Raw genomic sequence first — 53,856 nt, forward strand, 5'->3', positions numbered from 1 at the left:
GCCGCGCATGGTGGGCGTAGCGGGCGAGGGCACGGCCGCAACCGGCCGACGGCGTTCTGGCCGAGGCGGTGGGCGGGGTCGGCGCACATCAGCCGAGGTCTGCGCCGGATCACAGTGATCCGGCGCCGATCCACAGGAGAACCCGCCCCTTCGGCGTAACGATGAGAGCCCTCCCAACGTCCGGTGGCCCCGCGCCGATTTCGGCGCGGGGCCACCGGGTACCCCGTCATCGCGGAGTCTCGGCCCTAGCCGAGGTGTCGGGCGAAGAACTGCAGCGAGCTGTCCGTCTCGAACGCGGGGATGTCCCCGTGCCGGCCGGGGTTGATGTGCAGCGTCTTCTCGGCAGACGCCAGGGCGTCGAACAGAGCCAGGCCCTGGGCCCGCGGGACCAGGTCGTCGTCCCACTGGAGCAGGAACTGCACCGGGGCGGTGACCCGCTCCGCGATGTCGGCCAGGCCGTGCACGCCGAGCAGGCCCAGGACGGCCGCGCGGATCCTGGATTCCGCAGCGAGCAGCGGCAGACCGAGACCGCAGCCCATCGACATGCCCCAGTAGCCGACCGGGCCGGTGCCCACGTGATCGAGTTCCTGGACCGCGGTGATGACTGACTGCCAATCGGCGACGGCCTGGCCGGCCAGGAGATCGTGCAGGCCGGCGACCAGCACGGTCGGGTCCTCACCGGCGACCATCCTGGCCCGCATCTCGGTCGTGGCCCGGACGAACTCCTCGCCCTTCGGCCGGTCGCCGTGGTTGGGCAGGTCGATCGCGGCTACCGCGTAGCCGCCTTCGGCGACGAAGCGGGCCGCGCGGGCCTGGATGCCGGGGGCCTTCTTGTGCTGCCCGCCGCCGTGCCCCATCAGGATCAGGGGGCGGGGGCCTTCGGCCTGTTCCGGCCTCCACAGCACACCGGGAATGTCACCGATGGTGAAGAGCTGCTCGGTGACGCCGCCTGACGACGCCTCGGAGCCGGAGGCGGAGGTGAGGCTGGAGATGGTGGTGAAGCGCATAGCGTTGCGAAGCCTTTCGGGATGCCTTTGCGGGCGCTCCCTAGACCATGCAAGGGAGGGAGCCCCGACCTGTGACAGCGTTGATCGGTCTCACCTCCTCGTGTTTGCAGTGGTGCACGGCGACGCCGAAATTATCACAGAGACAGCGCGGGGCGAACATCGATTGACGTGGCGCCGGCTCGCCGCCGACCGCTCAGTTGTCGAACCAGACGACCAGCCGGACGTTCTGGTCACCGTGCTGCGAGGCGAGGGCCTCCATGACCGTCCAGACCGGCTTCCACTCGCCGTCCTCCGGCACCGCGTCCCGGCGGCGCATCGTCTCCGCGCGGTAGAGGGTGTCATCGACGAGCCATGAATTCTGCAAGCGCCGTCAACCGGATTGGCAGCCGATGACGCTGTGGACGCCGGGAGCCCGGGCCGGCGTCGTCCCGACCCGAACCCGGCCGGTCCCCGCTCGCGCAGGGCCGGCCGCGACGGCCTCGATGGCGCGGGAGGCTCCGAGGATCAGCGGTGGACCAGCTCCCGGGCGCGGGTTGCGGGGACGCCCGGCGCCGGCTCGGCGCGGAACTCCCGCGCGGTGGCCCGCAGTACGGCGAGCAGCGCGAGCAGCATCAGCACGCCGTGGGCCGGCATCGACAGGTACGGTGACACGTCGGGGGCGATGAACTTGAGGTAGCTGCCGAGGGACGACAGCTGCACCAGGACCGGCACGTACCAGAGTTGCCGGGGGCGCTGGAAGGCGACGATCACACTGAGCACGTCGGCGACGTAGAAGTAGCGCTCATGCATGGACGGCAGCAGGAACGGCACCGCGATCGCGGAGGCGGTGGCCAGCAGCAGGACCTGCGTGTCCGTGAGCACCGGCTTCCCGCCCCGTCCCGCCACGCCACCGGCCCGCCGGACGGCCCATACGGCCAGCCCGATCAGCACCAGGACCACCGCTCCCGCGACCAGCACGCCGGCGCCGCGCACGGCGTCCTCCTCACCCTGCGGCACGGAGACGAACTGGTAGACGGACGGCGCGTTGAGCGTGAGCTGCTTGTACGTGTCCGGCTGGCGGGTGTACACCGTCAGCAACTGCCACGGGTCGGCGCCGAGCAGGAAGGCGGGGAGGTCGAGCGCCACGTACGCCGCCGGGACGGCCAGCAGGCTCGGCCAGGGGATCCGCTTCACCAGCACCAGCACCAGCAGGAGCGGGAAGAGGAAGACCGCCTGGAGCTTGAACCCCAGCGCGATCCCGAAGAACGCGCACGCCCACCAGGGCCGGCCGCGGAGCACGTGGTAGACGCCGCCGACCAGGAAGGTGGTGAAGATCGCGTCGGCCTGGCCCCACCAGCCGCTGTTGGTCACGACCGTGGGCAGGAAGAGGACGACCACCGCCGCGCCGACGGCGTGCCAGGGCTGCTGCGGCCGCCGCAGGGAGACGATGCGGAAGGCGTAGGAGGCCAGCGCCAGGTCGAAGAGGATCGAGATCCACTTGATGCCCGCCAGCGCCGGCACCGGCAGGTAGGTGAGCGCGGCCATGAGGTAGAGGTAGGGAACGTTGTAGTCCGAGAAGTCCGCGTTCCTGAGGGCGCCGAACCCGCCGTGCTCCGAGATGTACTGGTACCAGGGGCCGAGGAAGTAGTAGTAGTCCGACGACTCACTGTCCAGCAGGAGGACTCTGACCAGGAGCGCGGCCATCACTGCGGATATCGCGGCCAGAGCCAAGACCGTCGGGTCGGCCGCACCCCGGCGCGGATCCTCGGCGGTTATCTCGGACATCGGACTCCATTCGGTCGGGGGGGCGACGCCCCCTGTGACGTGCGCGGGAAGAGGGGAGGGCCCGCCGCGGATCCGGCCACCGCCACGTACAGGCCGCGGACGCTCGCACGGCCTTCGCGGGCCGAGGTCCCCGTCCCTAGGACTGCCGCCCCCGGCCCGCCGGTTCCCGCCCTGATCGCGGCGTCCGGTGGGTGCCTGCGCGGCGGTGTCTCCGGACCAGGCCCAAAGACTCATGTCTACCGGCACCGCCGCGGTACTGCAAGATCCACAAGGCAGCGGGAAGTGCAGTATTTCGTGCCCGATCGGGCATTTTCCTTCCGGCAGCCGACCCACCCCGTCCGGCCGCCGACCCACCCCGTCCGGCCGCACCCCGCCTCGGCAGGGCGCCTCCGATGGTGCGCAGGACGCGGTGGTGGGGCGGGCGCAGTAGGCGGAGGTACTGCCGGGGCGTCACATCCGGCACCCTGCAGACGAGGTACTCCTCCGGATTTCAGGCCTTCCGGAGGGCCCGCCGGGCGTACACCTCGATCTCGATCTTCATCCGGGGATCGGCGAGGCCGCACACGAGCATCGTCGCGGCCGGCCTGATGTCTCCGAAGCAGCGCCGCAGGACGGGCCAGCAGGGCTCGAAGTCCTCCCGGTCGGGCAGCAGGTAGCGCACCCGCACGACGTCCGCGAATCCGCACCCCGCTTCGGTGAGTGCCGCTCCGATGTTGCGCAGGCACTGCTCGGCCTGCTCCACCACGTCCTCGGAGATCGTCATGGTGGCGTAGTCGAATCCGGTGGTGCCGGACACGTGCACCCAGTCGCCGTCGACCACGGCGCGGGCATAGCCGATCTGTTCCTCGAAGGTCGAACCGCTGAGGATCGCGCGTCGCTCTGTCATGCAGGGAACGCTAGGAGACCTGCGATGATACGTCTAATACACCCACGGCCATCGTCTGATATCTCTGGGCGTATGGAGCGCCCCGAACTTCCCCTGCCGCAGCTGCACGCCTTCACCGTCCTCGCCGAGGAGCTCCATTTCGGCCGCACGGCCGCCCGCCTGGGTATCGCGCAGCCGCCGCTGAGCCAGCAGATCCGCCGCCTCGAGGAGAAGGTCGGCCACCCGCTGTTCAGCCGGGAGCCGGGGCGCGTAGCCCTCACCGCGGCGGGCCGTCAGCTCCTGCCCGCCGCCCAGCGGGCCCTCACGGACCTCGCCGACGGGCTGGCGGCGGCGCGGGCCGCCGGCAGCGGGAAGGCCGGCCGGCTCCGCATAGGGTTCTCCGCCTCCCTCGCCCTCACCGTCCTGCCCGGCTTGCTGCGCACCTACCGGGAGCAGTTCCCCGGCGTGCACCTGGACATCCACGAGATGACCACCGCGCCGCAGATCCGGGCCCTGCACGAGGGGAGCATCGACATCGGACTGCTGCGCGAACCACCCGCCGAAGAGCCGGACTTGGGGTTCGAGACCGTCCTGACCGAAAGCTTCGTGGCCGTCCTGCCCGCCGCGCACCCGCTGGCGTCCCGGCGAACCGTCCACCTCTCCCGGCTGGCGGACTCGCCGTTCGTTCTCCTGCCCCGCGAGGCCGGGCCGCGGCTGCACGACCAGATCACCGGTCTGTGCGTCGCCGCCGGCTTCTCCCCCCGGGTGGCCCAGCACGCGACGGAGTGGCAGACCGTCTGCGCACTGGTGGAAACCGGGCTCGGTGTCTCCCTGGCCCCGGCGAGCATCCGGCGGATCAGGCTCAAGGGAGTGGCCTTCCGCCGGATCGAACCCGACACGGCCCGCACCCGCGTCGCCGTCGCCTGGCGCAGGAACGACCGGAGCCCCCTCGTCACCAACCTTCTGGCGGCCGTTCTCCAGGATCCACCGCACGGGCCCCGGCGCGGCACGCCCTGACGCCCGGTCCGCTCGCCCCACGATGTGGGCCGTCCTCACCCGTGCGGGTGGAATCCGGCCGCCAGTGGGCGCAGCGCGGCCCGGCCGTGGGAGTCCGCGACAGGGGTGGCCAGAAGCATGCCGGCCAACGCTCCGGGGCAGGGCGATCGTCAGCCGAAGGTCCGGCCCGGGGGCAGAGGCCGCTCGGCCTCGCGCGGGAGGCGTGGAACGCTCAGCCCACCGGCGCCGAGCGCCGTTCGAAGACCTCGGGGCGGGCGGTCTCCAGCGCCGTTGCGACGGCACCCAGCAGGACCGCCTCCTCGCCCAGCTCGCTCGGGGCGAGCTTCGGCCGCAGGGGGGTGAGGCGCTGCAGTGCGCGCTCCAGGGGTTCCAGCAGCAGGTCGGCGCTGTTGCCGAGGCCGCCGCCGAGGACGACCAGATCCGGGTCGAGCACGGCCGACAGGACGGCGACGGCATAGGCGAGCTGCTCGGCCTCGCGGTGCACCGCCTCCACGGCGAGGGGGTCGCCGGACCGGGCCGCCTCGAAGACCTGCTTGGCCGTGAGCGGGCCGCGCATGCCCAGCTCCAGTGCCGTCCGGACCACCGCGTCCGCCGCGGCCGCCTGCTCGATCGTCCCGCCCGGTTCGCCGTCGGGCCGGGCGGGCAGCGGCACCAGGCCGACCTCACCGGCCGCGCCGTGGGCACCCGAGAGGAGCTCGCCGTCCTTCAGGACACCCACACCGAGGCCGGTGCCGATCAGCAGGTAGGCGAACATCCGGCTGCCGCGGCCGGCGCCGAGGGTGTACTCGCCGAGGGCGGCGAGGTTGGCGTCGTTGGCGACGGTGATCCTGGTCTCCAGGCCCTCCCCGATCCGGTCGAACAGCCCGCGTCTGCCCCAGCCGGGTAGGTTGGTGGCGTACCGGACGCCGCGCCGCTGCTCGTCCCAGACGCCGGGCGTGCCGATCACCGCGTGGACGATCTCGGCGGCGGCCAGGCCCGCCTCGGCGGTGGTCTCGCGGGCGGCGGCCACCACGGCGTCGGCCACCGCGTTGGCGGTGCGGCCCTTGTTGGGGACGTCCCGGCGGGCGACGATCCGCCCGGCGAGGTCGGCCACCGCGACGCGCAGCCGGGCCCGGCCGATGTCCACGCCGAGGACGTGGCCGGCGGTCGGGTCGGGCTCGTACAGCACGGCGGTCCGGCCGCGTTCGGGGACGAAGCGGCCGGCCTCCCGGGCCAGTCCGGCCTGTTCCAGCGCGGCGAGGGCGGTGGAGACGGTCGGCTTGGAGAGACCGGTGTCGCGGGCGAGCTGGGCGCGCGAGGAGGGGCCGCCGGTGCGCAGCAGTTCGAGCAGCAGCCATTCGTTGTTGCTGCGCAGCCGCTGCCGGTTCCACGGCTGCGCCGGCGCCCCGCCCGGCGGAACTGTGGTCGGCAGGTGGCGGCTCATCGGGTCCTCCGGGCTCGGCGTGCTCCGCGGGCCCGGTGGTGGCGGCTCGCGGCGGCGCTCGGGCTCGGGCACCGCCGCCCAAGTATGACCGGTGACCGGCCGGGCCACCGGGCTGCGGGGCAGGTGGCCCACAGGGTGGGACACCTGCCGCTCGCATCAGCCACCGGGTTGGGGGGAACCGTTGACGGTGAGCCGGTACGGCGCGGCCGACGGGATGCTCCCGGCCGGTTCGTCGTGGCCGACGATCGCGGCGACGGTGTCGGCCTCGCGCCCCGGCCGGTGATCGCCTGTCATGCCGGGGCCACTACCGCCCGGAGCAACGCCGGCCCGAGCAGGCCGGAGGCTCCGGACGTGACCGGCCGTCAGCCGGCGGCGGTCAGCCCGCGGTGGTCAGCCGACTGCGGTCAGCCCGCGGCGGGCAGCCGTCTGCGGGCAGCCGGCGGCGGTCAGCGGACCCAGGTGCCGGTGAGCTGCTGGACGGCCGCGCCGTCCAGGTCGGCGAGCTTGGCACCGACGAAGGCGCGCGCCCGGTCGGAGGTCTGCACCCGGAACGGCGGCTGCTCCGCGGTCAGGGCGTCGAGTACCGTCTCGGCGGCCTCGGCGGAGGTCTGGGCCTGGTCGAAGGCGGCCCGGGTGCGCTCGACGTAAGCGCTCAGCGCGGGGGCGTAGGGGCCGGCGGCGGTCAGCAGGGCGGGGAGGTCGATGCCCTGGCTGGCGACGAACTCGCTGGCGACGGCGCCCGGTTCGACCACGGTGACGTGGACGCCGACGGTCGCGGCGACCGGGGCGAGCGACTCCATGAAGCCCTCGACGGCGAACTTGGCCGCGCAGTAGGCCTCGTTGAAGGGCTGGCCGACGACGCCGCCCACGCTGGTGACGGTGACGACCCGGCCGCCGGTGGCCCGCAGGTGCGGCAGCGCGGCCCGGGTGACGTCGACGACGCCGAAGAAGTTGACCTCCATCGCGGCGCGGACGGGGTCGAGGCCGTCCTGTTCGACGGTGCCGACGTAGCCGGCACCCGCGTTGTTCACCACGGCGTCGAGCCGGCCGTGCCGGCCGAGGACTCCGGCCAGGCAGTCGGCGACGGAGGCGGGGTCGGTGACGTCCAGCCGGGCGACCTCGACCCGGTCGGCCACGCCGGCCTCGGCGGCGGCCGCGCGCAGGGCGTCGGAACGGCCGGGGTCACGCATGGTCGCGACGACGTGGTAGCCGGCGCGGGCGGCGGCCACGGCGGCGGCGAGGCCGATGCCGGAGGAGGTGCCGGTGATCAGGACGGTGCGGGTGGTGGTCATGCGGAGCGCTCCCAGGGGCAGGTATGTGCGTGCACACACACCATAGGCACTATGTGCGCGCACACGCAAACAGGTAGAGTGCCGGGCATGGCGCGCACCGACCTCACCCTGGGAGACCTCACCGCCCGCGACCACGCCTTCTACGGCCTGGTCTGGGCCGGTGCCACCCTCAGCGCGCGCGTCGACCAGGCCCTGGCCAAGGCCCACGACCTGCCGCTCTCCTGGTTCGAGGTGATGCTCTGGCTGCACGGCCAGGACGAGCCGGTCGCCGCCTCCGACCTCGGCGCGAAGACCCTGCTCAGCCGCAGCCAGGTCTCCCGGGTCGCCGACTCGCTCCAGGCCCGCGGTCTGGTCGAACGCGCCCCCTCCCCCACCGACGCCCGCTCCGTCCGCATCGCACTCACCACGGAGGGGCACCGGCTCTTCGCCGAGGCCGACGCCACCCGGCGCGCGACGCTCGCCGAGGCCTTCGACGACCGGCTGGACGACGCGGACATCGCCGCGCTGGAAACCGTCTGGGCCAAACTGAAGCGGCCGCCCACGGGGCGCGGAGCCTGAGCCCGCTCTCCGACCGGCGGCCGGGCGAGGCCCGAACCGGCGACACCGCGGCTCCGGAAACGGACCTGGCACCGGGCCCGGGCCCGGGCCGGTTACAACATCGCCACCGGTGAGTCAAAGTTTCACCGGTCCGTGGGCGTACCGCGGCCCGGCGCGTGATCATGGGCGTATGCGGTTCCGGTACGGCAACGGAGGAGAGGGCGCCGCGCCCACGGGTCCGGACAGCCGGTCACGCGCGGCGGCAGCGGCGGCCCTGGCCGCGAGCGGCGAGTCCGTCACGGTGGGTGACAGTCCGGATCTGCTCCGCGAGGTGCTCGCCGTCGCCCCCGTCGGAGTCGCGCTGCTGGACGAGCGGCTTCGCTGGCAGTACCTCAACGCCGCGTTCACCACCGCCACCGGGCTGCGCCGCGCCGACCTGCTCGGCCGGCCGGTCGAGAGCACGGCCTTCGCGGCCGCGGCCGGCACACTGCACCACGTCCTGGCCGACGGCCGGGGCCGCGAGCGGACCACCGGCGGGCCGGACGGCGCGGGCGCCCCGGTGCCGGCCGGCCTGCGGGTCCGCTACCGGCCACTGGAGGCCGGCGGGCGCATCACCGGCGTGGTGGTCGTCGTGCTGGACGACCCCGGTCCGGGGGAGGAGCTGCGGCGCGAACTCGCGCAGGCCCGGGCCCGGCTGGCGCTGCTGGACGCGGCCGCCGAGCGGATCGGCACCACACTCGACGTCGGCACCACCTGCGCCGAACTGGCCTCCTTCGCCGTGCCCCGGCTCGCCGAGCTGGTGACCGTCGACGTCCTGCCGCCCGACTCCGCCGCCCACACCGGCCGGGCCGGCGGTCTGCGGCTCCACCGTGCCGCCGTCCAGTGCACCGGGCGCCTCAGCGAGGCGGCGGCGGCACCCGCGGGGCCCGGCGAGACCGTGCGGTACCGGGAGGGATCGGCCGCCGCACGCGCCCTGACCGCCGGCGTCGCGGTGCTCGTGAACGGGCTCGCGGACGAGGGACTCGCCCATGCCGCGCCCGATCCGGCCGCCCTGGCCGCCTACCGGGCCACCGGGCTGACCTCGCTGCTCGCGGTGCCGTTGTCCGCCCGCGGCCGGCTGGTCGGCCTGCTGACCCTGGCCCGCACCGCCGCCTCGCCCGGTTTCACCCCGGACGAGGCCGCCCTCATCGGCGACCTCGCCGCCCGCGCCGCCACCGGCATCGACAACGCCCGCCGCTACACCCGCTCCCAGGGCATCGCCCTCGAACTCCAGCGGGCCCTGCTCAGCGAACCCGGCAGCCCGCACCAGAACCTCGAACTCGCCTCCCGCTACCTGCCCTCCGGCTCCAGTTCGGTGGTCGGCGGCGACTGGTACGAGACGGTCCGGCTGCCGTTCGGGCGGACCCTGCTGGTGATGGGCGACGTCATGGGCCACGGCGTCGAGGCGGCCGTCGACATGAGCACCTACCGCTCCACCCTGCGCGACGTGGCGGGCATGGACCTGCCGCCGCACCGGATCCTGCGCCAGCTCGACACCGTCATCGCCGCCAACGAGTCCGCCCGCCCGGCGACCTGCCTGCTCGCCCTCGCCGACCCGGGCCGGGGCCGCTGGACCCTCTCCAGCGCCGGCCATCTCCCGCCCGTCCTGATCTCCCCCGGCCGCCCGACCGAACTGCTGCAGATCCCCACCGGCCCTCCCCTCGGCACCGGCTTCGGCGGCTACGAGCAGACCACCCGCGAACTGCTGCCCGGCGAAACGCTGTTGCTCTACACCGACGGCCTGGTCGAACGACGGGACGAGGACATCGACGCCTCCCTCGCCCGCCTCGCCGCCCTCCGCCTGCCCGCCGGCGGTGAGCTGGACGACCTGCTGGACGCCCTCCTGCACGCCCTCGCCCCCACCGGGCCGACCGCCCCGGCCGCCGAGGACGACATCGCCGTCCTGGCGGCCCGGCCGCGCCCGCGGGCGGACGGGCCGGGGTCCGCGGCGGCCGCACTGCGCTGACCGCCCGGGGGGCGCCGACGGTGGCCGGCCTCGTACGGGGCGGTCAGTCCTGCCCGCCCTCGTCGTAGGTGATGTGGTGCCGGGCCGCGATCGGGTTGATCTTCGCCGGATCCAGCTCGCCGTCGGTCAGGACGGTGGGCCCGGCCTCGATCAGGTCCTCGACGTACTGCTCCCAGCCGCCGGGCGAGGAGATCTGCAGGACGCGCGGGGGCGGGTCGGAGGCGCGGCGGAGCGCGTGCGGGACGCCGCGCGGCAGCAGGGCGAACGTGCCCTTCGGCGCCGAGTGCGTCACATCGTCGAACTCGATCGCGAGGACGCCGTCCAGCACGTAGATGCACTCGTCCGCCCGGTGGTGGGTGTGCCGCGGGATGTCCTTCGCGAGAGTCACCTCCAGGAGGGAGAGCCGGCCCTCGGTGTCGGCGGTCGACGCCTTGACGGCGAACGCGGGCGGCAGCGGGACCCGCCCCGGGCGGGCGCCCCCCGGCCCGAGCAGGATGAAACGGCCTTCGGACATGAGCTCAGCCTCTCTTCGCATGGCATAATCGGAACCGGAATCCGCTTCCGTTTCCATTCAGACAGGAGAGTGGTCGCGTTGTCAACGCCGCCAACGCCGTCAACACCCGGTGCCCGCAAGCCGCGTGCCGACGCCGAGCGCAACCGCGCCCGCGTCCTGGCAGCGGCGCGCGCCCTGTTCGAGGAACGCGGCGACGAGGTCCAGATGCCGGAGGTGGCACGCGCCGCCGGGGTCGGCATGGGCACCGTGTACCGGCACTTCCCGACCCGCCAGGCCCTGGTCGAGGCCGCGGCGGAGCACCGGTTCGCCGAGATCCTGGAGTTCGCCCGCACCGAAGGCCTGTCCGACCCCGAGTCCGGACAGGGGCTGGTCCGGTACCTCCACCATGTCGGCCGGCTGCTCGCCGAGGACCGGGGGCTGTCCGTGGCCCTCGCGGCGGCAGTGGGCTCGTCGGCGCCCAGGGGCGAGATGCTCACCCGACTCGAGAGCGCGGTCGGGGCACTGATCGACCAGGGGCGCGCGAGCGGCACCCTCCGGCACGATCTCACCGTGGCGGATGTCTACACCCTGGTGGGCTGCATGTCCGGAGTCATCCGCACCGGCCACGGCGACTGGCGCCGCTTCGTCGAACTCGCCCTCGACGGCATCCGCCCGCGCGGGGACGCCTGAGGCGGATGCGCCACCCGGGATGGCGACGCCTGACCACGAGTCCCCCGAGCGGGAGCGGACGCCGCGGGGCCCGACGGCGCCCGCCGCCCCCGCTCGGGTGTCTCCGGGCCGGCTCACCCGGCCGGTCGGCGCTGACGATGATCGGCGCCTCGGCGATCGGCGCCTCGCCCGTGCGGCGCGGCGACGTGCAACGCGGCGACGTGCAACGCGGCGACGATCGGGTCGGCGTGCTGACGCCTGCTCAGAGCTTGGCGAGTGCCTGGTCGAGGTCGGTCCAGAGGTCCTCGGGGTGCTCGATGCCCACCGCGAGGCGGACGGTGCCGGGGCCGATGCCGGCGGCGGCCAGTCCGGCGTCGCCCAGCTGACGGTGCGAGGTGCTGGCCGGGTGGATGATCAGGGTGTGCACGCCACCGAGCGAGGGGGCGAGGGAGGCGAGCCGGACCGACTCGGTGAGGGCGCGGGCCGCCTCGCGGCCGCCGGCCAGGTCGAAGGCGAGGACGCCGCCGTGGCCCTCGGGCAGCAGACGGCGGGCCAGCTCGTGGTCGGGGTGGGCGGGCAGGCCCGGGCAGTGGACGGCGGTGACGGCCGGGTGCGCGGCGAGCCGGCCGGCCAGGTCGAGCGCGGTGTCGCAGTGGCGACGCATCCGGGCCCCGGCTCGGCCACGGTTCCAGCCGGAACGCCCGGCTCAGAACGCCGGGATCGGAACGCCTGAATCAGAGACCGCCTCCCGGCAGCAGCACCACCCGGGCCGGGTCGAACGGCTCCCAGCACGCCGGGGAGCCGCTGCGGGCCACCCGCAGCCGGCACCAGCGCATCCCGGCCGCGTCCTGCCACCATCCGCTGACCCGGCCGAGCGCCCAACTGCCGTCGCCGAAGTGCACCTCGACCGGCTGGTAGACCCACTCGACGTCCGCCTCCGCGACCGCCGGACCGCCGTGCCCGCCGTCCCGCACCGGACTGCGCCGACTCTCCACCACGGTTCCGCCTCCCGTTCCGGACCGGGCCGCCGGCCCCCGCAACGGGACGGCCGGGCGACCGGACGTACAGCTCACCCGCCAGACTCTACAGCGGTGTAGATCTCAGCGGGACGGAACGCGACACAAGCTGCCACACCCTCACGCCCGGCCCCGTCCCACCGCGCCCCAGCCCGTCCGCCCCGCCCGGGCCAGGACCAGGACCAGATGGCGGCGTGCGCCGTGCGGACCGGCCGGTGGGGGCGGGGCGGAACCGTTCATCCCACCCCTCGGAGGAGCTCAGGACGACGCGCCGTCCGCCTCCTGGGCACCCGTCCGCCGGGCGGCCCGGCGGCGCTGCCAGAGGGCCGCCGGGACGACGGCGGCGAGCGCGGCGGCCTCCGGGGCCGGCAACTCCTCCAGCGGGTCGGCGCCGCCGACGCCGGTCGCCGCAGCCGCACCGGCCTGTGCCTGCTGGTTGTCGAGGGCCTTCTGGTCGAAGGTGCCGGGGACGGACAAGGTGTCCCAGTGACCGACCGGCCAGGCGACGACGAAGGCGCGCCCGATCACGTTGTCCACCGGCACGAAGCCGCCACCGGGCTCGTTGACGTGGTAGCGGGAGTCGCGGGAGGCATTGCGGTGGTCGCCCATGACCCAGATCCGGTCCTTGGGGACCTTGACCGTCCCGACCGGCGCCTCGCCGCAGGGTGTCGCCCCCGGGTAGATGTACGGCTCGTCCAGTGCCACGCCGTTCACCTTCACCGGGCTGCCGGCATTGCACTCGACGGTGTCGCCGCCGACCGCGATCACTCGCTTGATCAGGTCCTTCTCGTCCTGCGAGGGCATCAGGCCGACCACGCTCAGCGCCTTCCTGATGCCCCGGACGACGGAGTTTCCGGACTCCTCCGGCTCCGTCTCCAGCCAGCCGCCCGGGTCGCGGAAGACCACCACCTCGCCGCGCTCGGGCGTGGCGCCGAACCACGGGGTCAGCTTGTCGACCAGGACCCGGTCACCCTCCTCCAGGGTGTGCTGCATCGAGCCGGAGGGGATCGAGAACGCCTGTACGAAGAAGGTCTTGATGCCCAGTGAGAGCAGCAGGGCGACCACCACCAGGATCGGCAGCTCCTGCCAGAACGGGCGCTTCCTGCGCTCCGCCCGGCCGCGCTTCGGCTCCCCGCCGGCGTCGGACCCGTCCGCGCTCCCGGACTCCGCAGCGCCGCCCGCCAGGTCGTCGGTGACGATCACCTCGCTCCGGCCGGCCGCATCACCCGCATCCGATGCCCCAGCCGTCCCGCCGGTCTCCGCAGTGTTCTCGCCACTCATCCCTGGGCCCCTCCCAACGGCCTGCGGGGCCCGGACGGAAACCCCGCTTGTCAGCTAACGATCGGAGGTTCCCGGTCGCGCCCGGACGTGCATGCGCTCGCCCTGCGCGCCGAACAGGCTCAGGAACTCGACCGCGTTCGGCCCGGCGTTGCCGAAGGCGTGCGGGATCCGGGTGTCGAACTCGGCCGCCTCGCCGGCCGTGAGCACCAGGTCCTGCGAGCCGAGCAGCAGGCGCAGCCGGCCCGCCAGGACGTACACCCACTCGTGGCCCTCGTGCACCTTGGGCTCCACCTCGGGGCCGGCCCGGAAGCCCGGGGGCATGATCTGCTTGTAGGCGTGCAGCCCGCCGAGGTGGCGGGTGAGCGGGACGAAGGTCTGGCCGCCCCGGGTGAACGGGCGGGCGTGGACCCGCGGGTCCCCGGTGGCCGGGGCGCCGACCAGCTCGTCCAGCGGGACGCGGTACTCCCGGGCCAACGGCAGCAGCAGTTCCAGGGTGGGCTTGCGCCCTCCGGACTCCAGGCGGGAGAGAGTGCTCAGGGAGATCCCGGTGGCCTCGCTCAACCGGGCCAGCGTGGTCCCCCGTTCACGCCGCAGCGCCCGCAGCCGCGGACCCACCGCGTCCAGGACGGTGGAGAGCTCCTCGGTGGCACCGGGTCCGTCCGCGGCATCGTCGGTGTGGTGGGAATGGGCCATGCCTTCTATCTGCCGCTCCGGCAACCGGGTTTGTCAAACGGGCAGCACCCGGGCGAGGCGCGGCGCATCCGCAGAGCGGGCCCGTGGGCGGGGTCCGTGGGCGGGTGTCCGGGTGGGATCCGCCGGCGGGCCCGGAAAGGCCGGGTACCCGGCCGAGCCTGCCGGCTCCTCCCGTATCCGAGGGGTGAGCAGGACCGTTCGGCCCGGGGGAGCCCTTCCCGAAAATCCGGGCAGGCCGGCGCGATTCCGGTTAGGGTCACCGGGTAGTCAGTGTAATGATCTTGGGGGTCTTGATGCCGCACACCGGGCAGGTACTCGTCTTCGACGCGGACGACACATTGTGGGAGAACAACGTGCTGTTCGAGCGCGTGATCCACGACTACCTGAACTGGCTCCGGCACCCCACGCTCGACCAGGCCCAGCTGCGGGCCGCCCTCGACGACGTCCAGAGGGCCAACGCCGTCACCCACGGGTACGGCAGCCGGATGCTGCTGCGCAGTCTCGGTGACTGCGTCGAGAAGCTGCGCGGCAGGCCCGCCACGGCCCAGGAGCTCTCCGAGATCGAGGAGTTGGCCGCCGTCCTGGCCGGCTACCGGGTGGAGCTCATCGCCGACGTCGCCGAGACCCTCTCCGTCCTCAGCGGCCGGCACACCCTGCTGATGCTCACCAAGGGCAACCGGGAGGAGCAGCAGCGCAAGATCGACGGCTCCCGACTGGCGCACCACTTCAAGGCGATCGACATCGTCGACGAGAAGGACGCCGCGACCTACCGCAGCTTCGTGGCGGAGCACGGCCTCACCCCCGCCACCAGCTGGATGATCGGCAACTCGCCGAAGTCGGACATCCTGCCGGCGCGGGCAGCAGGCATGAACGCCGTCTTCATCCCCAACGACCACACCTGGGTGCTGGAGCACAGCGAGCTGGACCCGGCCGACGACGCCGTCCTGCGGCTTCGCACCTTCCGTGAGCTCCTCGACCACTTCTGACCGTCCTCGCCACCGGAGTCACCACCGCATGAACCCCACCTCGACCGGACGTCCCGTCGAAAGGGCACTCACCGCCCCCACGGTGTCCTGCGTCTTCGTCTGCCACGACGGCAACGGCCGCATCCTGCTCGCCCGGCGCAGCGCCGGCGCCCGGGACGAGCCGGGCACCTGGGACACCGGAGCGGGGGCGCTGGAGCACGGCGAGTCCTTCGAGTCGGCCGTGCGGCGCGAGGTCCGCGAGGAGTACGGCGCCGAGGCCCTGGCCGTCGAGACCCTGGGCGTACGCAACATCCTGCGCGGCACCCCGGTCTCGCACTGGGTCGCGGTCCTGTTCGCCGTCGAGGTGGACCCTGCTCAGGTCGTCATCGGCGAGCCCCACAAGTTCGACGCCCTCGACTGGTTCGGCCTCGAGGACCTGCCCCAGCCCCGGCACTCCCAACTCGCGGAGACGCTCGCCCACTTCGCTGCCGCCCGCTGACCGCGGCACGATCAGCGGCATCGCCGCCGCGTGGCCGGTGAGAGGCCGGCGAGCACCGAGAGCGCGACCCGGGTGCTCGCCGGCCTGTCCGCTCCGGTGACTCCACCAGGAACGCAGGCGACTCGACGTCGATTGCCCCGGTCTCATCCGGAACGACCGGTTAGGCTGCCGGGTGTGCGAGTCCAACTGACCCGGGACAGTGTCGCGATGGGCGACGACGTCGCCGCGCCACACGCCGGGACGCGGGACGTGCCGGACGACACCTCCGTCCGGTCGCTCCTCGACGGGATCCTGTCCGCCGGCTACCTCGCCACCGTCGCCGGCGGGCGGGCCACCTGGATCGCCACGGCCGGCGACGCCACGCCGCTCGCCGTCCTGGCCCAGCAGTGGGCGGCGCCGCGCCTGCTCCCGGCCGGCCGGAACCCGCTCACCACCCACGCCGGTCCGGACGGCACCCTACGGCTGCACTTCGGCTACCGGGCCCAGCTCGATCCGGAGGCCGAGTACGCGCGCCTGGGTGGATGCCGGTGACGAGCCAGGGGCGCGGAAGGTCGCGGCGGAACGCGCCCTCGTCCTCCGGCTCGAGGTGTCCGACTCCCCTCCGACCACCCGTCGGCTCCCTACCGACCACCCGTCGGCCGCCCTCCGACCACCCGTCGGCCCCTACCGGTACTCCCGGAGCCGCGGCCGGACGCCCAACGCCGTGAGGGCGAGCGACGCCGCCAGCGTCAGCGCACCGAGGGCGGCCGTGGTGGTGTCGAGGTCCGAGTCGGTCTCCGCGACCGCCTCGTCCATCGCCCGCGCGTTGACGTCGAGGGTGTCCCCGATCGCGCGGGCCAGCCGCTCGAAATCGTAGTTGGACTGCCCGGGCGCCAGGCCGGTGTTGAGCGTGACCGCCTCCTTCAGCCGCCCGGCGTCGCGCAGTTCGCGGATCCGCCGGTCGTCCAGCTGGTACGCCTGGAACGCCGCGAGCACGCGCTCTGCGGCCTCCCGCTCGCCGGGGAAGGTGATGTTGCGCAGCTCGGTGCCGAGGAAGCCGCCGAACGGGACGGCCGCATGGTCGGCGCGGTGGCGGCCCGCGACGGTGGCCAGCCGGGCGTTGTAGTCCGCGAGCGTGGCACCGTCGACCCGCGCGACGGCCTGGGTCTTGTCCAGGAAGCTCTGCTGGTACGCGGCGGCGCGGGCCGGGTCGGTGAGGTAGCGGCTCTCGTCGGCGTTCAGGTCGTACGCGACCGCGCGGGCCCGGCTGAGCGCGATCACGGAGTCGTAGGCATTGCTCTTGGCGACCACCAGATGCTCGTCGGCCCGGGTCACCAGGTGGAGCCCGACCGTCAGGGCGACGACGGTCAACAGGGTGACGGCGGCGAGCGGCGGGTTGACCAGGCGGCGGTAGCGCACCATCAGCAGCCGCTGGAGCCCGGCGAGGGCGGCCAGCGCGAGCAGGCCGGTGCCGAGGATCCACCACCGGCCGGTGGCGAGGCCGTCGCGGCCCCCGCCGTAGACACGGTCCACGGTGGCGCCGCTCGCCGTGCCCACCTCGTCGGCGGCGGGCAGCAGCCGCTGCCGCAGCAGGTCGGTGGCCTGGCGGTAGGCGTCCAGCGCGGCCGGGGAAGGCTGCCCGGCCGGGGCGCCGGCCTGCTCCTCCAGCAGTTCGGCGCGGGCCACCTGCGCTTCGTATCCGCCGAGTTGGCCGAGTACGGTCTGCACCGCGCGCTGTCCGGCCGGGTCGCCGGCGGCGGCCTCGGCGGCCTGCTGGAGGTCCGCGTCGGCCTGGGTGCGGCGCTGCTCGTAGGTGTCGAGCGTCTGACGGCGCAGCGGCGCGAAGTCCGGGTCGGCGCCGAGCAGCAGGAGGTTGGCGGCCTGGGCGTCCATGTCGCTGAGCGCGAAGTAGAGGTCGGCGGCGCGAGCCGCCTGCGGGGCGTCGCGGTGGCCGATGGCGTCGGTGTCGGCGCGGGCACCGGTCAGCACGGCGGCGGCCGCGGCGCCCGCGCCGAGCAGGGCGGCCAGGCAGAGCGCGGTGAGGGCGCGGACCAGGCGCGGGGTCGTCCAGGGCAGCGGCCGGCCGGCGCGCCGCCGCAGGGCGCGCGCGATGGTCGCGGCCCGCGACCCCGGGGCCGCCGGTCCGGGCCCCGCCTCCCCCGGTGAGCCCGTCCTGCCCGGGCCGGCGGGCACCGTGCCCGCACCCGCTGCGACCGAACCCGCTGCACCTGAACCCGATGTACCCGAACCCGCCGTGGCCATGGCCGCGCGTCCCCTCCCCCGTAGAGCGGACCCGCCCGTACTCCCCACGAAGCAGACGCGGAACCGTTTCCTCACTGCCGACGCTATGCCGCGGTGATCGGGGGACGGGCCGCCCCTGACGCCTCCTTGACGCCGTCGGCCAGCCCTCTTGACGCCTTCTTGACGCGGGCCGGACCCTGGACGCGCTCCGGTCGGTGACGACGTGCCGCAGCCCGAGGGGCGCCCGGTCCGCCGGGCGCCCCGCCGCCTACAGCCAGTCCCGCTTCTTGAAGATCACGTACAGGCTCGTGCAGACCGCCGCCATCAGCAGAATGGCGAACGGGTACCCGGCCGCCCAGTGCAGCTCCGGCATGTTGTCGAAGTTCATGCCGTAGATCGTCCCCACCAGCGTGGGTGCGAACAGGATGGCGGCCCACGAGGAGATCTTCTTGATCTCGTCGTTCTGCACGTGCCCGGCCTCGGCGAGCTGCTTCATCTCCTCGTTCTGCCGCTGCGAGACCAGGGTCGCGTTGACGGTGAGGATGTTCTGCAGCATCTGCCGGAAGCCGTCCACCCGCTCGGCGGCGTACGTGGCGTGGTCGGCCACGTCGCGCAGGTAGCGCTGGAGCTCGTCGTCGGTGCCGTACTTGCCGAAGCCGGCTTCCAGGCTCTTCATGATCTCCAGCAGCGGCCGGGTGGCCCGCTGGAGCTCGATGACCTCGCGGGAGAGCTCGTAGATGCGCCGGGAGACCTGCGGGTCGCCGCCGAACACCTCGGTCTCGATCTCGTCGATGTCGTGCTGGAGCCCGGCGATCACCGGCGCGTAGCCGTCGACCACCGCGTCCAGCACCGCGTAGAGCACGGCCTCGGGGCCGAGCGCGAGCAGCTCCGGGTCGGCCTCCAGCCGGCTGCGGACGGCGGACAGGTCGGGCGCCTGCGAGTGGCGCACGGTGAGGACGAAGTCGGGGCCGACGAAGAGGTGGATCTCGCCGAAGTCGACCTCCTCCACGTCGTCCAGGTACCGGGCGGCGCGCAGCACGACGAAGAGGGTGTCGCCGTAGCGCTCCAGCTTGGGCCGCTGGTGGGCGACGATCGCGTCCTCGACGGCCAGTTCGTGCAGGCCGAACCGCTCGGCGGCCTCCAGCAGCTGGGCCTCGGCGGGCCGGTACAGCCCGATCCAGGCCATCGTGCCGGGCTTGCCGGGCAGCTGGCGGTAGACGTCGGCCAGGCCGGCCGGCTCGCCGGCCCGGCGGCCCTCGCGGTAGACCGCGGCGTCCACGACGGAACGCTCCAGCGTCACCGGCTCGGCGGGCTGCTCGTGCCGCGGGTCCATCGACTGCTCGGGCGCCGGCTGGCCGTCACCGCTGCCGGCGGTGGCGGTGACGGGACGGGAGAACGGACGCTTGCTCGCGCGCACGGCGCGCACACGCCAGTCGGACATGGCGGGTACCTCCACGGTTCGGTGTCCGCCGCCGGGGACCGCGGTCGCCGGGCGGGGCAGGAAGGGGAGACGCCCGGCCGTCCTCCTCCGCGCACGGCGCCCGGCCGCGCGGCGGTGCCCGTCGGTGTCAGCGGGCGGCGCGGCGGCAGGGGGTGGGAGCGGTACGGGAGGAGGGTTGCCGGGTGCCAGGAGATGAGGGGGACATCCTGGGACGGGGCCGACTTCGGCCCGGACTACTGGACTCCACAGCTCTCACCTCCTCGCCGTCGGGCGCCCGCACACCGGGTCGCCGTTACCGGGCCATCAGGAGGATCCACCCCACGCGGGCGGGCACGCGGGCCCGCAGGACGGGTGGGCACCCCTGATCTCGTCAGAGCTTTGGCACGCCACGGCGTAGCACCCGGAGGTGCAGCCACTTGGGGTCACCCCTTAGGCCGGGGAGACCTGTCCTGAACCTGGGCGTCTCTCGACGTCGTGGGGTCAGTGGCCTGTGTCCATGGCGACGCCTCACCGAACGAGGTGCCTTCACAACCTCACCGAGTCTAGTACCCTCCCGGGCCTCCCTCCGACCATCCCCCTCCGGCCGGCGGCCGGGCGGGCCCGGCACTCCGCCTCGCGGCCGGGGGCGGGCCGGCCCGCCACGACGCCTCGCGGCCGGCCTGCTACCGCGGCGCGAGGTGGGCGGCGGCGTACGGGACGGCGACGGTCTCCAGGCCGCCGACGGTGCCGAAGACCGGGTGGACGTTGACCTCGAAGACCACCCCGCCGTTCTCCGCCGCGAGGTCCACCCCGGCCAGCGGAAGGCCCAGCGACTTGGTCGCGGACACCGCCAACTCGGCTAGTCCGGCGGGGAGTTCGGACTCCTTCAGCAGAGTGGAGACGGCGCCCTGACACTCGTTGCAGGGCGCGTCCGGGTCCGGCTGCACATGCTCCACCGCGCGGACGACCCGCCCGCCGAGCACCACCACCCGGTACTGGTGGCGCCGGCCGTCCGCGGTGAAGTTCCCGGCGTCACGGGCGAGCAGCCAGTCGGCGCCCGCCGCGGCGTAGTGACGCGCGGCGGCGGCGAGTTGGGCGCGGGTGGTGACGTGGAAGACGTCGTTGCCGCCCATGCCGACGGTCGGGCGGGCCCAGACGTCGCCGCCGAGCCGCCCGAACGCCTCGGCGGCGGCCTCGGGGCTCGGCCGGGAGAGCGCGATGGTGGGCATCTGCGGGATGCCGTCGCGGGCGAACCGCTCGACCGTGCGGTTCTTCTCGGTGGCCGCCCGCCAGGCGTCGGTGTCCGTGCCGAGCGATCGGGCGCCGCACTGAAGCAACTGACGCTGGCACGACTCGAATTCGCGGCGCCGGTGCGGCGGGATCTCGTAGACGAGCACCGCCTCCGCCGTCACCGCGATGCCCTCCGCGGGCACCTCCAGACGGACCGCGCCGGCGTGCCCGGCAGCGTCCGGTCCGGCAGCGCCCGGTCCGGCAGCGCCCGGCCCGCCGTCCGTGCCGTCCGCCCCGGTGCCGCCCCGCCCCGCCCGGGTGATGCGGCCGGTACCGCCGGTCATGAAGTGCCGCGCGTCGAGCTCGACGGGCGCTCGGCCGGTGAGCAGCCGTACCGCGGCGGACAGGGTCTCCCGGCTACCCTCGGTCGAGCTGTGATCGGTCATCAGAACGAGCTCGCGTGGACCCATGCCGTCATGGAAGCGCCGCCCCGCCCACCCCGGCAAGACCGCCTATCCCGCCGGTTCACCTCCCGCTGGCCGAAACCACCCTGTCCGGCGCCCGGCCGCACGCGAGTGCCGCGGGCGGCGGGTGCGCCGGATGTCACGGAGCGGTCCCGCCGGGTGCCGCCGGCCCTGCGTGCTGCGGGGCTCGGGCCGACGGCTCTGCCCGCCCCGTGTCAGCCGCCGAGTATGCGGGCCTTCTGGGCGGCGAACTCGTCCTCGGTGAGGACGCCCTGCTCCTTGAGGGCGGCGAGTTCCTTGAGCTGGCCGATCTTGTCGTCCATGGACGGGGGCGCCGCAGCCTCCGGGGGCGCCGCAGCCTCCGGGGGCGGCGGCTCGCTGTAGGCCTGCTGCTGGGCCGCGGCCGGTTCCTGCTGGGCCCAGCGGCCGGCCTGGCGGCGGGAGACGCGGTTGGAGACCGCGGTGGCCGTTCCGGCGACGACCGCCGTTCGGGCGACTCCCCGAAGTAGTCCGGGCATGGCTTCCTGCCAGTGGTGAGAAGGGGGACGGTACGAGCATCGGACCTGTCGTTTCGGCCCTGTCAGGTCGTGGAGTCGAGCACCTCCAGCGCCTCGATGACGTCCTGGACCGGAACACGGCCACCCGCGATCATGCGGGCGCCGGCGCGGCGCAGGGCCGCCGCCAGGGGCGCGGCCCACAGGTTCTCGTAGAGGAGGACGGCGGCGGAGTCACCGGGCGCGAGGAGGGACCCGGCCTCGGTGAGGTCGCCCTCGTCGAACAGTCCCGAGGAGGCACCTTCGAAAACGGTGAGATCGAGCTTCCCGTCACCGGTCACGTCGGCCAGTTCGAGCCCGGTCACCGTGCCGTCGTCCTGCTTGGTGACGAACGTCAGGTCGAGGATACGAATGATGCCGCGATCGACCAGGTCGACCAGGAGCGGCATCCCTTCACCGGTCAACCGGCTGCCGGGGAATTCGATGACCACGTAGTCGATGGGGCCGGGTTCGTCCAGCTCGCCCGATCCGTTGGGTTCGTTGCTCACAACAGCTCCTGGAATCCTGAGCGGTGAGGCCGGGTGACCTGGTCCGGGGGCGCGAGCGGCCCCGCCGAAGGGCGGCACGCCGTGGCGGGCGGCCGGCGCATCCGCGGGCCCTCGGTCACCCGCCCTTGATCCGCACGCCACTGCCCGGGCCGGCGGCCTCGACCGGTTCGGGCCGGGGGCCGGGAACCACACGGACCCACCCGTCAGGCCGGCCCCTCCCACCAGGCTAGCCCGCCGACCCGAACCCGGCCCGCCCGGGCGCCGGGCACCGGGGGTGCCGGCTCAGACCGGCTTACGGGCCTCGATCAGGAAGCGGGCGGAGTACGCGACGAACGGCCCCTCCGCCCGGATCAGCGCGTCGAGTTCGCGCAGCCGGTCACGGTAGGCGTCGACGGTGAAGCCGGGAACCATCCAGATCACCTTCCGCAGGAAGTAGACCACCGCCCCGATGTCGTGGAACTCGATGCGCAGCCGCTCCGACCGCAGGTCGACCACCTCCAGCCCGGCCGCCCGCGCGTCGGCGCTCTCGCCGTCGGGGTGCCGGCCCAGGCGCGCCTCGGGCTGCGGCCCGAGGAAGTACTCGACCAGCTCGAACACCGACGCCGGCCCGACGTGCTGTGCGAAGTAGGTGCCGCCGGGCTGCAGCACACGGGCGATCTCCGCCCACCAGACCGTCGCGGGGTGCCGGCTGGTCACCAGGTCGAACGCCGCGTCGGCGAAGGGCAGCGGCGGCTCGTCCGGGTCCGCGACCACGATCGCGCCCCGCGGGTGCAGCAGCTTCGTCGCCCTGGCGATGTTCGGCGGCCACGACTCGGTGGCGACCATGGCCGGCGGGAAGCTCCCGGCCCCGGCCAGCACCTCGCCGCCGCCGGTCTGGATGTCCAGCGCCGCCGTGGCCGCTCCCAGCCGCTCCCCCAGCAGCCGCTGGTACCCCCAGGACGGCCGCTGCTCGGTGGCCCTCCCGTCCAGCCAGGAGAAGTCCCAGCCGTCCACGGACACGGCCTCGGCCTCGGCAATCAGCTCTTCGAACGTACGCGACATACCCGCATCATCCCGGCACCCGGAGGCCCCGGCCAACCGGTTTTTCGCCCCGGCCGGGGCCGGCCGGGCGGCGGCCCCGGCAGCGGTGTACGGGGCGCGGCCGCGGTGTCCGCAGTGTCCGCGCTACGGCGATGCTGCAGTGCGGCCCCGCGGCGATGCGGCAGCGGTGGCCGCCCGAGTGCCCGCACCACCTCCCGCCCGCCCCCTCAGCGGGCCGCGGCCTCCGCCGCCACCCGCCAGGCCGCCGTCACCGCGTCGTGTGCCGCCCTCGTCGCGGCGACCGGGTCGCCACCGAGCCTCAGCGGCGCGCCGAGGTGGACGTGCAGGGACGGCCGGCGGGCGGGGGCGGTGGCGAGGCCGGCCAGCTGCTTCAGCGGGCCGCCGGACGCGACCCGGCGGGCACCGGCCTGGCCGAGGGGGACGACGGGCGCGCCGGTGGCCGCCGCGAGGCGGGCGACGCCGCTGCGGAAGGGGCCGGGCGGGCGCTCGCCGGAGTCACGGCGCCGGGGCAGCCCGCCCTCGCCGTAGATCAGCACCACGCGCCCGGCGGCGAGCGCTTCGGCGGCCGCGTCGAGCGCCTCGGCCGCGCGCCCGGTGCCGCGGTGGACGGGAATGTGGCCGTCCCGCCGCAGCAGCCGGCCGAGCACCGGCACCCGCCAGAGACCGGCCGCCGCGAGCACCACCGGCCGCGCGTCGAGACGGCGCAGGGCGGCGAGCACGATCGCCGGGTCGGTCAGCGCGGTGTGGTTCGCCGCGACGATGCTCCCCGGCCGGAGGTCGGCCCCCGGGTCGACGGTGACCCGCAGGGTGCCGACGGCGGGGACGAGGAGGGATGCGGTGCGGCTGAGCATGGCGGTGACGTGATCCTCCGATGGGCGGGCGAGCTGCCGACCAGTCTCCGCCACACCACCGCCCCGCACCTGAGTACCCGTACTCAACCGGGTACTCGTCCCGGGCCCCGGAGGGCGCCGCACCTGCCGACGCGCGCCGGTCGGCCCTAGGCTCGCCATATGAGGCGACTCGATGCGGTGGACCGGGCCCTGTTCGACCGGGTGGCGCTCGCGCGGCTGCGCGGTACCCAGCCGTGGCTGCGCGGGCTGAGCCATGCCGCCGACCACGGGGTGCTCTGGCTGGGCGCGGCGGCGGTGCTCGGTGCGGTCGGCGGGCGGGAGGGACGGCGGGCGGCCCTGCGCGGGATCGGCTCGCTGACGCTGGCCTCCACGGCGGCCAACATCGCCGCCAAGCAGCTGACCCGGCGGCCCCGCCCGGTGCTCGACCAGGTGCCTGCCGTCCGGCGGCTGCTGCGGCAGCCGGTGACGACCTCCTTCCCGTCCGGGCACTCGGCCTCGGCGGCGGCCTTCGTGACCGGCGTCGCGATCGAGGCGCCGCTGCTGGGCGCCGCGCTGGCACCGGTGGCGGCCGCCGTCGGGGCGTCCCGGGTCTACACCGGGGCGCACTACCCGGGTGACGTGCTGGCCGGGCTCGGGCTCGGCGCGGCCCTGGCGGCGGTGACCCTGCGCTGGTGGCCCCGGTCGAACGACCGTCCGCCGCCCGCCGGCCCGCCACGCCGCTCGGCCCCGGCCCTGCCCGAGGGAGCGGGCCTGTCGGTGGTGGTGAACAGCGGCTCCGGCGGCGGAGCGCTGCTGCCGGCCGACCCGGACGAGACGGCGGCCGAGCTGCGCGCCCTGCTCCCGCGGGCCGACGTACGGCTCTGCGGCCCGGACGACGACCTGCCCGCACTGCTCGCCGAGGCCGCCGACCGGGCAGCCGCGGCCGACGGCGCGCTCGGGGTCTGCGGCGGCGACGGCAGCGTCAACCTCGCCGCGTCGCTGGCCGCGGAACGCAACCTGCCGCTGGCCGTCTTCCCCGGCGGCACGCTCAACCACTTCGCGCTGGACCTCGGAATCGACACGCCCGAGGCGACGGCGGAGGCGGTGGCGACCGGTTCGGCGTGCGGGGTCGATCTCGGGCTGGCCGTGGACGACACCGGGCGGCGGGTCTTCCTGAACACCTTCAGCCTCGGCGTCTACCCCGAACTCGTCCGGCTGCGCGAGTCGTTGGAGGGCCGCCTCGGCAAGTGGCCGGCCCTGGCGGTGGCCGTCGCCCGAGCCCTGGCCGTCGCCGAACCGGTCACCGTCGAGGCCGGCGGCCGCACCCGCCGCGTCTGGCTGCTGTTCGCGGGCAACGGCGCGTACGACCCACCCGGGTTCGCCCCCACCCGCCGGACCGGCCTGGCCGACGGCCTGCTCGACATCCGGGTGGTCGACGGCGGCAGCCCGTTCGCCCGCACCAGGCTCACCGCCGCCTTCCTCTCCGGCACCCTCTCCCGTTCCCGCGTCTACCACGCCGCCCGGCTGACCGCGCTCGACCTCGACTCGCTCGGCACCGCGGACCGGATCGCCGTCGACGGCGAAAGCGTCCCGGCGGCCGGCGCACTCCGGCTCGCCAAAACACCCAACGGCCTGACGGTGTACCGGCCTTCGGGCCTGTAGAGCATGCTTCCGGGCGCCGCCCGGGCCGCCCCGCGGCGATGGGCATGCCGCCGGGCGGCCGGGGCTGCCGGGGCAGCGGGGGCCGACGACGCCGCTGCGCCGGAGCGCCGCCGGGTGGTGGATCACCGGCCGCGTCGCGACCGCCTCGCCGACCCGCCCGGGAGCGCGCCCGGTTTGTGCCCCGGCCGCCGGATTGTCGGACCCGACTGGTAGACAGTTGACCGGTCCCGACCCCCCGGAGGAGCAGCGCATGACCGTCGGCAAGCACATCGAACAGTTCCACGGCCTCCCCGTCCTCGACTTCGTCCCGGCCGTCGGGCAGGGTGCCGCGCTGCCCGATGCGGCGGCGGTCGCCTGGAAGATCGGCATCGAGTACGACTCGCCGAAGGGCTTCGTCGAGCAGTGGCAGCACTTCCTCGGCACCGTCGACACCGAGCGGATCACCGCCGTCGTCGTCGGCGAGTGGTCGCAGGAGGGGCCGGAGAGCTTCGCCGAGCCGCTGACGGCCATCCTCGCCGCGGCCGGCCGCCTGCCGGCGTTGCGAGCCCTCTTCCTCGGGGACCTCACGTACGAGGAGTGCGAGATCTCCTGGATCGACATGGTCGACGTCACCCCGGTGCTGACGACGTTCCCGCTGCTGGAGGAGCTGGTGGTGCGCGGCGCCGCGGGGGACATGGTGGAGGGTGACGGCCTCTCCCTGAAGCCGGTGCGGCACCAGAGCCTGCGGGCGCTGCGGTTCGAGTCGGGCGGCCTGCCGGCCGCGGTGCTGCGGGCGGTCGCGGACAGCGAGCTCCCGGCGCTGGAGCGGCTGGAGTTCTGGCTGGGCGTGGAGAACTACGGCGGCGACTCCACCCTGGAGGACTTGGCGCCGTTCCTCGACGGCTCCCGGTTCCCCGCGCTGCGCCACCTCGGCCTGCAGGACAGCGAGAGGCAGGACGACATCGCCGCCGCCGTCGCCCACGCCCCGGTGGTGGCCCGGCTGGAGTCGCTCAGCCTCTCCATGGGCGTGCTCACCGACCAGGGCGCCACCGCCCTCCTGGAGGGGCAGCCGCTCACCCATCTGAAAGCCCTCGACCTGCACCACCACTACCTCACGGAGGCCGTGCAGCAGCGGCTGCGCCAGGCACTGCCCGGGGTCGCGACCGACCTCTCCGAGGCCGGCAAGCCGGACGACCAGTGGCGGTACGTCGCCGTCGCCGAGTAACCGGGCGGAGTCCTGATGTCCGTACCGCACATGACCACACGGCCGACACGTCCGCTCCTGACGGTGCTCGGCAACCCCGGGCACCGGCGGGTCACGCTGTTCGCCGCCGCGGCCCGGGCGGCGGGGCTGCCCCAGCCCGCCGTCCTGCCCTGGATCGACGTGCTGCGCGGCGCGTACCACCTGCCCGAGGGGAGCGTGGTGCGGATCGAGTCGCCCGGCGAGGACGCAGCCGTGGACGAGCTGCTGCGCGGCCCTGCGCTCGGCCCCTCCTACGCGCCGACCCGAGTGGAGGGCGGGGCGGCCTGGTACGCCGGGGTGATGGCCGCCCTGCGCGGACTGGCCCGGCTGCCGGGGGTGCGGCTGCTCGGCGATCCGGAGGAGATCGCCGTGATGTTCGACAAACGCCGGGCACACGCCCTGCTGGCGGCCGCCGGGGTACCGGTGCCCCGGGCGCTCGGCGGCGCGGCCGTCGACGGCTGGGACGACCTCCGGGAGCGGCTGCGCGCCGCCGGGCTGCGCCGGGTGTTCGTCAAACCCGCGCACGGCTCCTCGGCCTCCGGCGTGGTGGCGCTGGAGTTCGGCCCGCGCGGGCAGGTCCTGGCCACCACGTCGGCCGAGCCGGCGGGCGGGCAGCTGCACAACTCGCTGCGGGTCCGGCGCCACCGGAGCGAGCGGCAGGTGGCCGAGCTGATCGACCGGCTCGCACCGGACGGCCTGCACGTCGAGCAGTGGATTCCGAAGGCCTCGCAGTCCGGCCGCTCGGCGGACCTCCGTGTGGTGGTGGTCGCCGGGCGGGCCACCCACGCGGTGGTGCGCACCGGCTCCCAGCCGATGACCAACCTCCACCTCGGCGGCGCCCGCGGCAGCCTCGCATCGGCCCGGGAGGCCGCCGGGGCCGCCTGGCCGGCGCTGCTGGAGACGGCGGAGCGGGCAGCGGCCTGCTTCCCGAACTCCCCGATGGTCGGCGTGGACGTGCTGCCCACCGCCGGCTGGCGCCGCGCGCTGGTCGGCGAGGTGAACGCCTTCGGCGACCTCCTGCCCAACCTGACCGGCCTGCCCGGCGGCCCCGCCGAGGGCCTCGACACCTACGGCGCCCAGCTCGCCGCCCTCCTCCTCCGCCGCCACCACCTCGACGGCCCTCCGGCGCCGGCGAACAACGCACCCAGGGAGCCGACCCGATGAGCCACCAGAACCCCGGGCCCACGACTCCGGCACCGTCACCCGACATGAACGCCGTCGTGGGCAGCCACGACCTGCTCCTCGTCACGCTCGACACGCTGCGGTTCGACGTCGCCGAGGAGCTGGCCGCGGCCGGGCGGATCCCGAACCTCGCCGCCTTCCTCCCCGGCGGCCGGTGGGAGCGCCGGCACTCCCCCGGCAGCTTCACCTACGCCGCGCACCAGGCGATCCTGGCCGGGTTCCTGCCGACCCCGGCCTCCCCGGACGGGCCGCACCCGCGCCTGTTCGCCGCCCGGTTCGCCGGTTCGGAGACCACCGCGCCGCGGACCTGGGTCTTCGACGCGCCCGACCTGCCCGGCGCGCTCGCCACGGCCGGGTACCGGACGGCCTGCATCGGCGGCGTCGGCTTCTTCAACAAGCAGGGGCCGCTCGGTTCGGTGCTGCCCGGGCTCTTCCAGGAGAGCCACTGGGCGCCCGAGATGGGGGTCCCCTCCCCCGTCTCCTTCGAGGCTCAGGTGGCCCGGGCCGAGCAGGTCGCCGCCGCGCAGCCGGACGGGCAACCGCTCTTCCTCTTCGTCAACGTCTCGGCGCTGCACCAGCCCAACTGGTTCCACCTGCCCGGCGCCACGCGCGAGCACGGGGACTCCCGGGAGAGCCACGCGGCCGCCCTGGTGTACGTGGACGCGCACATCGGCCGGCTCTTCGCGGCGATGAGCGCCCGCCGGCCGTGCTTCGCGATCGTCTGCTCCGACCACGGCACGGCGTACGGCGAGGACGGCTACACGGGCCACCGGATCGGCCACGAGGTGGTCTGGACGGTCCCGTACGCGCACTTCACCATCCCCGCCGGCACCGGCCCTGCCGGCGGTGCCGCCTCGGCCCCCGTACGCGCCGTTCCCGTCGGCACCGGCCCCTCCGACACCGCCGGCGGTGCCGAGCCGCCCCGCCCGACGGCCACCGCCGAGGAGACCTCATGACCACGGTGCCCGCCCGACCGGCCGAGTCCCCCTACCGCTCGTACGTCTACGCCTACCCGCACAAGACCGCGTACCGGCCGCTGCCGGAGCGCCCGGCGCTGCGCGAGCTGTGGGCCGGCGAGCCGCAGCACGCGCTCTCGCTCTACCTCCACATCCCGTTCTGCGAGGTCCGCTGCGGATTCTGCAACCTGTTCACCCGGATCGGCAGCCCTGACGGCCTGACCACCGCCTACCTGGACGCGCTCGACCGCCAGGCCGCCGCTGTCCGCCGATCGCTGGACGGCGGCGCCCGGTTCGCGCTGGCCGCGTTCGGCGGCGGCACGCCCACGTACCTGACCGCCGCCGAGCTGGAGCGGCTCTGCGACATCACCGAGCGGCGGATGGGCGCCGACCTTCAGGCGGTCCCGCTCTCCGTGGAGGCCTCGCCGGCCACCGCCACCACCGACCGGCTGGAGGTGCTGGCCGCCCGGGGCACCACCCGGCTGAGCCTGGGCGTGCAGTCCTTCGACGACCGGGAGGCCCGCTCGGCCGTCCGCCCCCAGAAGCGCGCCGAGGTCGAGGCCGCCCTCGGCCGGATCCGCGCCGCCGGCTTCCCCGTGCTCAACATCGACCTGATCTACGGCATCGACGGCCAGACCGAGGCCGGCTGGCTGCGGTCACTGGACGCCGCCCTGGCCTGGCGGCCCGAGGAGCTGTACCTCTACCCGCTGTACATCCGGCCGCTGACCGGGCTGGCCAGGCGCGGCGAGCAGGAGAGCCCGGCCGACTGGGACGCCCGGCGGCTCGCCCTCTACCGGGCGGGCCGCGACCACCTGCTCGCGAACGGCTACCAGCAGGTGTCGATGCGGATGTTCCGGCGCGCCGCCTCCCCACAGGCCGGCAGCGGCGAGTACGCGTGCCAGACCGACGGCATGGTCGGCCTCGGCTGCGGCGCCCGCTCGTACACCTCGCGGCTGCACTACTCCTTCGACTACGCAGTCAACGCCACCGAGGTGCGCGGCATCATCGACGACTACGTGGCCACCGAGGACTTCCACCGCGCCGAGGTGGGCCGGTACACGACGCCCGAGGAGGCGCGGCGGCGCCACCTCGTCCAGTCGCTGCTCCAGGCCGAGGGAATGCCGCTGGCGGAGTACCGGGACCGGTTCGGCTCCACACCCGCCGAGGACTTCCCCGCCGAGCTGGCCGAGTTCGAGGCGCGGGGCTGGCTGGCCGCCGACCCGCTGCGGCTGGTGCTCTCCTCCGAGGGCCTGGCGCACTCGGACCTCGCCGGTCCGATGCTGTTCTCACCCGAGGTACACCGCCTGATGGCCGAATACGAGGTGAAATGACCTTCCTCGGCATGCCCGCGACCGGCCCGGACGGGGACGACGCCGCCACCGCGGCCCCAGGCGCGCGTACGGCCCCGGCCATACGCCCGGCCCCGCCCGTACGCCCGGCTCCGGTCAACGGCCCGGCCCCGGCCGTTCCCCCGGTCCCGGACGGCGGGCTCGGCCTGACCCTGCTCTACCGGGGCCCGCTCGCCTCCTGCGACTACGACTGCCCCTACTGCCCGTTCGCCAAGCGGCGCGACACACCCGGGCAGCTGCGGGCCGACCGCGCCGCGCTGGACCGGTTCACCGGCTGGGCCGCCGGCCGGGCCGGCACCGGCGACACGCTGTCACTGCTGTTCACGCCCTGGGGCGAGGGGCTGGTGCGGTCCTGGTACCGGCGGGCGCTGGTCGAACTGAGCCGGATGCCGCACGTACGGCGGGTCGCGATCCAGACCAACCTCAGCTGCCGCACCGACTGGCTCGCCGAGGCCGACCTCGCCACCCTGGCGCTCTGGGTGACCTACCACCCCGGGCAGGTCGGCCACGACCGCTTCCTCGCCAAGTGCCGCGAGCTCGACCGGCTCGGCGTGCGCTACAGCGTCGGCGTGGTCGGCCGGCCCGAGCACCTCGCCGAGGCCCGCCGGCTGCGCGCCGCGCTCTCCCCCGCCGTCTACCTCTGGATCAACGCCGAGGAGGGGCGCACCTACACCGACGCCGAGGCCGCCGACTGGCACGCGCTCGACCCGCACTTCGGCTACAGCCGGCACGCACACCCGAGCGCCGGCCGGCCCTGCCGCACCGGCGAGTCGGTGCTCTCGGTCGACGGCGAGGGCACCGTCCGCCGCTGCCACTTCGTCCGCGACGTGCTCGGCAACCTCTACGACGGCTCGTACCGCGCCCGACTCCTGCCCCGGGAGTGCCCGTTGCCGGTCTGCGACTGCCACATCGGCTATGTGCACCTGGAGACGCTGCCGCTCTACGAGGTCTTCGCCGGGGGTGTGCTGGAACGGGTGCCGCGGGGCTGGGCCCTCCGCGGGCGGCCCGCACCGCCGGGGTGACCTCCCCCCGGCACCTCGCCCCGGCACCTCTCCCCGGCCGGACTCCATGGCCTGACACCCGAGCCTGACACCCGGGCCCCACGGACCGCCCCGCCACGGCTGCCGCACCGGCACCGCGCGCCACCGCGCCGAGGTCCCTAGCCTGGAAGGAGGAGGAGGCGATGGCAATGCTTGGAGACGCACCGCTGGTGGCCATCATCCCGGCCGCCGATATTGCCCGGGCGAGGAGGTTCTACACGGACACTCTCGGCCTGAAGGTCAGCGAGGAGAGCCCGCAGGACCTCACATTCGAGTGCGGCGGGACGGAGTTCGGCCTCTACGAGACGCCGAGCGCCGGGCAGGCCGCCCACACGCTGGCGAGCTTCAAGGTCTCGGACCTCGACGCCGAGATGGCGACGCTGCGCGGCCGCGGCATCACGTTTGAGGAGTACGACATGCCGGGGCTGAAGACCGTCAACGGCGTCGCGGAGGCCGAGGGCATGCGCGCGGCCTGGTTCAAGGACAGCGAAGGGAACATCCTCTGCGTGAACGAGCGGACCGCCACGTAACCCCCGCCCGCCCCACGCGGCACCCGGCCGCCGGGCCGTCCCGCCCACCGCGGGACCGCCCCGGCGGCCTCCTGTTCTCCGGACGCGGCAGCCCTGCCACGGCGGGGGAACCGCGTCGGCGGGCCCGCCACCGGCCGCATGCCGGCAGCGGCAGCGGCAGCCACTCCGCAGCCCCGTCCGCCACCCCGGCCACCCCGTCGCGCGGACGCGGCCGGCCCGGCACCGGCCGCGTCCGCTCGCGCAGCGGGCGCCCTCTTGCCCATAGTGGGGGCGTGAGCGACCTCCCCCGCACCCCCCGGCGGCGGACGGTGCTGGCCGGCGGGCTGGCGGTGCTGCTCGGCGCGGCCGGCTGCGGCAGCGGCGGCCACTCCGCAGCCCCGTCGGCCACCCCGGCCGCCCCGTCGGCCCCGTCCGGCACCGCGGCCCCCGATGCCTCCGCGTCCCCCGCTGCCCCCGCCGCTGCTTCCACGTCCCCCTCCGCCGCGGCGGCACTGCCCGCCACCACGCCCTGGGAACCCGGCCCGGGCGAGGTCAGTCCGGAGGTCAAACGCCGTGCCGTCGAGGTCGTCCAGGCGCTCGGCGCGTGGGGCCCCGGCGGCCAGGGCGCCGCGGCGGCGCAGCAGCGGGTGGCGGCACTCGGGCTGCCGGCGGCCCTCGCGGACCAGGCCGGGGCCCTGCTGCCCGCCGCGCCCCAGGCCGCACTCCAGGTGGTCGACGCCCAGTACGGCGGCATCCTCACCGATTCGGCGAGCGTGCTGGTGGTCTGCCGGCAGTGGACCCTGGCCGCCGACGGCACGCTCACCCCGGGCGGCACCACGGTGGACGTACGGCTCAGCCGGGCCGAGCCGCTCTGGACGGTCACCGCCCTGCACCCGGCCGAGCCCGGGCAGGCCGCGGCCGTCCTGCCGACGGCCGCCGGGCAGGTGCTCGCCGAGCAGCGCATCCAGCTGCCGCCGGCGGCCGTCGCGGACCTGCGCAGCGGCACCGTCCACGACAGCGTGCTGCAGGCGATGCTGGCCCTCGCCCGTGACTACACCTTCCAGGTCAGCGTGGTGCGCTCCGGCCACCCGCTGGACGTCTTCGGCACCACCCGCCCCAGCGACCACCCGCAGGGCCGGGCCTTCGACACCTGGCAGATCGACGGCCATCCGGTCGTCGATCCGGCCACCCCGGCCGAACTCGTCGACGGCTTCATGCGTGCGGCGGCCGCCGCGGGTTCCTACAACGTGGGCGGGCCCCGGCAGTTGAGCGGCGGCCGTACCGCCAACCAGTTCTTCTCCGACCCCACCCACCGCGACCACGTCCACGCCGGCTTCCTCACCTGAGGCGCGCCCCGGCCGACCGTCCGGAGCGGGACCGCTCACGCACACGGGCCGATGATCGGACGGTAGGAGACACGCCGTCACGCCGGCCTCTCGTCGTGCTCACGGCAGCCCCCCGATACTGACGATCAGCACCCCGGCGTTCGAGGGCCCGTGGTCGGCGGCCGAGGCCGGTCACCCGACCCCCGGCCCCGACGCCCCGGACCTCACCCCAGGGACAGTGATGGATCTCAGCGCGGCCGGAACAACCATGCCGGGCGGACCGACGCGACGGGCCGTCTTGCGGGCGGTGGCGGCGGGAGGGCTGGCGGCGGGGCTCGGCGGCCGGGCGACGACCTCGGCGCGGGCGGCGGCGGCCGCCGGTGGTTGGGCGGAGTTCGCAGGACAGGTCCGGGAGGAGTTCACGGCCATGGGCATGGTCGGTGCGGCCGTGGCCGTGGTCAGCAGGGACGAGGTACTGCTCAGCCTGCCGCTCGGTCTCCGGGATCCAGGGACGGGCGAGCCGGTCACGTCCTCGGCACGGTTCCTGGTGGCCTCGACCACGAAGTCGATGTCGTCCCTGTCGGTGGCCACCTACGTCGACCAGGGGCAGCTGGCGTGGGACCAGCGGGTCGTCGACGCCTGGCCGGGCTTCCGGGCCCCCACGGACGACCTGACACACACCCTGAAGGTTCGTGACCTCCTGGGCATGGCCTCGGGAATCGACGAGCCCCCGGCCCTGTCCGGTCTCCACGAGGGCGACCCCACGGCCACGCAACTCCTCCAGTCCCTCGTCAACCTGCCGGTGCAGGCCCCGCCGAACACCACCTGGATCTACAACAACACCGTGTACTGCGCCGGCGGGTACCTCCCGCTGCTGCGCTCCGGCGTCACCGGCGACCGGCTGACCGGCGCGTTCGCCGACGACCTGCGGCACCGGGTGTACGGGCCGGCCGGCATGACCGGGGCCCTCGTCGCGGACGACCCCCGCGGCCTGGTCGCCGAGTTCGTCCGCGGCAACGGGCCCGACCTCACGGGTGCGAGCACCCCGCTGGCCTACGGGCCGGTCGGCAGCTACGCCCCGGCCGGCGGGACGCTGGCATCGTTGGACGACATGGCGGCCTACGTCCGCCTGCAACTGCGTCGCGGCGTCTCGGTGGACGGGCGGCGGGTGGTGTCGGCCGAGAACCTCGCCGAATGCTGGAAGCCGCACATCCCGGTGCCGGTGTCGCCGGAGCTCGATCCCGACGTCGCGGACTCCGGTTACGGCATGGGCTGGATCCATAACCGGTTCTGCGACGGGACCTCGCTCATCTGGCACAACGGCGGCATCGACGGCTTCACCTCGTACATCGGGTTCCTGCCCGAACGCGACATCGGGCTGGTCGTGCTCAACGCCATGAACCCGTCCCCGACCGGCCAGTACTTCTACCTGTACGTTCTCAACCTCCTGCTCAGCGAGCGGTTCGGGCTGAACAAGGGCGTCCCGGCCGAGGTCCGCGCCGACCACCGGGCCGCCGTCCAGGCCCTGCGCGCACTCGGCGAGCGGACCAGCCCGGCCGACCCGGCGGTCACGGCCCCGTACCTGGGCCACTACGAAGGCGGATACACGCTCACCCAGGACGGCCCCGCGCTGAACCTGCGTCTCGGCCCGCGGACCTTCCCGCTGGGCGCGCTGCAGGACGGCGGCTACGTCATGACCGGTGGCCTGCTGGTGCAGAACCCCGCCCGGCTGGGGCGGGACGCCGACGGCACGCCGCACATCGAGCTGGTCGGGCTGGAGACGGTACGCCGGACGGTCGGGCCGGCGTAGGCAACCGACTCCCGATCACTCGTCAACTAGGACATGATCTGACCCACATGACCCCTACCGTAGTTCTTGGCCACGGAACAGGACCAACGAAGGCGGAGACCATGACCGACACCACGACCACCCCCGAGTCGACCACCCCCGAGCAGAGCGCCCCCGAGCAGAGCGGCGTCGCGGTCGGCGGGGAGCGCGCCGACCTGCTGGCCGTGCTGGGCCAGCACCGCCGATTCCTGCGCTTCACCACCCGCGACCTCACCGACGAGCAGGCCGGACTCCGCACCACCCCCAGCGAGCTCTGCCTGGGCGGCCTCATCAAGCACGTCACCTCGGTCGAGCGCGGATGGGTGGACTTCATCCTCGAAGGCCCCACGGCCATGGGCGACTTCAGCGCCATGACCGAGGCCGACTTCGCCCGGCGCGCCGACGAGTTCCGGATGCTCCCGGGCGACACCCTCGCCGGCGTACTGGCCGACTACGCCGACACCGCCCGCCGCACCGACGAACTCATCGCCGTCCTCCCCGACCTCGACGCCTCCCACCCGCTGCCCAAGGCCCCCTGGTTCGAACCCGGCGCCCGCTGGTCCGCCCGCCGTGTCCTGCTGCACATCAGCGCCGAAACCGCCCAGCACGCCGGCCACGCCGACATCATCCGCGAGGCCCTGGACGGCGCCAAGACCATGGGCTGACCCCGTCGGCGACCGGCCGCGAGACGTCCCGGTCATGCGCCGTCCCCTGCGCGCTCCGACGCTGGGGACGGGGCATGACCGACGCCGGGGGCCGGCTACCGGGAGCAGGCTAGGCGCGGGCGCCGACCAGCCAGCAGGCCGCGGTGAAGCGGACCTCCGGGCCGTGCACGAAGGGGTCGAAGGCCGCGCGGACCGTTTCGACGACCTGGGCGCGGGTCCGCTCGTCGACCCCGGGCAGTACCGGACCGAGCGCGCCGAACCGGGTGAAGTACGGGACCAGCTCCCGCTCGGGCAGGGTGCAGACCACGTCGACCGGCCGGAGGTCGATCCCGGCCCAGCCGCTCTCCGCCAGCACCCGGCGGATCCGGTCCGGATCCGCGAGGCCGAACTGCCCCGGCGCGTCCGGCCGGCGCGGGGGGAGGTCCGGCAGGAGCGGCGCCGCGGCGCGCTCGGCCGTCGTCATGAACGGGTTCTCCTCGAGGCCACGCCAGCAGAGGAACCGCAGCTCGGCACCGTCCCGCGCGGCGCGCCGCAGGTTGGCGAAGGCCCGGACGGGGTCGTCGAAGAACATCACGCCGAAACGGGAGACGACCGCGTCGAAGGCGGCGGGCTCGAACGCGTACTCCTGCGCGTCGGCGCAGACGAAGCGGGCCTGCGAGCCCTCCCGCTCGGCGCGCGCCCGGGCGGCGGCGACCATGGGCTCGGAGATGTCGACGCCGACACAGCGGCCCTGCGCGCCGGCCGGCCCGGCGATTGCCACCGTCGTGCCGCCGGTGCCGCAGCCGACGTCGAGCACCCGGTCTCCGGCTCCGACGGAGACCGCTTCCAGGAGCAGGTCCCCGAACGGTTTGAGCATGGCGTCCAGCACGGACTGGGCCTCGACCCAGGCGCGGCCGCCGGGGCCGTTCCACCGTGCCGCCTGGTCCTCTGCGGTGTTCTGCGTGTTCTGCGTGTTCTCCATGGCCGTCTCCTGTCGGTTGCCTTCGCGGGCCGGGGATGACACCGTTCCACCTCAAGCCGACTTGAGGTCAACAGATGACAGACCTGGACATCGCCGAGGTGGTGCGGCGCACCGGAGTGCCCGTCTCCACCCTGCGCTTCTACGAGGAGAAAGGGCTGATCGCCTCCACCGGCCGGCGCGGCCTGCGCCGCCAGTTCGATCCCGGCGTCATCGAACAGCTGGGACTGATCGCCCTGGCCCGCGCCGCCGGGTTCTCCCTCGACGAGATCGCCGGCATGCTCGCGCCCGACGGACAGCCGCGTCTCGACCGGCTGATGCTCGCCGCCAAGGCGCAGGAGCTGGACGCGACGATCCGCAGACTCAGCGCCCTGCGCGACTCCTTGCAGCACGCCGCCGACTGCCCCGCGCCCAGCCACCGGGAGTGCCCGAAATTCCGCCGCATCCTGCGGGCCGCCTCGGCCGGTTGGCTCCGGGCGGAGGGCAGGAGGGCCCCGCTGCCGCCGTGAGCCGGCCCGTTGCCGTGGGAGAACGGGCAGCCCGGCCGGCTCAGCCAGCTCCGGGCGGGGAGGGGCCGGGCGCCCAGCGGACCTCGCCGCTGCCCAGGGCGACGGTCGCGCGGGGCAGCATCGGATCGTCGCCGCCGCGGCGGGAGAGCAGCACCACCTCCCGCACCTCCGCGGACGCCGTCCCGAGCCGGGCCGCGCACTCGGCGGCGAGGCCCTGCGGATCCCGGGTCCGGCCCAGGGACAGATGCGGGGTGAACCCCGGGCGCCGGCCGCCGCAGCGCGGGAACCGCTCCAGCAGCAGCCGGTACAGCGCGGTCCACGGTGCCGCACCGGCCGCGGCCGGGTCGAGCCAGACCGTCGCATACGCCCGGTGCCGGAAGCTGCGCACCCCGTGCAGGCGGGCCGTGAAGGGCTGCGTCCGCGCCACCGCGGCGGCGACGGCCGGGACCGCCCGCCGGAACTCGGACTCCGGTACGAACCCGAACAGCAGGTTGACGTGCGGCGGCCACCGGCGGACCTGTGGGTCGTGCTCCCAGCGGATGTCCTGGATCGGCGGCCACAGCTGCTCGGGCGGAAGCCACGCGAGCGCCGTACGGGCCGTCGGCGCGACATCGAGCGCCCCGGCCGGCCCGGCTCCGCCGTACTCGGGCTCCCGGTCCATACCCGAAGAGTCCCACCTCTGCGGCCCGCCCCGGTAGCCCGCGCGCCGGTGGTCCGCGCGACGGTGCTACCCACGCTGGCCCGGGAGACCGGGCGTCAGGCGCTGCCCTGTTCGAACTGCTTGACGGTGTCCGCCCGTTCACGGTCGGTGGTGGTGCGCGCCCGGTCCTGGAGCGCGGGCAGGCCGGTCTTCTCCTCGTCCCGGTGGGTGGCGTCGGCCCAGACGGCGAGGAGGCCCGCGGCCTGGTCGTGGAGGCGGGCGAAGCGGTCGGGAGCGGCGGCCACCTGCTGGAGCCAGCTCTGGGTGAGGTGGCCGGCGGGGTCGGCGGCGAAGACCGGGACCGCCGCGGCCGGGGCCAGGCCGGTCAGGGCGGCGTCCTGCCAGGCGGTACGGGCCTTGGCGTCGCGGTCCCGCACGGCGGCGTCGGCGATGCCGTCGAAGACTCCGGCGGGTGCGGCGGCGCGGGCCAGCGGGTCCTCGATCGCGGGCACGGACGGCTCGGGACCGATGGCGGCGATCCCGAGGGCCCCCTGCCGCAGGTCGGCGGCCCGCAGGACCGCGTAGGCCGCCGGGTCCTGCGACAAGCCCCGCAGCACGTGGACCAGTTGGCTCTTCTCCACCGCGACGTGGACGCCGTTCCCGTCCTGCCAGGCGTCCGCGCCGGGCCCGTCGTGGGCCGTGTAGACGTCGTTGATCCCGGTGAGCACGGCGTGCGTGTCGGGGGCGTAGTCGGCGAGCGCCTCGGCGAGCGGCCTGCGGACGTCGGGGTGGACGCGGTGGTCCGCCCGGCCCGCGACCGCCAGCAGGACGGTCCGCAGGGCGCGGGCCTGTTCCAGGGTGTGGCTGCCGGGGTCGCCGCCGACGGTGGCCCGGCGCAGGCCTTCGGCGAGTTCGCCGCACGGCAGGCCGGACCGCCAGGAGGCGCCGAGCACGGTGCGGACGCGGTCGTCACCGCGGAGTCCGGCGCAGTCGCGGTCGGGGTCGTCACGCCCGGCGGACCACCACAGACCCGCGCCGACCGCGGCCGCCACCACCAGGGCGGTGGCGGCGGCCGCGGTGCGGCGGGAGACGGGGGCGGACACCATCAGGCGTTGCCCCGGCCGAGGTAGCGGCTCGCGACGTCGTTGCTGCGGTTGCGGCTGTTGAGCATGTCGTCCTGGAGCGAGTTGATCTCGGGGCTGTCCGGGTTCTGGCCGCGGTCCCGCGCCCAGATGCCGACCAGGTCGGACATCTCGCGGTTGGCGCCCAGGTAGGTGTCCGAGATCTTCGCGTTGGCCTCGGTGTTGTTCTGGTCCTTCTCCTCCAGGCTGACGGCGTACGTCCAGGTGTCCACCATGCGCTGGGCGGCGTCGCCGAGCGGGGCGATCGGGGTGATCGGCGCGCCGATGGTGTGGTAAAGGACCTTGGCCTTCCAGTCGGCCTGGGCGTTCTTGTCGTCGCGCATGTCCATCGCGGCGTCGGCCCGGATGGCGTCGAAGACACCGAGCGCGGCAGCGCCCTTGCCCATCGGGTCCTTCATCTGGGACTCGGTGGGGTTGGGCCCGATGGCCGCCAGCTCCTGGGCGATCTTCCCGGTCTCCGCCTGGTGCAGGGTGCCGTACGCGGCCGGATCCTCGGAGAGTCCGCGCATGAACCGGACCAGGCTGTCCTGGCCGACGGCCATCCGGGTGGTGTCTCCGTCCTTCCAGACCGAGTCGTGCCCGGTGTGGCCGTTGTAGACGTCGTTGCGGCCGTTCAGCAGCTCGTGGGTGTCACCGACGTAGTCGGCGAGGGCGTTGGCGAGCGGCTGGCGCAGGGTGTCCTTGATCTTGTCGCCGCCGTGCCCCTCGTCCATGGTGACGATGGTGTCGTGCATGACGCGGGCCTGCGCCTCGGTGTGCTTGCCGTCGTGGGCGGTACCGGCCCGCTCACCGGTGGAGGCGGCCTCGATCGCGGCGGCCAGGCCGCTCTGGGAGAGCGGGTCCTCCATCTTGATCATGCCGGTGTAGCCGGTGAGGTAGCCCTCGGGCCAGTCCCGTTCCTTCAACAGGTAGTGCAGCCGCTTGTTGGAGGCGTCCGCGCCCGGGTCCAGGTAGGAGGTCGCCGCCTCGGGCTGGCGGCCCATCACCCCGAGGACCTCGTCCAGCGGGTCGGCGCCCAGTGAGGTGCCGTCGTGCGATGCGCGGTAGCTCCACAGGCCGGGGTGCTTCTTCTCGCTGTCGACGATGTCGTCGGCGAGGTCGGTGAGGAAGGGCGTGGAGTACTTCGCGTCGCCCTTGGTCATCAGGGTGCTGAGGATCTGGTACCCGTAGACCGGCTCGGTGTTGGAGCCGAAGTTCTTGGTGCCGTTCTCCTTCAGCCCCTCGCGCCACTTCTTGTAGAACTCGGTGTTCGGGTCCTGGGTGGCGGAGGCGATGGCCCGGGTGAGATCGGTCTGCAGGCCCGGGTAGGTGCCCTTCTTCCCGTCGTCCTTGCCCGGGTTGTTGAGCTTCTCCGCGAGCTTGAGGGTGTTCTCGGGGCCGAGCTTGTCCAGCAGCGTCCGGGAGAACTCGGGACTGTCCGCGTTGGCCTTCATCAGGTTCGCCAGCTGCCCGCGCTCGTCGTCGTTCAGGCTGTCGATCCGGGTGGCGAGGTCGGCGGCCCGCTGCGCGTCGGCCTTGTCGCCGCCGCCCACCGCCTGGGCGTTGAAGGTGTTGTCGGAGCTGCCCGCCTTCGAGGCGCTGCGCAGGGCACGCGCGGCGCGCTGGTCGGCGTCGGTGGCCTTCTGGATGCCGGCCTCGATGGCCTTGGTCCACTTGCCCGCGGCCTCCTGGTACGCCCGCTGGGTGTCGGCGTCGTGGTGGAGGTCGTTGCGCGTGCCCGGGTCGAGCGTGCTGGGGTCGAGCACGGCGACCCCGGTGCCGGTGACCTTGAACCCGGCCTTGACCGCGCCCTCCGCGGCCGCGCGAACCTCCTTCTGCGCGGCCTCGAAGTCCCCGTGCGCGTCGTCCAGCAGCGAGGCCATGGCGTTCGCCTCGACCTGGGCGGCGGCGATCTGGCCCTTGGTCATCATCAGCTGGAAGTCGGCCAGGCCGGCCGTGCCACCGGTCCAGAGCCCGTTGCGGGTCACCGACAGCACGTCGCGGTCGAAGTCGGTCTCCATGGTGTGGAACTTCTGGGCCATCTCCCGCCACTTCACGGCGGCGGTGGAGAGGGTGGCGGGGTTGGCGTTGAGGACGTCCTCGTATCCGAGCATGGGTCACTTCACCTTGAACGCGTCGGCGATGGACTGGTTGGTGGTGTGATAGTTGAACGTGGTCTGCTGCATCGCCGCGCTGTTCTGGTGCAGACGGGCGGTCAGCTGGTCCACCTGCTCGTGCCACTCGGTCAGCGCCGCCCGCAGCGCCCCCGCCGTCTCCCAGCCCTTGTGCGCCGCGGCGGCCGCGTTGGTCGACTCGTCCGCCAGCGCGCCGATCGTCTTGCTGTCCAGTGCCATGCCGTTCAGCGCCGACTGCGCGCCGTTCATGGCCTGGCTGTTGAAGCTGAACTGTTCGTTACCTGCCGGTGTGGTCATATCCGCTCGCTCCCCCGTTCGAACCGTGCGTAGTGCCGGCCACCCGCTGGGAAGCCCGGCCGCAAACGCACGGCCGGAGTCCTGCCCGGGGTGCCACCGCATGCGGCGGCCGCTCCCCTCGTCCACGGAGCGGGTGCCCGACTCAGTCGTGCCGGAGATCGTACTCGGCCCTGCTCGCGATGCACCCGCGGGGTGCGGGCCGGCAGCAACCGGCGGGCACCGACGGCTCGGTGACGGTTCGGTGACGGTTCGTCGGCCCGGCTCACCGCAGAGGGCCCGGGATTCCCGGCCGGGTTCGCGGCGGCATCGGGGTGCGCGCATCGCACGGCAGCGGTCGGCCGGCCGGTCGGCCTGACGGACGGTCGGCGGGCCGACCGCCGAAGGGTTCGGCGGCCGGCCGGCCGTGGAGCAGGAGGGGTCAGCAGCCGCCGGCCGGACGGTCGCGGACCACCAGGTCGGTGCGGCCGGGGGTGGCGTCCAGCCAGATCACCCGGGTGCCCTGGTCGGCCGCGGCCTGGTACTGGCCGCCCCGGTTGCAGGAGAGCCGCTGGGGCGTGCCGCCGGTGACCGGGATCTGCCAGAGCTTGGGCAGCGCGGCGTTGGACCAGCCGGTGCTCGGCTTGCTGCTCGGGGACTCGTAGGTGACGGCCCGGTCCGAGGCGGTGATGGTGGCGCTCGGCGCGGCATAGGGCGCGTTGCCGGGCAGCACATCGGTCACCCCGGATCCGTCCAGAGCACCGGACCGGATGGAGGTGTGCTTGGTCGGGTCACCGGGCGTCTCCACCCAGAGCAGCCGTCCTCCCGCGAGCACGGTGGAGGCGATGCGCGCCTTCCCGTCCTGCGGCAGGTACTGGGCGGTGACCTTGCCGGCGGCGATCGAGTAGACGGTCGGCGCGTTGACGCGGTCCTCCCCGGCCGTCCAGTACTCGGTCCAGCCGAGGGTGCCGTCCTTGAGGGTGAGGCCCATCGGCGCGTGACCGTCGGGCAGCGGGAGTTCCACCGCCGGGGCGCCGTTGTGGGAGAGGTGGACCCGGGACCGTCCGTTGGAGTCGGACACCATGAAGGCGATGTCGTTGCCGGAGATCCGGACCTCGCTGGGCTGCTGGGTCGCGGAGCGGAACAGGCTGCGGATCTCGCCGCCGGACAGCGAGCGGGTCAGCACCTCCGCCCCCCACCGGTGCTCGGAGTCGAGTCCTTGGACCTGCCACGCGGCGGACGTGCCGTCGGTGGCGGCCGCGATGTGGTAGCGGCCGTCGTCCGGGCTGAGCCGGGTGGGGGCACCGCCGCCGGTGACGGACCCGGTGTACAGGGCGGGCACGGTCTTGCCCAGCGGATCGCTGTTGGACATCACCCAGCGGCCGTTGGCGGCGGCCGGCGCGGCGAGCATGCTGTTCACCTCGGGCAGCACGGTACGGCTGTCCAGGCCGATCCGGGACTGCCAGCCGGCCCGGATCCCGTGCCCGTCGAACGCCTTCGCCACCGAACGGAGCTGGGACGGGCTGAGGTCGAGCGCACGCCCGGCGGCGAGCACGGCGTTGCGCCCGTCCATGAAGTCGTCGAGCGGGGTGAGGTAGTCGGCGAGCGCACGGTAGACGAGCCGGTCGGCGGTGAGCGGGTCGAGGGTGCGCCGGATGTCCCACAACGCGCCGGAGAAGATCGTCGAGTTGAGGTGCACCCCGCCGTCGTCGAGCCCGCGCCCCGCACCGACGTAGTCGTCCACGGTGGTGCGGCGGTCGTCCAGCCGGCGGTCCGCGCAGGCCTCCGGGGTACCGGTGCGGCACTTGTTCTCGCCGAGCAGCGCGGCCTTCGGGTCGTTCATCTGCAGGCCGCGGGCGGTCACCTCGATGGCGTTCCCGAAGTAGTCGGCCAGCGCCTCGTCCATCGCGCCGGACTGGCCCGCGTAGATCAGGTTGGCGGTGTTCTGGACGACGCCGTGGGTCATCTCGTGCCCGGCGATGTCGAGCGCGACGGAGAACGGCTGGTACTTGGCGTCGGCGGCGCCGTACACCATCTTCTTCCCGTCCCAGTAGGCGTTCGGGAACGGATCGCCGCCGGCCGTCACGTTGACCACCGAGGTGATCGGGCCGCCCTTCCCGTCCAGACCGTCCCGGCCGAGGCGGTCGTGGTAGAAGTCGTACACCGTGGCGGCGTTGAGGTGGGCGTCGGTGGCGCCGCTGGTGCCGCTGGCCGCCGGGAAGTCCGGGGTCGGGGAGTGGGCCGGGAGGGCGTCGGCGGGGATGGTGCCCCGGAAGTCCTCGGCGTCCCGCCCGGCCGCGTCATAGGTGGTGATGGTGGCGGGCCGGGTGAGGTCGGTCAGCTGGTAACTCCCGTCCGGGAGGCGGCCGATGTTCACCTTGACGGATCGCCCGAATGCGTCCGGGGCGGTGCCGGTGGCGGGTTCGACGGCGGCCGCCGCGGCGCGCGTCGTCGTGTTGCCCCCGACCTCGTACGGGGCGTGGGCGTCGAAGGCCAGGGCGATCGCTCCGGCGGTGGCGTCCACGAAGACCTCGCGGACCAGCCGCCCGCCGGTGGCCGGGTCGGTGCCGCGCAGGGTGAAGTGCTGGGCCAGCCGGCCGGCGCCGCCGGGCAGGATCACCAGTCCGGCGTCCTCGGCGGTGGCCGCGGCACGGACGCGCGGGTCCGTGAGCGAGCCGAGCGCGAGGTCGCGCAGCGTCGCGGCCGGGACGGCCGGGGTGGTCGGCGCGGTGAGGCCGGTGAAGTACTTGCCGCCGGCCGACTCGACCTTCTGCCCGGCACCGTCGCCGGTGAGGTGGACCAGGTACTGCGCGCCGAGCACCGGCACACCGCCGTGGTGCTGCTGGAACCTGACGGTACGTCGGCCGTCGGCGCTGCGCTCGGTACCGGCTTCGGCCAGCCCACCGGGATCGATCCGGTAGCGGTCCGGGTGGGCCGCGAGATGGGCCCGGGCGGCGTCGGCCGGGCTGCCGGAGGCCGGCTCGGCCAGGCCGGTGACCAGCTGCGGGGCGGCGGTGCCCTGGCCGGCCACCAGGCCGGGGACGGGATCGGGGTCCGTGGCCGGTCCGGCCAGCGCGGGTGGCGCGGCCAGGGCCAGGCTCAGGGCGGCGGTTATGCCGACGCCGAACACCCTCGGCGTGCGGGAACGGTGGTGCACTGCGCTCCTCTCGTGGAACACGGATCTGTGCCGGCGACACGCAGGCATCTGATGAACGGTCACTTCGCTTTCGGTCGTGGCCGGTCCGCCCGACCTGCCGGACCAGCACGCCGGGGCGGCGGTCACGGAGGTCGGCGAGCAGGGGCGTCGGCGGGCACGGGGCCGCTGGACGCCCGTAGCTGACGGGCCGCCACATGAGGACCATAAGTCATCAGACAAGATATGTCGACTACCTGCATATGCAGACCCGCGGCACCCACGGAAGGTGACGCCGATCGTCCTCACGCGCTCCACCGGCGACGGCCCCGGACATGCCAGAAGGCCCCGCTTCGCTGCGGGGCCTTCTGGGGGTGCCGGCTCTTCGCGCGGGTGCCGGCGTTCGGGGGGTGGCCGGCATTCCCGCAGGTGGCGGGTCAGGGGAGCAGGCGCTCCACCGCTGCGGCTCCGTACTTGGCGAGGTCCTGCCGGGCCTTCTCGATCAGCGCGGGAGTGGGCTCGCGCCCCGAGGCGCGCACCATGTCCTCGGGGTCGACGGGGTGCTCGGCCCCCGTGTGGAGCAGGTGGTCCGGCGTGGGCATGGAGTCGCTGTCACTGATCCTGGACATGAAGTACCTCCGGGAGAGGAGTGCGGGCCTGCCGCCGGACGGGCGACAAGCTCTTCCCTAGAGTGTGGACCCATATCGCCCGTACCGGACACTTCGAACCGCCTCCCGTGCCAACGCGCCGGACTTCGGAGTGCCGGACACGGTGCGCCCCGCCGCCCCGGAGGGACCGCCCCGGCCGCTCGGCGCGGCGCGCTCCCGCCCCGACCGCGATGCTCGGGGCACTGCGTCCGAACGGGTCCGCCGGCCGGCCCCTCCCGCCGCTACGATGCAAGTACGGCCCGGTGCACCCGGCGCCGGACCGTCGTCGGGCCGGAGTGCAGGAGTGCCCGGGACCGCCGGAGTGCCCGCGAGCGCCGCAGCAGCCGAGCCCGCGCCCGTGCCCGACCAGGGAGGCATGCGACATGAGCGATGACGACATCCCGGGCATCGACCCCACCGCACGGCCGAGCGGGGACGGATGCGTGGAGTGCCTGACGGACGACGGACCGGGGTGGTGGCTGCACCTGCGGCGCTGCACCGCGTGCGGCCACATCGGCTGCTGCGACTCCTCGCCCTCCCAGCACGCCACGAAGCACGCCCGGGCGGCGGGGCACCCCTTCCTGGCGAGCTTCGAACCCGGCGAGGCGTGGTTCTGGAACGTCGAGACCGAGCAGTACTACGAGGGCCCGCAGCTGGCCCCGCCCGCCGCACACCCGCTCTCCCAGCCGACGCCGGGACCGCGCGGCAAGGTGCCCGCCGACTGGCAGCTCCACCTGCACTGACCGCCTCAGAGCAACGGACCCCGCAGGTGCGGGTCCGTGATGCCACCGGGGCAGGCGAGGCCGTCGGCGTCCCAGCCGGCACGCGCGGCCCCGGCCTGGTAGGCGCTCTCGTAGAAGGCCAGGACGGCCGACACCGGGTCGGCCTCGGCACGCGCCGCGTCGTAGGGCAGGACGGCCAGATGGCCGCCGTTGCGGGCGAACCACCGCGCGGAGGCCGGCGTGAGCGGGTCCTCGGCGAGCCCGGCCGGCTCGGGGGCCGTGTACGAGTAGAAGGCCGGCTCGCCCAGGTCCGCGTCACCGAACCAGAACCCGAAGCTGATCAGCTCACGCGAGTACGCCTCCCGGGTGACCGGGTCCACCTGCGGGGGCTGCTGGACGATCCGCCCGGAGAAGCGCGTGTGGGCGATGTCCAGGCTGTGCCAGAAATGGTGCACCGGGCTGGCCTTGCCGGAGAACCGGGCCGCGAACTCCTCCAGCACCAGTGCCACCTGGCCGAGGACCCGCCAGTACCGGTTGGCCCAGTCGGGATCGTACGACGCGTGCTCGACGTCCTCGGCGAACGGCCGTGCGGCGTCGGGCAGGGCGTACGGGCGGGGGATCCGGATCTCGACCTGGACGCCCAGGGCCGCCAGGGCGTCCAGGGTCGCGCGGTGGAACGACGCCACGGACTGGCCGGCCAGCGGGAAGGAGACCGTCCGGCCGTCCACCGTGGCGACGACCAGCCGGTGCTCGACGAAGTCGAAGTCGATCGTGAAGATCGGACCGGAGACCGCGCCGGCGGCCGGAATGCCGTCGATCCGGCCCATCGGGCGGGTGGTCATCCCGCGCCCGGTGAGGTGGAACGGCACGTTCCACCAGTGATTGCGCCGCACACTCGCCGCGAGCCGGATCTTGCCGACGATCTGCGCGAAGCGGTGCAGCGTCTCCTTCGTGTCCTGCCACCCGGCGAGCGGCATCGGCGGGAACAGCTCCATCGCAGGCCCTTCTGATCCATCCGGCGAGGTCCGCTCAGGGCGCGGGCCCCGAGCATGCCGCCAAGCCGATCACAACTCACCGCCACTCCCCCGCCAACACGCCCTGAGCCGTCGCCACAGGTCCGCCGGCGTCAGCCGGGGTCCGCCACCGTTTCCGCAGGTCCGCCGATGTCGCCGACGTCAGGCGCCGTCGCCGCCCGCGAGGACGGCCGAGTCGAGCGCGCCCGTGACCCGGTCCAGCAGGGAGCGCAGGGCGGCGAGGTCCTCGACCGGGAGGCTGGTCGCGGCGAGGAGCCGGCGCGGCACCTGGCCCGCCCGCTCGCGCAGGACCAGCCCGGCGTCGGTGAGGCTGACGTTCACCGACCGCTCGTCCTCGGGGCTGCGCTCGCGGCGGACCAGGCCCGCCGCCTCCAGCCGCTTGAGCAGCGGGGAGAGGGTGCCGGAGTCCAGTCGCAGGCGCTCGCCGATCCGCTTCACGGGCAGGTCGCCGTGCTCCCAGAGCACGAGCATGACCAGGTACTGGGGGTAGGTGAGGCCGAGGTCCTTGAGCAGCACCCGGTAGACGCCGCCGAAGGCGCGCGAGGCGGCGTTCAGCGAGAAGCAGATCTGCTGGTCGAGGCGGAGCAGCTCCTCGTCGCGGAGCAGGTCCGCGTCGGTCGGGTCGGAGCGATCGGTCTCGGGGAGCTTGGCCATGAACCCCATCGTACCGGCCGCATGCGCGATTCAGTTGTGCGCAATTGAATTGCGTGCTCTACTGGAACCCGGAAGGCGGCCCACCCGGCCGCCGAGGACAGAAGCACGACCGACGCAGGACGGAAGGGAACGGACCCATGGACGCGCTCTACACCGCAGTGGCCACCGCGAACGGCCGGGAGGGCCGCACCGTCAGCTCCGACGGACAGCTGGACCTCGCCCTGGCGATGCCGCCCGCTCTCGGCGGCAGCGGACAGGGCACCAACCCGGAGCAGCTGTTCGCCGCCGGCTACGCGGCCTGCTTCGCGAGCGCCCTGAGCCTGGTCGGCCGGCAGGCGCGGGTCGACACCGGCGAGATCTCGGTCACCGCCGAGGTCTCCATCGGCAAGGACGGCGCCGGCTTCGGCCTCGCGGTGATCCTGCGCGTCGAGCTGCCGGACTCCCTCGCCGGCGAGAGCGGCGAGCTGCTCGTCAAGCAGGCGCACGAGGTCTGCCCGTACTCCCGGGCCACCCGCGGCAACATCCCGGTCGAGCTGGTCGTCGAGTAACAGCACCCGGCACGGACCGGAGGGCCGCCGCGCGGAGACGCGGCGGCCCTCCGCCCGTTCACCCTCCGCCGCCCGTGCCGGGCCCCGGCCCCTCGGCGGCGCGCAGCGTGTCCAGCCGGTGGCGGTACTCCGGCGCATCGATCTCCCCGCGGGCGAACCGCTCGGCGAGCAACTGCTCCGCCGTCGGCGGCTCCGCCCGCCCCGGCGGCACCGCTGCCGCCCCGCCCGGCCCGACCCCGCCCGGCCCCCACGCGCCGGGCGGCACCGTCCGCGGCGTCCGCGACAGATGGCGGACGAGCGCGACGACGAGCAGCACCAGCACCGCCAGGACCAGCAGCATCGCGATCGCCATCAGCCCCAGGCCCCAGCCACCGAGGGCGTGTCCGTGCCCGTGTCCGTACCAGTGCCTCATGACGACCTCCTCTTCCGGCCCGCCCGGGCCCGCCGAGGTGTCCGGCGCCCCGTCCACCGCGGCACCCCACCCACCATCGTGCGCCCGCAAGCGGCCGGGCGAGCGTGAGGATTGCCTGAGAATGCGCGGAAATGCTCCCCCGCCCCGCCGGTCAGGCCCACCGGGTAGCGTTGCCACCCATGGACCACCATCCGGCGGCGGACGACCGCGAGCGGCTCGTCGCGGCCGGGGTGCTGCGCCGCTACGAGGACGGTCGCCCGCACCCGGCCCTCGGCCGCTCGCCGATCGCCTACGTCTCGACCCGCCTCTGGGACGAGCTCACCGCCCTCGCCATCGCCCCGTCCGCGGCGACCGCGACCGCCCACGCGCTGCTGCGCGCCATCGCCGACGACGCGCGTGACGCCGCCCTCGCCCCCGGCAACGAGCAGGCCCCGCGCGACGACCTCTACGTGACGCACCCCGCGTTCATCGGTCCGCACCGCCGGGTGGTCTGGTTCCAGCGCTCCGGCCCGCGCGGCCTGATCACCGCGACGTTCCCGCCGGACGCCTGAGGCCGGGCGGCCCTGCCGCGGGCGCCGGCCTCGGCGCTCGACCCGCAGGTTCCGGCCTCAGCGCTCGACCCGCAGACTGTGGCAGACCCAGCTGAGCCGGTCCGGCCCGTCGGCCGGCGGGCGGTCGTGGTAGGTGCCGTCCGCCACCGACATGTTGACGATCAGGTACGCGTGCCAGTCCGGCCCGACCCCGCGGCGGTCCGCATGCACCAGGGTGCCGTCGACGAACCAGTCGACCGAGTACGCCCCGAGCACGGTCCGCAGGTCGAAGGTCGCGCCCGGGGCTATGCCGGCGGCGCCGCCGTGCCAGTACCGGAAGCCGCCGCGGACGTGGTTGGAGATCTCCAGCAGGTCCGGGTGGTCGGGGTGGTACTCGAAGGCGTCCACCTCGTTGCCGCCGTCCCGCCAGGTCCAGATGGCCGGCCAGGCACCCAGCTCGACCGGGAGCGTGACCCGCGCGGCCATCACGTCGCCGGTGCGGACCTGGAAGCCCTCCGCGCTCCCCTCGGTGGTGAGCAGGCTGCACGTCCACAGCTCCCCGCCCTGCTGCCGGGTGGCGGTGAACACCCCGCCCGGGCAGTAGGCGCGGCCGAGGAAGTCGAGCTTGTGGTCGCCCCGGTTGGTCGGCCCCATCCGGGGATAGGCGCTGCTGCGGCCCGCCGTCCACTGCCTGGTCGAAGTGAAGTCCGCATCGAACACGACTGCCACGGCCGCCTCCCCGGTGCCCCTGCGTACCGGCGGCCCGATGCCGGCCAGTACACAGAGTGACTTACCCGATACGCTCCGCAGTATGCGAAGCGGATCCTCCGGGTCCGCCACCAGCGGCCGGCCGCCGTCAGCCGACCGGGGCCGGCGCCGCGCCGCTGCTGCCGAGCCGGTCGGTGACCGAGACGACACCGTCCACCGAACGGCACAGGTTCAGCACGATCGGGACGAGGTGCGGCTCCGGGACGGTGCCGCTGAGCACCACCCGGCCCTGGTCCACCTCCACGCCCACCTCGGCGGGGCTGACCCCCTCGATCCGGCCGAGCACCTCCTCGACGATCTCCCTCCGGATCACCCGGTCCTCGCGCAGGAAGACCCGCAGCAGGTCGCCCCGGCTGACCATGCCGAACACCCGGCCCTCCGCGTCCAGCACCGGCAGGCGCTTCACCCCGTGCCGGCGCATCTGCCGCGCCGCCGCGACCACGCTGGTGCCCGGCGTGGTGCAGACCGCCGGGCCGGTCATCAGGTCGGCGGCCGTGACGGCGCCGCCCGGCCCGGTCCGGGGCAGTTCGGGGGCCGGCAGGAGACTGCCCGGGTCCTCCTGCGCGGCCAGGGTGAGCAGGAGGTCCGCCTCCGAGACGATGCCCAGCGGCCGCCCCTGCGCGTCCACCACCGGCACACCGGTGATGTCGTACTCGGCCAGCAGCGCGACGATCTCCCGGAAGCCGGTCTCGGGCGCGACCCGGACCACAGGGCTGGTCATCACAGATTCGACGGTGGCATGCCGCACGCCGGTTCACCTCGTCCGCGAACGATGTCGGCCGGACGACCGTCGTCCGGCCGGGTACACCTGGAGCATCGCCCCTGCCCAGGCACACCGCCAGAGGCCAACGGGCTGAAAATCGGGGACCAACGGCCCTGCCCCCCTCACGGCCGCGCCCCGGCCCCGCCACTGATCGCCACCGCCCGCGCCGCGAAGACCCACCCCGGACGGCGCAACCATCACATGATCGACTCGTTGGACCGTCCACCACGACCACGCACGGCTCCGGGGAGGACGCGTTGGCAGAACGGACAGCCGGACCATCGCCGCAAGGCGCCTCCGTGCGCCCGGTGGCACGGGCCGAGGCGGTCCTGGTACGCCACTACCGCCGGCTGGTGCGGCTGGCGTACCTGGCCCTGCCCGCCGACCGGGACCGCCACAGCCGCGTCCTCGCCGCGCACGCGGCCGTCCAGTGCGCCCTGCCCTCCCGCTGGCGCCGCCCCGCCGGCCCGGGCGCCCCGGCCGGCCCGGACGAGGACCAGGTGTACGCCGCGCTCCGGCTGCGGGTGCTCCGCGCCGCCCTGCGGCCGCGGCCCGTGGACCGGCTGCTCGCGCCACGGGTCTGGGGGGTGCGGCTGTTCACCCCGGGCGGCGGGGAGGAGGACGCGGCGCTGGACCGGGAGCTGGCCGGTCTGGACGCGTCCGCGCGGGCGGCGTTCGCGCTGCTGGCGGTCGAGGACCTGACGCCCGGGCAGGCCGCCGAGGTGCTGCGAGCGGCCGGGGCCGCCGAGCCGGACCGGGCCGTCGACCGGGCCGCCGAACTCCCCACCGCCGCGCCGGAACTGCCCGCCTTCGACCCCTGCGCCGTCCGTGTCCAGCCGACCGACCTGCTGCGCCGCCGCCGCACCGTGGGCGCCACGCTCGCGGTGGCCGCGCTGGCGCTCACCACCACGGCCGCCGTGCTGTCCGGATCCTCCGCCGGCGGCGGCCCGGCCGCCGCCCACCCGCTCCCCGCGCCGCCGGCCGGGGCGGCGTCCGACCCGGCCCGGCTGGTCCGGGTCGCGCCGGACCAGTGGCAGCACACCGCACGGCTCGACTTCTCCGCATGGCCCGCCCGTGGCGACCGCCGCGACGACACCACCCTGCTCAGCCGGGCGCTCACCGCCTGGGCACAGGCCGGCCGGCCCGGCCCGCAGACCAGGGCAGAGCCGGGCACGGACACCGCCCCGCCCACCGGGACGCCGCACCTGCTGTTCGCCGGCACGGTCGACGGCACGGCCGTGGTGGTGCTGTACGACGGCGGGCGGCTGGCCCGCTACAGCGACGGGCGCGGCGGCGGGCTCGACCTCGCCCGGGCCGACGGCTCCTCCGTCACCACTGCGGGCGCGGTGGTGCTGCGCCGCCAGGGCACCTCCGCCCGCTACCTGCTCGCCCCCTGGATCGACGCGGCCGAAACCCGGCGGATCGACCAGCCGGACGCTCCCGCCAAGCCGCTGGACCGCGCGGACGGGGTGACGGCCGCGGCCCCGGGCGCCCCGGCGGCCATCAGCTCCCCCGGGCCGCTCGCGGACTGCCGGGACGCCACCGTAGTCCAGCTGCACTCCTCCCCCGTGATCGCCGAGAAGCACGCCTTCCTGCTGGCCGACCTCGGCGGGCTCGTCCCCGCCCATCTCAGCTACACCCCGCCGCCGGACCGCACCCAGCCGGACCGCGAGGCCCGCGAGGCGGTCACCCCGGAGGCGCTCCGGGCCTGGGCGCACGGCGGCTGCGCGGTGCCGGACGGCACGCCGGGGGTCAAGCAGCTGGACCTCTGGGCGTTCGCGGTGCAGCAGCTGCCGCAGAACGCGGGCGCGGCGTCCTGGGTCTGTCTGCGGGCCGACCGGTGGAACGGCGAAGGCAGCGCCGCGACCGCCGTCCTGCTGCCGGGGGCGCGCAGCCCGCAGCGCACCGGGGGCGGGCCCGGGCGGGCGTGCAGCCGGTTCGAGCAGGACACCGTCGGCTGGACGTGGTGGCGCTCCCCGCAGGGCACCGAGTTCCTGCTGGCGGCGGGCAGCCGCCGGGTCGCCCGGATCACCGCCAAGGGCCCCGACTGGACGGCCGACCGGCCCGCGCCCGACCACACCCTCGCCGTCGAACGGCCCGCCCGGGCCACCGTCTCGGTGGAGGCCGTGCTGGACGGCGGCACCCGGATCACGCCCATGAGATGAACCCGCCGGACGGCGGGGGCCGCACCGGTCAGTGTGCCGCCGACTCGGCTTCGTAGTCGGGCAGTTCGATGGTGCTGCCGACCTTCCTGCCCAGCTCCAGCATCCGGTTGAGGATCCACCGCCGCCCCAGCAGCCCGTTGCGCACCCGCAGTCCGGCCGCCGTCCCCGGGGCGAGGAACGGGCCGGTGCGGTCGCCGCCCTTCTGGCAGCCCTCGGCGTAGCCGCGGACGGTGTTCTCGTACCGGGCGAAGGCGGCGCGGTGGTCACCGCGGGCGCGGGCGAGTTCACCGGCCAGGACGTACGCGGCGACCACGGCGGTGCCGGTGCCCATGCCGCCGATGGTGGCGCCGCAGGCGGCGTCGCCGACCAGGGCGATCCGGCCGGTGGACCAGACGGGCACGTCCGCCCGGCTGATCGAGTCGAAGTACAGCTCCGGGGCCTCCCGCAGGCTCTCCAGCAGCCGGGGCACCTCCCAGCCGAGGCTGGCGAAGGCGTCCCTGACCAGCGTCTTCTGCTGTTCGATGTCGTGCCGGTCGTAGGCGAGTTCGGGCGAGGCGAAGAGGAAGAAGGCGCCGGCCCTGGCCGGGTCACGGTGGTCCGCGCCGACGGAGGCGAGCCGGCCCGGCACATTGAGGCCGACCGAACCGGGCGCGAGGCCCAGGTCGTTGGGAAGCTGCCAGGTGGCGGCGTAGTAGCCGAGGTGGCGGACGTAGCGCCGCTCGGGCCCGAGGGCCAGCCGGCGGACGTTCGAGTGCAGCCCGTCGGCGCCGATCACCAGGTCGAACGCGCGCGGCGCGCCGTGCCGGAACTCCGCCCGGACGCCGGTGGGCGTCTCCTCCAGCGCGGTGATCGAGTCGCCGAAGACGTACTCGGTGGCGGGCAGGCTGTGCCGGTACAGCACCTGGGCCAGCTCGCCGCGCGGCACCTCGACGTCACCTCCGGCGAAGTCGGCCGGCAGGTGGAGCAGTTGACGGCCGCGCCGGTCGACGAAGCTCATCGGGCTGCCGCCGGTGCCCATCCGGCGAAGCTCGTCCAGCACGCCCATCCGTTCCAGCACCGTCAGGTGGGTCTCGCCGCGGAAGTCGACGGCCTGGCCTCCGCCGCGCAGGGCGGGGGCCAGCTCGACGACGGTCGGTTCGAAGCCGTACCGCCCCAGCCAGTGGGCCAGTGCGGGCCCGGCGATGCTCGCCCCCGAGATGAGGACCTTCGTGCCCATGAGAAACCGCTCCATCCGATGAGATCGCCGCGGCCCGCCGCAAGCCGGCGGGCGCGGCGAGGTCCGTCGCCCTCCAGAAACTGTGTCCGTCGGACACTGATTGCTGCTGTGTACGGT

54 protein-coding genes and 1 riboswitch are annotated in these 53,856 nt (G+C 74.5%); of the genes, 22 read left to right on the top strand and 32 right to left on the bottom strand.

What is annotated here, in order from left to right; translation table 11 throughout:
- Positions 1-245: 245 nt before the first annotated feature.
- The 4 genes from ACZ5WK_RS11095 to ACZ5WK_RS11110 form a co-directional block, all read right to left on the bottom strand.
- The gene (locus tag ACZ5WK_RS11095; RefSeq protein ID WP_465547059.1) at positions 246-1,007 is read right to left on the bottom strand and encodes a dienelactone hydrolase family protein; all 762 of its coding nucleotides are present in this window, start codon (positions 1,005-1,007) and stop codon (positions 246-248) included.
- Between the two features lie 193 nt (positions 1,008-1,200).
- Entirely contained in the window at positions 1,201-1,371 is a 171-nt protein-coding gene (locus ACZ5WK_RS11100) for a hypothetical protein (protein ID WP_465547060.1), read from the bottom strand.
- Between the two features lie 140 nt (positions 1,372-1,511).
- Complete coding sequence (locus ACZ5WK_RS11105) at positions 1,512-2,771, bottom strand: glycosyltransferase 87 family protein (RefSeq protein ID WP_465547061.1); 1,260 nt, start codon at positions 2,769-2,771, stop codon at positions 1,512-1,514.
- 490 nt (positions 2,772-3,261) lie between these two features.
- On the bottom strand, positions 3,262-3,657 hold the full coding sequence (locus ACZ5WK_RS11110) for a RidA family protein (protein WP_465547062.1): 396 nt from the start codon (positions 3,655-3,657) through the stop codon (positions 3,262-3,264).
- 72 nt (positions 3,658-3,729) lie between these two features.
- Here ACZ5WK_RS11110 and ACZ5WK_RS11115 point away from each other — a divergent pair, with 72 nt between their 5' ends.
- A complete protein-coding gene (locus ACZ5WK_RS11115) occupies positions 3,730-4,653 on the top strand; it encodes a LysR family transcriptional regulator (RefSeq protein WP_465547063.1) in 924 nt (307 codons plus the stop codon).
- A 211-nt stretch (positions 4,654-4,864) separates the two neighbouring features.
- Here ACZ5WK_RS11115 and ACZ5WK_RS11120 read toward each other — a convergent pair whose 3' ends face one another.
- The 3 genes from ACZ5WK_RS11120 to ACZ5WK_RS11130 all read right to left on the bottom strand — a co-directional run bounded on the left by ACZ5WK_RS11120 (position 4,865) and on the right by ACZ5WK_RS11130 (position 7,368).
- A complete protein-coding gene (locus ACZ5WK_RS11120; RefSeq protein WP_465547064.1) occupies positions 4,865-6,076 on the bottom strand; it encodes an ROK family transcriptional regulator in 1,212 nt (403 codons plus the stop codon).
- A gap of 156 nt (positions 6,077-6,232) precedes the next feature.
- A complete protein-coding gene (locus ACZ5WK_RS11125) occupies positions 6,233-6,370 on the bottom strand; it encodes a hypothetical protein (protein WP_465547065.1) in 138 nt (45 codons plus the stop codon).
- Between the two features lie 152 nt (positions 6,371-6,522).
- Entirely contained in the window at positions 6,523-7,368 is an 846-nt protein-coding gene (locus tag ACZ5WK_RS11130; protein ID WP_465547066.1) for an SDR family NAD(P)-dependent oxidoreductase, read from the bottom strand.
- Between the two features lie 87 nt (positions 7,369-7,455).
- Here ACZ5WK_RS11130 and ACZ5WK_RS11135 point away from each other — a divergent pair, with 87 nt between their 5' ends.
- A complete protein-coding gene (locus ACZ5WK_RS11135) occupies positions 7,456-7,926 on the top strand; it encodes a MarR family winged helix-turn-helix transcriptional regulator (RefSeq protein ID WP_465547067.1) in 471 nt (156 codons plus the stop codon).
- Positions 7,927-8,095: 169 nt separating this feature from the next.
- Entirely contained in the window at positions 8,096-9,910 is a 1,815-nt protein-coding gene (locus ACZ5WK_RS11140) for a SpoIIE family protein phosphatase (protein ID WP_465547068.1), read from the top strand.
- Positions 9,911-9,953: 43 nt separating this feature from the next.
- On the opposite strand, the gene ACZ5WK_RS11145 is transcribed toward ACZ5WK_RS11140, so the two are convergent.
- Positions 9,954-10,424, bottom strand: a complete 471-nt coding sequence (locus ACZ5WK_RS11145) for a cupin domain-containing protein (protein WP_465547069.1) — start codon at positions 10,422-10,424, stop codon at positions 9,954-9,956.
- A 78-nt stretch (positions 10,425-10,502) separates the two neighbouring features.
- Here ACZ5WK_RS11145 and ACZ5WK_RS11150 point away from each other — a divergent pair, with 78 nt between their 5' ends.
- Positions 10,503-11,093 (top strand): TetR/AcrR family transcriptional regulator, encoded by a 591-nt coding sequence (locus ACZ5WK_RS11150; RefSeq protein WP_465547070.1) that lies wholly within the window; start codon positions 10,503-10,505, stop codon positions 11,091-11,093.
- Positions 11,094-11,334: 241 nt separating this feature from the next.
- Here the strand turns inward: ACZ5WK_RS11150 and ACZ5WK_RS11155 are convergent, their stop codons facing one another.
- From ACZ5WK_RS11155 to ACZ5WK_RS11170, 4 genes are all read right to left on the bottom strand, one after another.
- On the bottom strand, positions 11,335-11,736 hold the full coding sequence (locus ACZ5WK_RS11155; RefSeq protein ID WP_465547071.1) for a PLP-dependent transferase: 402 nt from the start codon (positions 11,734-11,736) through the stop codon (positions 11,335-11,337).
- Between the two features lie 70 nt (positions 11,737-11,806).
- Positions 11,807-12,070: a hypothetical protein gene (locus ACZ5WK_RS11160; protein ID WP_396322299.1), complete on the bottom strand. Its 264-nt coding sequence runs from the start codon at positions 12,068-12,070 to the stop codon at positions 11,807-11,809.
- A 276-nt stretch (positions 12,071-12,346) separates the two neighbouring features.
- Entirely contained in the window at positions 12,347-13,369 is a 1,023-nt protein-coding gene (gene lepB, locus ACZ5WK_RS11165; RefSeq protein ID WP_465547072.1) for a signal peptidase I, read from the bottom strand.
- 54 nt (positions 13,370-13,423) lie between these two features.
- A complete protein-coding gene (locus ACZ5WK_RS11170) occupies positions 13,424-14,062 on the bottom strand; it encodes a helix-turn-helix domain-containing protein (protein ID WP_465547073.1) in 639 nt (212 codons plus the stop codon).
- 281 nt (positions 14,063-14,343) lie between these two features.
- Here ACZ5WK_RS11170 and ACZ5WK_RS11175 point away from each other — a divergent pair, with 281 nt between their 5' ends.
- From ACZ5WK_RS11175 to ACZ5WK_RS11185, 3 genes are all read left to right on the top strand, one after another.
- Positions 14,344-15,048 carry an HAD family hydrolase gene (locus ACZ5WK_RS11175; RefSeq protein ID WP_465547074.1) on the top strand — a complete coding sequence of 235 codons (705 nt, stop codon included), beginning with the start codon at positions 14,344-14,346 and terminating at the stop codon, positions 15,046-15,048.
- Positions 15,049-15,076: 28 nt separating this feature from the next.
- Entirely contained in the window at positions 15,077-15,526 is a 450-nt protein-coding gene (locus ACZ5WK_RS11180) for an NUDIX domain-containing protein (protein WP_465547075.1), read from the top strand.
- 174 nt (positions 15,527-15,700) lie between these two features.
- On the top strand, positions 15,701-16,057 hold the full coding sequence (locus ACZ5WK_RS11185; protein ID WP_465547076.1) for a hypothetical protein: 357 nt from the start codon (positions 15,701-15,703) through the stop codon (positions 16,055-16,057).
- A gap of 132 nt (positions 16,058-16,189) precedes the next feature.
- On the opposite strand, the gene ACZ5WK_RS11190 is transcribed toward ACZ5WK_RS11185, so the two are convergent.
- The 7 genes from ACZ5WK_RS11190 to ACZ5WK_RS11220 form a co-directional block, all read right to left on the bottom strand.
- Complete coding sequence (locus tag ACZ5WK_RS11190; protein WP_465547077.1) at positions 16,190-17,698, bottom strand: hypothetical protein; 1,509 nt, start codon at positions 17,696-17,698, stop codon at positions 16,190-16,192.
- 316 nt (positions 17,699-18,014) lie between these two features.
- On the bottom strand, positions 18,015-19,187 hold the full coding sequence (locus ACZ5WK_RS11195) for a magnesium and cobalt transport protein CorA (protein WP_396322292.1): 1,173 nt from the start codon (positions 19,185-19,187) through the stop codon (positions 18,015-18,017).
- A 352-nt stretch (positions 19,188-19,539) separates the two neighbouring features.
- A riboswitch (M-box (ykoK) riboswitch) is annotated at positions 19,540-19,713 on the bottom strand.
- Between the two features lie 136 nt (positions 19,714-19,849).
- The gene (locus tag ACZ5WK_RS11200) at positions 19,850-20,842 is read right to left on the bottom strand and encodes an ATP-grasp domain-containing protein (protein WP_465547078.1); all 993 of its coding nucleotides are present in this window, start codon (positions 20,840-20,842) and stop codon (positions 19,850-19,852) included.
- Between the two features lie 233 nt (positions 20,843-21,075).
- Positions 21,076-21,378 carry an SHOCT domain-containing protein gene (locus ACZ5WK_RS11205; protein ID WP_465547079.1) on the bottom strand — a complete coding sequence of 101 codons (303 nt, stop codon included), beginning with the start codon at positions 21,376-21,378 and terminating at the stop codon, positions 21,076-21,078.
- A gap of 62 nt (positions 21,379-21,440) precedes the next feature.
- On the bottom strand, positions 21,441-21,902 hold the full coding sequence (locus ACZ5WK_RS11210) for a DUF6325 family protein (protein ID WP_396322289.1): 462 nt from the start codon (positions 21,900-21,902) through the stop codon (positions 21,441-21,443).
- Between the two features lie 282 nt (positions 21,903-22,184).
- Positions 22,185-22,943, bottom strand: coding sequence for a class I SAM-dependent methyltransferase (locus tag ACZ5WK_RS11215; protein ID WP_465547080.1), 759 nt, complete (start codon positions 22,941-22,943; stop codon positions 22,185-22,187).
- Between the two features lie 206 nt (positions 22,944-23,149).
- The gene (locus ACZ5WK_RS11220) at positions 23,150-23,794 is read right to left on the bottom strand and encodes a lysophospholipid acyltransferase family protein (RefSeq protein WP_465547081.1); all 645 of its coding nucleotides are present in this window, start codon (positions 23,792-23,794) and stop codon (positions 23,150-23,152) included.
- 159 nt (positions 23,795-23,953) lie between these two features.
- Here ACZ5WK_RS11220 and ACZ5WK_RS11225 point away from each other — a divergent pair, with 159 nt between their 5' ends.
- From ACZ5WK_RS11225 to ACZ5WK_RS11270, 10 genes are all read left to right on the top strand, one after another.
- Positions 23,954-25,435 carry a phosphatase PAP2 family protein gene (locus tag ACZ5WK_RS11225; protein WP_465547082.1) on the top strand — a complete coding sequence of 494 codons (1,482 nt, stop codon included), beginning with the start codon at positions 23,954-23,956 and terminating at the stop codon, positions 25,433-25,435.
- Positions 25,436-25,685: 250 nt separating this feature from the next.
- Positions 25,686-26,639: an STM4015 family protein gene (locus tag ACZ5WK_RS11230; RefSeq protein ID WP_465547083.1), complete on the top strand. Its 954-nt coding sequence runs from the start codon at positions 25,686-25,688 to the stop codon at positions 26,637-26,639.
- Between the two features lie 15 nt (positions 26,640-26,654).
- Positions 26,655-27,821, top strand: coding sequence for an STM4014 family protein (locus ACZ5WK_RS11235; protein ID WP_465547084.1), 1,167 nt, complete (start codon positions 26,655-26,657; stop codon positions 27,819-27,821).
- Positions 27,822-27,865: 44 nt separating this feature from the next.
- The gene (locus ACZ5WK_RS11240) at positions 27,866-28,795 is read left to right on the top strand and encodes an STM4013/SEN3800 family hydrolase (protein WP_465547085.1); all 930 of its coding nucleotides are present in this window, start codon (positions 27,866-27,868) and stop codon (positions 28,793-28,795) included.
- The gene (locus ACZ5WK_RS11245) at positions 28,792-30,126 is read left to right on the top strand and encodes an STM4012 family radical SAM protein (RefSeq protein ID WP_465547086.1); all 1,335 of its coding nucleotides are present in this window, start codon (positions 28,792-28,794) and stop codon (positions 30,124-30,126) included. The genes ACZ5WK_RS11240 and ACZ5WK_RS11245 overlap by 4 nt, the downstream gene beginning before the upstream one ends.
- The gene (locus tag ACZ5WK_RS11250; protein ID WP_465547087.1) at positions 30,123-31,166 is read left to right on the top strand and encodes an STM4011 family radical SAM protein; all 1,044 of its coding nucleotides are present in this window, start codon (positions 30,123-30,125) and stop codon (positions 31,164-31,166) included. Before ACZ5WK_RS11245 ends, ACZ5WK_RS11250 begins: the two co-directional genes overlap by 4 nt.
- Before the next feature lie 161 nt (positions 31,167-31,327).
- Entirely contained in the window at positions 31,328-31,714 is a 387-nt protein-coding gene (locus ACZ5WK_RS11255) for a VOC family protein (protein ID WP_396322279.1), read from the top strand.
- Between the two features lie 272 nt (positions 31,715-31,986).
- Positions 31,987-33,039, top strand: a complete 1,053-nt coding sequence (locus ACZ5WK_RS11260; protein WP_465547088.1) for a hypothetical protein — start codon at positions 31,987-31,989, stop codon at positions 33,037-33,039.
- Positions 33,040-33,325: 286 nt separating this feature from the next.
- Positions 33,326-34,828: a serine hydrolase domain-containing protein gene (locus ACZ5WK_RS11265; protein ID WP_465547089.1), complete on the top strand. Its 1,503-nt coding sequence runs from the start codon at positions 33,326-33,328 to the stop codon at positions 34,826-34,828.
- A gap of 101 nt (positions 34,829-34,929) precedes the next feature.
- Entirely contained in the window at positions 34,930-35,511 is a 582-nt protein-coding gene (locus ACZ5WK_RS11270) for a DinB family protein (protein ID WP_465547090.1), read from the top strand.
- A gap of 109 nt (positions 35,512-35,620) precedes the next feature.
- Here ACZ5WK_RS11270 and ACZ5WK_RS11275 read toward each other — a convergent pair whose 3' ends face one another.
- The gene (locus ACZ5WK_RS11275) at positions 35,621-36,472 is read right to left on the bottom strand and encodes a class I SAM-dependent methyltransferase (protein WP_465547091.1); all 852 of its coding nucleotides are present in this window, start codon (positions 36,470-36,472) and stop codon (positions 35,621-35,623) included.
- Between the two features lie 74 nt (positions 36,473-36,546).
- Here ACZ5WK_RS11275 and ACZ5WK_RS11280 point away from each other — a divergent pair, with 74 nt between their 5' ends.
- Complete coding sequence (locus tag ACZ5WK_RS11280) at positions 36,547-36,978, top strand: helix-turn-helix domain-containing protein (protein ID WP_465547092.1); 432 nt, start codon at positions 36,547-36,549, stop codon at positions 36,976-36,978.
- A gap of 40 nt (positions 36,979-37,018) precedes the next feature.
- Here the strand turns inward: ACZ5WK_RS11280 and ACZ5WK_RS11285 are convergent, their stop codons facing one another.
- From ACZ5WK_RS11285 to ACZ5WK_RS11310, 6 genes are all read right to left on the bottom strand, one after another.
- A complete protein-coding gene (locus tag ACZ5WK_RS11285) occupies positions 37,019-37,639 on the bottom strand; it encodes a 2'-5' RNA ligase family protein (RefSeq protein WP_465547093.1) in 621 nt (206 codons plus the stop codon).
- A gap of 95 nt (positions 37,640-37,734) precedes the next feature.
- Positions 37,735-38,724: a hypothetical protein gene (locus ACZ5WK_RS11290; protein WP_465547094.1), complete on the bottom strand. Its 990-nt coding sequence runs from the start codon at positions 38,722-38,724 to the stop codon at positions 37,735-37,737.
- Entirely contained in the window at positions 38,724-40,853 is a 2,130-nt protein-coding gene (locus ACZ5WK_RS11295) for a hypothetical protein (RefSeq protein WP_465547095.1), read from the bottom strand. The genes ACZ5WK_RS11290 and ACZ5WK_RS11295 overlap by 1 nt, the downstream gene beginning before the upstream one ends.
- Positions 40,854-40,856: 3 nt before the next feature.
- Entirely contained in the window at positions 40,857-41,171 is a 315-nt protein-coding gene (locus ACZ5WK_RS11300) for a hypothetical protein (RefSeq protein ID WP_465547096.1), read from the bottom strand.
- Positions 41,172-41,589: 418 nt separating this feature from the next.
- Positions 41,590-44,304, bottom strand: coding sequence for a M4 family metallopeptidase (locus ACZ5WK_RS11305; protein WP_465547097.1), 2,715 nt, complete (start codon positions 44,302-44,304; stop codon positions 41,590-41,592).
- Positions 44,305-44,717: 413 nt separating this feature from the next.
- Positions 44,718-44,909 (bottom strand): hypothetical protein, encoded by a 192-nt coding sequence (locus tag ACZ5WK_RS11310; protein WP_148640780.1) that lies wholly within the window; start codon positions 44,907-44,909, stop codon positions 44,718-44,720.
- 401 nt (positions 44,910-45,310) lie between these two features.
- Here ACZ5WK_RS11310 and ACZ5WK_RS11315 point away from each other — a divergent pair, with 401 nt between their 5' ends.
- Positions 45,311-45,670, top strand: coding sequence for a UBP-type zinc finger domain-containing protein (locus ACZ5WK_RS11315; protein ID WP_465547098.1), 360 nt, complete (start codon positions 45,311-45,313; stop codon positions 45,668-45,670).
- 5 nt (positions 45,671-45,675) lie between these two features.
- On the opposite strand, the gene ACZ5WK_RS11320 is transcribed toward ACZ5WK_RS11315, so the two are convergent.
- Together ACZ5WK_RS11320 and ACZ5WK_RS11325 are read right to left on the bottom strand one after the other, a co-directional pair.
- Positions 45,676-46,644 (bottom strand): DUF5996 family protein, encoded by a 969-nt coding sequence (locus ACZ5WK_RS11320; RefSeq protein WP_465547099.1) that lies wholly within the window; start codon positions 46,642-46,644, stop codon positions 45,676-45,678.
- Positions 46,645-46,824: 180 nt separating this feature from the next.
- Complete coding sequence (locus ACZ5WK_RS11325) at positions 46,825-47,337, bottom strand: MarR family winged helix-turn-helix transcriptional regulator (RefSeq protein WP_465547100.1); 513 nt, start codon at positions 47,335-47,337, stop codon at positions 46,825-46,827.
- 137 nt (positions 47,338-47,474) lie between these two features.
- On the opposite strand from ACZ5WK_RS11325, the gene ACZ5WK_RS11330 reads away from it, so the two are divergent.
- On the top strand, positions 47,475-47,885 hold the full coding sequence (locus ACZ5WK_RS11330) for an organic hydroperoxide resistance protein (protein ID WP_465547101.1): 411 nt from the start codon (positions 47,475-47,477) through the stop codon (positions 47,883-47,885).
- 58 nt (positions 47,886-47,943) lie between these two features.
- Here the strand turns inward: ACZ5WK_RS11330 and ACZ5WK_RS11335 are convergent, their stop codons facing one another.
- Positions 47,944-48,297, bottom strand: a complete 354-nt coding sequence (locus ACZ5WK_RS11335) for an SHOCT domain-containing protein (protein WP_465547102.1) — start codon at positions 48,295-48,297, stop codon at positions 47,944-47,946.
- A gap of 179 nt (positions 48,298-48,476) precedes the next feature.
- Here ACZ5WK_RS11335 and ACZ5WK_RS11340 point away from each other — a divergent pair, with 179 nt between their 5' ends.
- Positions 48,477-48,848 (top strand): hypothetical protein, encoded by a 372-nt coding sequence (locus ACZ5WK_RS11340; RefSeq protein ID WP_465547103.1) that lies wholly within the window; start codon positions 48,477-48,479, stop codon positions 48,846-48,848.
- Positions 48,849-48,905: 57 nt separating this feature from the next.
- Here the strand turns inward: ACZ5WK_RS11340 and ACZ5WK_RS11345 are convergent, their stop codons facing one another.
- Positions 48,906-49,556, bottom strand: coding sequence for a LamG domain-containing protein (locus ACZ5WK_RS11345; protein WP_465547104.1), 651 nt, complete (start codon positions 49,554-49,556; stop codon positions 48,906-48,908).
- A gap of 127 nt (positions 49,557-49,683) precedes the next feature.
- Positions 49,684-50,316 (bottom strand): CBS domain-containing protein, encoded by a 633-nt coding sequence (locus ACZ5WK_RS11350; protein ID WP_396322263.1) that lies wholly within the window; start codon positions 50,314-50,316, stop codon positions 49,684-49,686.
- A 341-nt stretch (positions 50,317-50,657) separates the two neighbouring features.
- Between ACZ5WK_RS11350 and ACZ5WK_RS11355 the strand changes: the two genes are divergently transcribed.
- On the top strand, positions 50,658-52,523 hold the full coding sequence (locus ACZ5WK_RS11355; protein ID WP_465547105.1) for a hypothetical protein: 1,866 nt from the start codon (positions 50,658-50,660) through the stop codon (positions 52,521-52,523).
- Between the two features lie 28 nt (positions 52,524-52,551).
- On the opposite strand, the gene ACZ5WK_RS11360 is transcribed toward ACZ5WK_RS11355, so the two are convergent.
- A complete protein-coding gene (locus ACZ5WK_RS11360; RefSeq protein WP_465547106.1) occupies positions 52,552-53,739 on the bottom strand; it encodes an FAD-dependent monooxygenase in 1,188 nt (395 codons plus the stop codon).
- Between the last annotated feature and the right edge of the window lie 117 nt (positions 53,740-53,856).

The organism is Kitasatospora sp. NPDC032757 (assembly GCF_055579305.1).

What these genes read in the sequence shown, in the direction of transcription:
- ACZ5WK_RS11145 (WP_465547069.1), bottom strand. Translation starts at nt 10,424, where the DNA reads ATGTCCGAAGGCCGTTTCATCCTGCTCGGGCCGGGGGGCGCCCGCCCG.
- ACZ5WK_RS11105 (WP_465547061.1), bottom strand. Translation starts at nt 2,771, where the DNA reads ATGTCCGAGATAACCGCCGAGGATCCGCGCCGGGGTGCGGCCGACCCG.
- ACZ5WK_RS11255 (WP_396322279.1), top strand. Translation starts at nt 31,328, where the DNA reads ATGGCAATGCTTGGAGACGCACCGCTGGTGGCCATCATCCCGGCCGCC.
- ACZ5WK_RS11220 (WP_465547081.1), bottom strand. Translation starts at nt 23,794, where the DNA reads ATGCTCAGCCGCACCGCATCCCTCCTCGTCCCCGCCGTCGGCACCCTG.
- ACZ5WK_RS11200 (WP_465547078.1), bottom strand. Translation starts at nt 20,842, where the DNA reads ATGACCGATCACAGCTCGACCGAGGGTAGCCGGGAGACCCTGTCCGCC.
- ACZ5WK_RS11250 (WP_465547087.1), top strand. Translation starts at nt 30,123, where the DNA reads ATGACCTTCCTCGGCATGCCCGCGACCGGCCCGGACGGGGACGACGCC.
- ACZ5WK_RS11195 (WP_396322292.1), bottom strand. Translation starts at nt 19,187, where the DNA reads ATGTCCGACTGGCGTGTGCGCGCCGTGCGCGCGAGCAAGCGTCCGTTC.
- ACZ5WK_RS11230 (WP_465547083.1), top strand. Translation starts at nt 25,686, where the DNA reads ATGACCGTCGGCAAGCACATCGAACAGTTCCACGGCCTCCCCGTCCTC.
- ACZ5WK_RS11130 (WP_465547066.1), bottom strand. Translation starts at nt 7,368, where the DNA reads ATGACCACCACCCGCACCGTCCTGATCACCGGCACCTCCTCCGGCATC.
- ACZ5WK_RS11235 (WP_465547084.1), top strand. Translation starts at nt 26,655, where the DNA reads ATGTCCGTACCGCACATGACCACACGGCCGACACGTCCGCTCCTGACG.
- ACZ5WK_RS11135 (WP_465547067.1), top strand. Translation starts at nt 7,456, where the DNA reads ATGGCGCGCACCGACCTCACCCTGGGAGACCTCACCGCCCGCGACCAC.
- ACZ5WK_RS11295 (WP_465547095.1), bottom strand. Translation starts at nt 40,853, where the DNA reads ATGCTCGGATACGAGGACGTCCTCAACGCCAACCCCGCCACCCTCTCC.
- ACZ5WK_RS11120 (WP_465547064.1), bottom strand. Translation starts at nt 6,076, where the DNA reads ATGAGCCGCCACCTGCCGACCACAGTTCCGCCGGGCGGGGCGCCGGCG.
- ACZ5WK_RS11115 (WP_465547063.1), top strand. Translation starts at nt 3,730, where the DNA reads ATGGAGCGCCCCGAACTTCCCCTGCCGCAGCTGCACGCCTTCACCGTC.
- ACZ5WK_RS11215 (WP_465547080.1), bottom strand. Translation starts at nt 22,943, where the DNA reads ATGTCGCGTACGTTCGAAGAGCTGATTGCCGAGGCCGAGGCCGTGTCC.
- ACZ5WK_RS11245 (WP_465547086.1), top strand. Translation starts at nt 28,792, where the DNA reads ATGACCACGGTGCCCGCCCGACCGGCCGAGTCCCCCTACCGCTCGTAC.
- ACZ5WK_RS11110 (WP_465547062.1), bottom strand. Translation starts at nt 3,657, where the DNA reads ATGACAGAGCGACGCGCGATCCTCAGCGGTTCGACCTTCGAGGAACAG.
- ACZ5WK_RS11335 (WP_465547102.1), bottom strand. Translation starts at nt 48,297, where the DNA reads ATGAGGCACTGGTACGGACACGGGCACGGACACGCCCTCGGTGGCTGG.
- ACZ5WK_RS11225 (WP_465547082.1), top strand. Translation starts at nt 23,954, where the DNA reads ATGAGGCGACTCGATGCGGTGGACCGGGCCCTGTTCGACCGGGTGGCG.
- ACZ5WK_RS11140 (WP_465547068.1), top strand. Translation starts at nt 8,096, where the DNA reads ATGCGGTTCCGGTACGGCAACGGAGGAGAGGGCGCCGCGCCCACGGGT.
- ACZ5WK_RS11320 (WP_465547099.1), bottom strand. Translation starts at nt 46,644, where the DNA reads ATGGAGCTGTTCCCGCCGATGCCGCTCGCCGGGTGGCAGGACACGAAG.
- ACZ5WK_RS11300 (WP_465547096.1), bottom strand. Translation starts at nt 41,171, where the DNA reads ATGACCACACCGGCAGGTAACGAACAGTTCAGCTTCAACAGCCAGGCC.
- ACZ5WK_RS11095 (WP_465547059.1), bottom strand. Translation starts at nt 1,007, where the DNA reads ATGCGCTTCACCACCATCTCCAGCCTCACCTCCGCCTCCGGCTCCGAG.
- ACZ5WK_RS11280 (WP_465547092.1), top strand. Translation starts at nt 36,547, where the DNA reads ATGACAGACCTGGACATCGCCGAGGTGGTGCGGCGCACCGGAGTGCCC.
- ACZ5WK_RS11205 (WP_465547079.1), bottom strand. Translation starts at nt 21,378, where the DNA reads ATGCCCGGACTACTTCGGGGAGTCGCCCGAACGGCGGTCGTCGCCGGA.
- ACZ5WK_RS11275 (WP_465547091.1), bottom strand. Translation starts at nt 36,472, where the DNA reads ATGGAGAACACGCAGAACACGCAGAACACCGCAGAGGACCAGGCGGCA.
- ACZ5WK_RS11350 (WP_396322263.1), bottom strand. Translation starts at nt 50,316, where the DNA reads ATGACCAGCCCTGTGGTCCGGGTCGCGCCCGAGACCGGCTTCCGGGAG.
- ACZ5WK_RS11310 (WP_148640780.1), bottom strand. Translation starts at nt 44,909, where the DNA reads ATGTCCAGGATCAGTGACAGCGACTCCATGCCCACGCCGGACCACCTG.
- ACZ5WK_RS11240 (WP_465547085.1), top strand. Translation starts at nt 27,866, where the DNA reads ATGAACGCCGTCGTGGGCAGCCACGACCTGCTCCTCGTCACGCTCGAC.
- ACZ5WK_RS11125 (WP_465547065.1), bottom strand. Translation starts at nt 6,370, where the DNA reads ATGACAGGCGATCACCGGCCGGGGCGCGAGGCCGACACCGTCGCCGCG.
- ACZ5WK_RS11155 (WP_465547071.1), bottom strand. Translation starts at nt 11,736, where the DNA reads ATGCGTCGCCACTGCGACACCGCGCTCGACCTGGCCGGCCGGCTCGCC.
- ACZ5WK_RS11285 (WP_465547093.1), bottom strand. Translation starts at nt 37,639, where the DNA reads ATGGACCGGGAGCCCGAGTACGGCGGAGCCGGGCCGGCCGGGGCGCTC.
- lepB (WP_465547072.1), bottom strand. Translation starts at nt 13,369, where the DNA reads ATGAGTGGCGAGAACACTGCGGAGACCGGCGGGACGGCTGGGGCATCG.
- ACZ5WK_RS11330 (WP_465547101.1), top strand. Translation starts at nt 47,475, where the DNA reads ATGGACGCGCTCTACACCGCAGTGGCCACCGCGAACGGCCGGGAGGGC.
- ACZ5WK_RS11290 (WP_465547094.1), bottom strand. Translation starts at nt 38,724, where the DNA reads ATGGTGTCCGCCCCCGTCTCCCGCCGCACCGCGGCCGCCGCCACCGCC.
- ACZ5WK_RS11315 (WP_465547098.1), top strand. Translation starts at nt 45,311, where the DNA reads ATGAGCGATGACGACATCCCGGGCATCGACCCCACCGCACGGCCGAGC.
- ACZ5WK_RS11170 (WP_465547073.1), bottom strand. Translation starts at nt 14,062, where the DNA reads ATGGCCCATTCCCACCACACCGACGATGCCGCGGACGGACCCGGTGCC.
- ACZ5WK_RS11325 (WP_465547100.1), bottom strand. Translation starts at nt 47,337, where the DNA reads ATGGCCAAGCTCCCCGAGACCGATCGCTCCGACCCGACCGACGCGGAC.
- ACZ5WK_RS11270 (WP_465547090.1), top strand. Translation starts at nt 34,930, where the DNA reads ATGACCGACACCACGACCACCCCCGAGTCGACCACCCCCGAGCAGAGC.
- ACZ5WK_RS11340 (WP_465547103.1), top strand. Translation starts at nt 48,477, where the DNA reads ATGGACCACCATCCGGCGGCGGACGACCGCGAGCGGCTCGTCGCGGCC.
- ACZ5WK_RS11360 (WP_465547106.1), bottom strand. Translation starts at nt 53,739, where the DNA reads ATGGGCACGAAGGTCCTCATCTCGGGGGCGAGCATCGCCGGGCCCGCA.
- ACZ5WK_RS11180 (WP_465547075.1), top strand. Translation starts at nt 15,077, where the DNA reads ATGAACCCCACCTCGACCGGACGTCCCGTCGAAAGGGCACTCACCGCC.